General features: G+C 61.5%; 50 protein-coding genes and 3 pseudogenes (1 of these 53 running past the window's edge). 34 read left to right on the plus strand and 19 right to left on the minus strand.

Features of this window, described 5'->3' with window-relative positions; translation table 11 throughout:
- Positions 1-767: 767 nt before the first annotated feature.
- The 6 genes from cobA to P3T21_RS31795 form a co-directional block, all read right to left on the minus strand.
- Positions 768-1,550, minus strand: a complete 783-nt coding sequence (gene cobA / locus P3T21_RS31770; protein ID WP_429259910.1) for a uroporphyrinogen-III C-methyltransferase — start codon at positions 1,548-1,550, stop codon at positions 768-770.
- Positions 1,551-1,608: 58 nt separating this feature from the next.
- Entirely contained in the window at positions 1,609-2,925 is a 1,317-nt protein-coding gene (locus P3T21_RS31775) for a sulfate adenylyltransferase subunit 1 (protein ID WP_429259956.1), read from the minus strand.
- Positions 2,926-2,944: 19 nt separating this feature from the next.
- Entirely contained in the window at positions 2,945-3,907 is a 963-nt protein-coding gene (gene cysD, locus P3T21_RS31780; RefSeq protein ID WP_429259911.1) for a sulfate adenylyltransferase subunit CysD, read from the minus strand.
- 93 nt (positions 3,908-4,000) lie between these two features.
- On the minus strand, positions 4,001-4,747 hold the full coding sequence (locus P3T21_RS31785; protein ID WP_429259912.1) for a phosphoadenylyl-sulfate reductase: 747 nt from the start codon (positions 4,745-4,747) through the stop codon (positions 4,001-4,003).
- Positions 4,744-5,286 carry a DUF934 domain-containing protein gene (locus tag P3T21_RS31790; protein ID WP_429259913.1) on the minus strand — a complete coding sequence of 181 codons (543 nt, stop codon included), beginning with the start codon at positions 5,284-5,286 and terminating at the stop codon, positions 4,744-4,746. The genes P3T21_RS31785 and P3T21_RS31790 overlap by 4 nt, the downstream gene beginning before the upstream one ends.
- A gap of 30 nt (positions 5,287-5,316) precedes the next feature.
- Complete coding sequence (locus P3T21_RS31795) at positions 5,317-6,996, minus strand: nitrite/sulfite reductase (protein WP_429259914.1); 1,680 nt, start codon at positions 6,994-6,996, stop codon at positions 5,317-5,319.
- Between the two features lie 232 nt (positions 6,997-7,228).
- On the opposite strand from P3T21_RS31795, the gene P3T21_RS31800 reads away from it, so the two are divergent.
- The 3 genes from P3T21_RS31800 (at position 7,229) to P3T21_RS31810 (ending at position 9,746) form a co-directional block, all read left to right on the plus strand.
- Positions 7,229-8,170: a CysB family HTH-type transcriptional regulator gene (locus P3T21_RS31800; protein WP_429259915.1), complete on the plus strand. Its 942-nt coding sequence runs from the start codon at positions 7,229-7,231 to the stop codon at positions 8,168-8,170.
- Between the two features lie 69 nt (positions 8,171-8,239).
- On the plus strand, positions 8,240-9,397 hold the full coding sequence (locus tag P3T21_RS31805) for an ABC transporter substrate-binding protein (RefSeq protein WP_429259916.1): 1,158 nt from the start codon (positions 8,240-8,242) through the stop codon (positions 9,395-9,397).
- Between the two features lie 91 nt (positions 9,398-9,488).
- Entirely contained in the window at positions 9,489-9,746 is a 258-nt protein-coding gene (locus P3T21_RS31810; RefSeq protein WP_429259917.1) for a hypothetical protein, read from the plus strand.
- Here the strand turns inward: P3T21_RS31810 and P3T21_RS31815 are convergent.
- The 7 genes from P3T21_RS31815 to P3T21_RS31845 all read right to left on the minus strand — a co-directional run bounded on the left by P3T21_RS31815 (position 9,743) and on the right by P3T21_RS31845 (position 17,453).
- Positions 9,743-10,465: an NAD(P)H-binding protein gene (locus P3T21_RS31815; RefSeq protein WP_429259918.1), complete on the minus strand. Its 723-nt coding sequence runs from the start codon at positions 10,463-10,465 to the stop codon at positions 9,743-9,745. The two genes, P3T21_RS31810 and P3T21_RS31815, sit on opposite strands and share 4 nt — an antisense overlap.
- Positions 10,466-10,531: 66 nt before the next feature.
- Entirely contained in the window at positions 10,532-11,680 is a 1,149-nt protein-coding gene (locus P3T21_RS31820; protein ID WP_429259919.1) for a Gfo/Idh/MocA family protein, read from the minus strand.
- Positions 11,681-11,702: 22 nt separating this feature from the next.
- Positions 11,703-12,752 carry a sugar phosphate isomerase/epimerase family protein gene (locus P3T21_RS31825; RefSeq protein WP_429259920.1) on the minus strand — a complete coding sequence of 350 codons (1,050 nt, stop codon included), beginning with the start codon at positions 12,750-12,752 and terminating at the stop codon, positions 11,703-11,705.
- A 103-nt stretch (positions 12,753-12,855) separates the two neighbouring features.
- Positions 12,856-13,818, minus strand: a complete 963-nt coding sequence (locus P3T21_RS31830; RefSeq protein ID WP_429259921.1) for a substrate-binding domain-containing protein — start codon at positions 13,816-13,818, stop codon at positions 12,856-12,858.
- A gap of 129 nt (positions 13,819-13,947) precedes the next feature.
- Positions 13,948-14,961, minus strand: coding sequence for an ABC transporter permease (locus tag P3T21_RS31835; RefSeq protein WP_429259922.1), 1,014 nt, complete (start codon positions 14,959-14,961; stop codon positions 13,948-13,950).
- Complete coding sequence (locus tag P3T21_RS31840; RefSeq protein WP_429259923.1) at positions 14,942-16,429, minus strand: sugar ABC transporter ATP-binding protein; 1,488 nt, start codon at positions 16,427-16,429, stop codon at positions 14,942-14,944. The genes P3T21_RS31835 and P3T21_RS31840 overlap by 20 nt, the downstream gene beginning before the upstream one ends.
- A 31-nt stretch (positions 16,430-16,460) precedes the next feature.
- The gene (locus tag P3T21_RS31845; RefSeq protein ID WP_429259957.1) at positions 16,461-17,453 is read right to left on the minus strand and encodes a LacI family DNA-binding transcriptional regulator; all 993 of its coding nucleotides are present in this window, start codon (positions 17,451-17,453) and stop codon (positions 16,461-16,463) included.
- A gap of 250 nt (positions 17,454-17,703) precedes the next feature.
- On the opposite strand from P3T21_RS31845, the gene P3T21_RS31850 reads away from it, so the two are divergent.
- Together P3T21_RS31850 and P3T21_RS31855 are read left to right on the plus strand one after the other, a co-directional pair.
- Positions 17,704-18,357: a protein-L-isoaspartate O-methyltransferase family protein gene (locus P3T21_RS31850; protein ID WP_429259924.1), complete on the plus strand. Its 654-nt coding sequence runs from the start codon at positions 17,704-17,706 to the stop codon at positions 18,355-18,357.
- Between the two features lie 43 nt (positions 18,358-18,400).
- Positions 18,401-18,724 (plus strand): rhodanese-like domain-containing protein, encoded by a 324-nt coding sequence (locus P3T21_RS31855; protein ID WP_429259925.1) that lies wholly within the window; start codon positions 18,401-18,403, stop codon positions 18,722-18,724.
- 79 nt (positions 18,725-18,803) lie between these two features.
- On the opposite strand, the gene P3T21_RS31860 is transcribed toward P3T21_RS31855, so the two are convergent.
- Positions 18,804-20,102: an aspartate aminotransferase family protein gene (locus P3T21_RS31860; protein WP_429259958.1), complete on the minus strand. Its 1,299-nt coding sequence runs from the start codon at positions 20,100-20,102 to the stop codon at positions 18,804-18,806.
- 413 nt (positions 20,103-20,515) lie between these two features.
- Between P3T21_RS31860 and urtA the strand changes: the two genes are divergently transcribed.
- The 16 genes from urtA to P3T21_RS31940 all read left to right on the plus strand — a co-directional run bounded on the left by urtA (position 20,516) and on the right by P3T21_RS31940 (position 36,935).
- Positions 20,516-21,811, plus strand: coding sequence for an urea ABC transporter substrate-binding protein (urtA, locus tag P3T21_RS31865; RefSeq protein WP_429259926.1), 1,296 nt, complete (start codon positions 20,516-20,518; stop codon positions 21,809-21,811).
- Between the two features lie 107 nt (positions 21,812-21,918).
- Positions 21,919-23,538, plus strand: coding sequence for an urea ABC transporter permease subunit UrtB (gene urtB / locus P3T21_RS31870; protein ID WP_429259927.1), 1,620 nt, complete (start codon positions 21,919-21,921; stop codon positions 23,536-23,538).
- A gap of 1 nt (position 23,539) precedes the next feature.
- On the plus strand, positions 23,540-24,721 hold the full coding sequence (gene urtC, locus P3T21_RS31875; RefSeq protein ID WP_429259928.1) for an urea ABC transporter permease subunit UrtC: 1,182 nt from the start codon (positions 23,540-23,542) through the stop codon (positions 24,719-24,721).
- Complete coding sequence (gene urtD, locus P3T21_RS31880; RefSeq protein WP_429259929.1) at positions 24,721-25,587, plus strand: urea ABC transporter ATP-binding protein UrtD; 867 nt, start codon at positions 24,721-24,723, stop codon at positions 25,585-25,587. Before urtC ends, urtD begins: the two co-directional genes overlap by 1 nt.
- Positions 25,588-26,394: 807 nt before the next feature.
- Positions 26,395-27,087 carry an urea ABC transporter ATP-binding subunit UrtE gene (gene urtE / locus P3T21_RS31885; RefSeq protein ID WP_429259930.1) on the plus strand — a complete coding sequence of 231 codons (693 nt, stop codon included), beginning with the start codon at positions 26,395-26,397 and terminating at the stop codon, positions 27,085-27,087.
- 299 nt (positions 27,088-27,386) lie between these two features.
- Positions 27,387-28,268: an urease accessory protein UreD gene (locus P3T21_RS31890; RefSeq protein WP_429259931.1), complete on the plus strand. Its 882-nt coding sequence runs from the start codon at positions 27,387-27,389 to the stop codon at positions 28,266-28,268.
- A 286-nt stretch (positions 28,269-28,554) separates the two neighbouring features.
- Positions 28,555-29,358 (plus strand): transporter substrate-binding domain-containing protein, encoded by an 804-nt coding sequence (locus P3T21_RS31895; RefSeq protein ID WP_429259932.1) that lies wholly within the window; start codon positions 28,555-28,557, stop codon positions 29,356-29,358.
- A 147-nt stretch (positions 29,359-29,505) separates the two neighbouring features.
- A complete protein-coding gene (ureA, locus tag P3T21_RS31900) occupies positions 29,506-29,808 on the plus strand; it encodes an urease subunit gamma (RefSeq protein WP_429259959.1) in 303 nt (100 codons plus the stop codon).
- Positions 29,809-29,818: 10 nt separating this feature from the next.
- Complete coding sequence (locus P3T21_RS31905; protein WP_429259933.1) at positions 29,819-30,124, plus strand: urease subunit beta; 306 nt, start codon at positions 29,819-29,821, stop codon at positions 30,122-30,124.
- A 72-nt stretch (positions 30,125-30,196) separates the two neighbouring features.
- A complete protein-coding gene (ureC, locus tag P3T21_RS31910; protein WP_429259934.1) occupies positions 30,197-31,903 on the plus strand; it encodes an urease subunit alpha in 1,707 nt (568 codons plus the stop codon).
- 7 nt (positions 31,904-31,910) lie between these two features.
- A complete protein-coding gene (ureE, locus tag P3T21_RS31915; protein WP_429259935.1) occupies positions 31,911-32,564 on the plus strand; it encodes an urease accessory protein UreE in 654 nt (217 codons plus the stop codon).
- The gene (locus tag P3T21_RS31920) at positions 32,551-33,231 is read left to right on the plus strand and encodes an urease accessory protein UreF (protein ID WP_429259960.1); all 681 of its coding nucleotides are present in this window, start codon (positions 32,551-32,553) and stop codon (positions 33,229-33,231) included. Before ureE ends, P3T21_RS31920 begins: the two co-directional genes overlap by 14 nt.
- A 12-nt stretch (positions 33,232-33,243) precedes the next feature.
- Positions 33,244-33,885 carry an urease accessory protein UreG gene (gene ureG, locus P3T21_RS31925; RefSeq protein WP_429259936.1) on the plus strand — a complete coding sequence of 214 codons (642 nt, stop codon included), beginning with the start codon at positions 33,244-33,246 and terminating at the stop codon, positions 33,883-33,885.
- A gap of 138 nt (positions 33,886-34,023) precedes the next feature.
- Positions 34,024-34,986, plus strand: a complete 963-nt coding sequence (locus P3T21_RS31930; RefSeq protein ID WP_429259937.1) for a glycosyltransferase family 2 protein — start codon at positions 34,024-34,026, stop codon at positions 34,984-34,986.
- Positions 34,983-35,375: a GtrA family protein gene (locus tag P3T21_RS31935; protein ID WP_429259938.1), complete on the plus strand. Its 393-nt coding sequence runs from the start codon at positions 34,983-34,985 to the stop codon at positions 35,373-35,375. Before P3T21_RS31930 ends, P3T21_RS31935 begins: the two co-directional genes overlap by 4 nt.
- Before the next feature lie 33 nt (positions 35,376-35,408).
- Positions 35,409-36,935 (plus strand): glycosyltransferase family 39 protein, encoded by a 1,527-nt coding sequence (locus P3T21_RS31940; RefSeq protein WP_429259939.1) that lies wholly within the window; start codon positions 35,409-35,411, stop codon positions 36,933-36,935.
- A gap of 59 nt (positions 36,936-36,994) precedes the next feature.
- Here P3T21_RS31940 and waaA read toward each other — a convergent pair whose 3' ends face one another.
- The 4 genes from waaA to P3T21_RS31960 form a co-directional block, all read right to left on the minus strand.
- Positions 36,995-38,341, minus strand: a complete 1,347-nt coding sequence (gene waaA / locus P3T21_RS31945; RefSeq protein WP_429259940.1) for a lipid IV(A) 3-deoxy-D-manno-octulosonic acid transferase — start codon at positions 38,339-38,341, stop codon at positions 36,995-36,997.
- Between the two features lie 136 nt (positions 38,342-38,477).
- Positions 38,478-39,362 (minus strand): Kdo hydroxylase family protein, encoded by an 885-nt coding sequence (locus P3T21_RS31950; RefSeq protein WP_429259941.1) that lies wholly within the window; start codon positions 39,360-39,362, stop codon positions 38,478-38,480.
- A gap of 120 nt (positions 39,363-39,482) precedes the next feature.
- The gene (gene waaC / locus P3T21_RS31955; protein WP_429259942.1) at positions 39,483-40,484 is read right to left on the minus strand and encodes a lipopolysaccharide heptosyltransferase I; all 1,002 of its coding nucleotides are present in this window, start codon (positions 40,482-40,484) and stop codon (positions 39,483-39,485) included.
- A gap of 282 nt (positions 40,485-40,766) precedes the next feature.
- Positions 40,767-42,161: a phosphomannomutase/phosphoglucomutase gene (locus tag P3T21_RS31960; protein ID WP_429259943.1), complete on the minus strand. Its 1,395-nt coding sequence runs from the start codon at positions 42,159-42,161 to the stop codon at positions 40,767-40,769.
- A gap of 302 nt (positions 42,162-42,463) precedes the next feature.
- On the opposite strand from P3T21_RS31960, the gene P3T21_RS31965 reads away from it, so the two are divergent.
- The 4 genes from P3T21_RS31965 to galE are packed head-to-tail and all read left to right on the plus strand — an operon-like array spanning position 42,464 to position 46,834.
- Positions 42,464-43,726 carry an oligosaccharide flippase family protein gene (locus tag P3T21_RS31965; protein WP_429259944.1) on the plus strand — a complete coding sequence of 421 codons (1,263 nt, stop codon included), beginning with the start codon at positions 42,464-42,466 and terminating at the stop codon, positions 43,724-43,726.
- A complete protein-coding gene (locus P3T21_RS31970) occupies positions 43,723-44,580 on the plus strand; it encodes a glycosyltransferase (RefSeq protein WP_429259945.1) in 858 nt (285 codons plus the stop codon). The genes P3T21_RS31965 and P3T21_RS31970 overlap by 4 nt, the downstream gene beginning before the upstream one ends.
- A 56-nt stretch (positions 44,581-44,636) precedes the next feature.
- Complete coding sequence (locus P3T21_RS31975) at positions 44,637-45,785, plus strand: glycosyltransferase family 4 protein (protein WP_429259946.1); 1,149 nt, start codon at positions 44,637-44,639, stop codon at positions 45,783-45,785.
- 11 nt (positions 45,786-45,796) lie between these two features.
- Positions 45,797-46,834: a UDP-glucose 4-epimerase GalE gene (galE, locus tag P3T21_RS31980; protein WP_429259947.1), complete on the plus strand. Its 1,038-nt coding sequence runs from the start codon at positions 45,797-45,799 to the stop codon at positions 46,832-46,834.
- 76 nt (positions 46,835-46,910) lie between these two features.
- Here the strand turns inward: galE and P3T21_RS31985 are convergent, their stop codons facing one another.
- A complete protein-coding gene (locus P3T21_RS31985) occupies positions 46,911-47,177 on the minus strand; it encodes a hypothetical protein (protein ID WP_429259948.1) in 267 nt (88 codons plus the stop codon).
- A 353-nt stretch (positions 47,178-47,530) separates the two neighbouring features.
- Here P3T21_RS31985 and P3T21_RS31990 point away from each other — a divergent pair.
- The 9 genes and pseudogenes from P3T21_RS31990 to P3T21_RS32030 all read left to right on the plus strand — a co-directional run.
- Positions 47,531-47,999: pseudogene (locus P3T21_RS31990) on the plus strand (GDP-mannose 4,6-dehydratase); the annotation flags it as partial.
- 1,688 nt (positions 48,000-49,687) lie between these two features.
- A complete protein-coding gene (locus P3T21_RS31995) occupies positions 49,688-50,017 on the plus strand; it encodes a hypothetical protein (protein WP_429259949.1) in 330 nt (109 codons plus the stop codon).
- A 99-nt stretch (positions 50,018-50,116) separates the two neighbouring features.
- On the plus strand, positions 50,117-51,115 hold the full coding sequence (locus P3T21_RS32000; protein ID WP_429259950.1) for an integrase domain-containing protein: 999 nt from the start codon (positions 50,117-50,119) through the stop codon (positions 51,113-51,115).
- Between the two features lie 1,018 nt (positions 51,116-52,133).
- Complete coding sequence (locus P3T21_RS32005) at positions 52,134-53,093, plus strand: hypothetical protein (RefSeq protein ID WP_429259951.1); 960 nt, start codon at positions 52,134-52,136, stop codon at positions 53,091-53,093.
- A gap of 96 nt (positions 53,094-53,189) precedes the next feature.
- Positions 53,190-53,840, plus strand: coding sequence for a hypothetical protein (locus P3T21_RS32010; RefSeq protein ID WP_429259952.1), 651 nt, complete (start codon positions 53,190-53,192; stop codon positions 53,838-53,840).
- 930 nt (positions 53,841-54,770) lie between these two features.
- Positions 54,771-55,564, plus strand: a pseudogene (locus P3T21_RS32015) (IS256 family transposase); the annotation flags it as partial.
- 91 nt (positions 55,565-55,655) lie between these two features.
- Entirely contained in the window at positions 55,656-56,954 is a 1,299-nt protein-coding gene (locus P3T21_RS32020) for a tyrosine-type recombinase/integrase (protein ID WP_429259953.1), read from the plus strand.
- Positions 56,840-57,229, plus strand: a pseudogene (locus P3T21_RS32025) (integrase core domain-containing protein); the annotation flags it as partial. The gene P3T21_RS32020 and the pseudogene P3T21_RS32025, both read left to right, overlap by 115 nt.
- Positions 57,230-57,401: 172 nt before the next feature.
- Positions 57,402-57,671, plus strand: partial view of a GSU2403 family nucleotidyltransferase fold protein gene (locus P3T21_RS32030; protein ID WP_429259954.1) — the 5' portion only. The gene runs 765 nt beyond the window's last position; 270 of the gene's 1,035 nt are visible here — the first part of the coding sequence; its start codon is at positions 57,402-57,404; its stop codon lies off the right edge, out of view.

Below are 57,671 nucleotides of genomic sequence, written 5' to 3' on the forward strand. Positions count from 1 at the left end.
CTGTCTGGGCCTCGGGGCTCGTCTTGGGTTTGCGTGGCATACATGCTCCTTGAGCTACATGTTATGCCTTACACACAAAATTTATGACAGGCCCCGTTTGGGCTTCTTGTTGGCCTTTCCTTGTATTCATGTCGGTCTATCGGCGTTGCCCCTGTGCGGGGCGGCACCTACTTTTCTTTGTCCTTGCCAAGAAAAGTAGGCAAAAGAAAGGCGCCGAAAACTCGTCCGTTCCGGGGTGCGTCGCCACCGGGGAATGGCACCCCATGAAGTGTCGCCCCCGCCCTTCAAACGACATGGGTCCGCGCACGATCTGATCCCCCGCACAGCACACTTCGTGACAAAGCACTCATCCACCCCGCTCCGCGCGATGCGCGTCGCGGACGGACGGACGGGCGAGCGAGCGAGCGGTGCAAGTGTCGATGCGGGGTGACGGCTGAGGGGCGCGGTGAAATGCATGCAAAATGCAGCGCGACGCGAAGTTATGCCGGACGGCGACGCACGAAGTGCGGAGTCGGAAGAATGAGCCCTGTGTCACGAGCGGTGCTGCGCGGGGGATCGGATCGTGCGCGGACCAAGGTCATATGAAGTGTGAGGGCGACACTTCGTGGGGTGCCATTCCCCGCCAGCGACACAATCTGGAGCTATCGAGTTTTCGGCGCCTTTCTTTTGCCTACTTTTCTTTGGCAAGGACAAAGAAAAGTAGGTGCCGCCCCGCACAGGGGCGACGCCAATAGACCGACATGAACACAAGGAAAGGCCAAAAAAACCTAAGCCGCATGCAATGCAGAAGAAGAAGAGGAAGAGGAGGAAGCATCCAGAACCTCATCGCGCGGCAACAAGCGCCTATCAGCGAATGCATCGCCGATCATCAAAAGACTAGGCTGAGCTTCATCAAGCCAATGCTGTGCCTCTCCGCAAGCGAGACCCTCGAGCGTTAAAGTCAGCGAACGCTCCCGAACCGTACTGCAAGCCTCAACAATAGCAACAGGCGTCGACCCGGCGCGCCCAGCGTCAATCAACCGTTGTGCGATCTCAGGCGCGCTATCCCGCCCCATGTAAAACACCAGCGAATCCGCCTTCACCTGCTCGCGGATTTCTTCAGTATCCGCAGCCCGGCTGTGCGTCGCCAGCGCAACACTGCGCGACACCCCGCGCAGCGTCAACGACCGCTTCAAGGCCGAAGCACTGGCCAGCGCAGCCGTAATCCCAGGCACAACCTCATACTCGATGCCCGCGGCTTCCAACGCCCGCATTTCCTCATCGGCACGGCCAAACAACATCGGATCGCCGCCCTTCAGACGCACAACCACATCGTGCTCTAAAGCCGCGTCCACAATCTGCTTGTTGATAAAATGCTGCGCCGTCGAACGCTGACCGCATCGCTTGCCCACCGCGATCCGGCGCGCGTACGTAGGCGCGTAGTCGAGCATCGCGGGCTCGACCAGCGCGTCGTGCAGCACCACGTCCGCCATGCCCAGCAAGCGAGCGCCGCGCACCGTGATAAGGTCCGCTGCACCCGGTCCTGCACCAATCAGATACACCTTGCCCATTTGCTTCAATCCCGTTCGTCCAGTTCGTGCAAATACGACCGCGCTAAAGCGCGTTCACTCAAGCACTAAACGCACGAATCATGCCCGCCGCAACCGTGTGATGTGTCGCTTCGTCGATCAACACGAACGCACCGGTTCCCGGATGCGAATCGTATGCGTCCGCAACGATCGGCTTCTGCAACGTCAGCGACACACGTCCAATATCGTTCATCGTCAGATCAAGACGGTCCGTAGCGTGCGACAACGTATGCACGTCCAGCACCTGTTTGATCGCGCCGATGCGCGCGAACACGGTGTTCGTGGTCTGCTTCAGCAGATACTTGCGTTGCGTCGACAGCGGCGTGTCATCGAACCAGCACAGATCCGCTTCGAGCTTCTTCGCGGGCACTGGCGCTGCCTCGCGCTGCACGAACGTATCACCACGTGATACGTCGACGTCTTCCGCAAGACGGATCGTCACCGTTTGACCCGCGAATGCGCGATCGACCTGCGCCGTGCCGCCCGGCACCGGCGCAATGATTTCCGCCACCGTCGCTTCACGGTTCGCCGGCAGCACGACGATCGTATCGCCCAGCTTCACTTCGCCCGATTCAACACGGCCCATGTAGCCGCGGAAATCGTCGGCCTGGCTGCCGTCCTGGCGCGCCACCCATTGCACCGGGAAACGCAGCGCCTGACCCGTCGGAATCTCGACCGGCAACGCTTCGAGCACGTCGAGCAGCGGTTCGCCCGCGTACCACGGCATACGCTCGCTCGCGGTCACAATGTTGTCGCCCTTCAGTGCCGACACCGGCACGAAGCGCACATCGTTCAGACCCAGCTGACGCGCAAGTTCGACATACGCATCGCGGATTTCGTTGAAGCGTGTTTCGCTGTAGTCGACCAGATCCATCTTGTTGATCGCGACGATCGCATGTTGCAGACCCAGCAGCTTCACGATCGCGCTGTGACGCTTCGTTTGCGGCAGCAGTTGTGCAACGCCATCCACGAACGTGACACGCGTCGCGTCGACGAGAATGATCGCGGCGTGCGCGGTCGATGCGCCCGTCACCATGTTGCGCGTGTACTGCTCGTGGCCCGGCGTGTCGGCGATGATGAACTTGCGCTTCGCAGTCGCAAAGTAGCGATACGCCACGTCGATCGTGATGCCCTGCTCGCGTTCGGCTTCAAGGCCGTCCGTCAGCAGCGACAGATCGATTTCGTCGCCCACGGTGCGCTTGTTCTTCGCACGCGACAGCGCCGACAGCTGGTCCGACAGCACAGCCTTGCTGTCATACAGCAGACGCCCGATCAGCGTGCTCTTGCCATCATCGACACTACCTGCAGTAATGAAACGCAGCACGCCGAGGTCTTCTGGTTGATGAATACTCATGATTGCATTGCCCTCGTGTGCCTTAGAAATAACCTTGCTTCTTGCGTGTTTCCATCGCGGCTTCCGATGCCTGGTCGTCCATCCGGGTCGCGCCGCGTTCCGTGATTTCGGTCACGGCCGTTTCGGCGATGATCTTTTCCAGATCATCCGCATCGCTTTCCACCGGGCACGTGCAGCTGATGTCGCCCACGGTGCGGAAACGCACGAGCGCCGTTTCGCTGGTCTCGCCTTCGCGCATCGGCGTAAGCGGCGTCACCGGCACGAGCAGGCCATTGCGACGCACGATTTCGCGATGATGCGCGTAATAGATCGACGGCAGTTCGAGCTTCTCGCGCGCAATGTATTGCCATACGTCGAGCTCAGTCCAGTTCGAGATCGGGAACACACGCAGATGCTCGCCGTTATGCAGACGTGCGTTAAAGAGGCTCCACAGTTCCGGACGTTGCGCCTTCGGATCCCACTGACCAAACTCGTCGCGGAACGAGAAGATGCGCTCTTTTGCACGCGCCTTTTCTTCATCGCGACGCGCGCCGCCGATCATCGCCGTGTAGCCGTATTGCTCGATGGTTTCGAGCAGCGTCACCGCTTGCGCCGCATTGCGCGAATCCAGTTCGCGACGCAGACGCACCGTGCCGCGTTTGATCGAATCTTCGACGTGGCCCACCACGAGCTGCGCGCCAATTTCCTTGGCACGACGATCGCGGAAGTCGATCACTTCGTCGTAGTTATGGCCGGTGTCGATGTGCACGAGCGGGAACGGCAACACCGTCTTGCGGTTCGCGCCGAGGCCGAACGCCTTCAGTGCCAGATGCAGCACGACGACCGAATCCTTGCCGCCCGAAAACAGCAGCGCGGGGTTGCTGCATTCGGCAACCAGTTCGCGCAGGATGTGAATCGACTCGGCTTCGAGCCAGTCGAGGTGATCCATCCGGTTCGCGGTGTTGGCGAGCGGAGCATTCAGTGCGGGATCGAGCGTCGTGCTCATGGTGTGTCCTTCCTTGGTTCACATCGCAAGTGGTGACTTGCGACGCGGTATTCAATCGTTCAATCGATATTCTTCAGCGGCAACCACTCAGGCTCAGGCAGCGGAGTTCTCCGCGCCGGCAACCGCAATCGGAATCGTCGTGATGTGCAGGCCGCATTCCTTCGTATCGCGCGATTCCCACCACCAGCGCCCTGCCCGGCTATCCTCGCCGGGACGGATGGCGCGCGTGCACGGTTCGCAGCCGATACTCGGATAACCGCGTGCATGCAGCGGATTGACCGGCACATCGAACGCCTTGAGGTATGCCCACACATCGGCTTCGGTCCAGTCGGCGAGCGGGTTGAACTTGGCGATGTTGCGTGCGCCGTCGTGCTCTTCCTCGTGCAGTTCGGCACGCGTCACCGACTGTTCGCGACGTTGACCCGTCACCCATGCACTCACATCCGACAGCGCGCGGTTAAGCGGCTCGACCTTGCGAATTTCGCAGCAGCGTTTGCGCAGATCGATGCTTTCGTAAAACGCGTTCAGACCGTGTTGCGCGACGTATTCGTCAACGGCATCCGCTTGCGGATGAAACTGTTCGATGTCGTAGCCATAGCGCTCTTTCACGCGGCCGAGCATGCCGAGCGTTTCCGCATGCAGACGTCCGGTGTTGAGCGAGAAGATGCCGACTTTCACGCCGCGCGAAAGAATCGCGTGGGTCAAGAGCATGTCTTCCGCGGCGAGGCTGCTCGCGAGCTTCACATTTGCGTGACGCGCCGCGATCGAGTCGAGCAGCGTATCCAGCCGCCCGATCTTCGCTGCGAGCTCAGGCGTCACTGTTCCAGTGGCGTCGCTCATGCCGAAGCCTTTTGTGCAGCCGCAGCTTCGCGGCGACGGAACAGCGGCGTCGGATCATCGACCGCGCCCTGATACTGCACGGTGAAATCGTCGAACGCCTTCAGCGCGTCGTGGATGTCCTTGTCTTCGCGTACGGCAAACGCATCGAAGCCGCAGCGATACATGAGTCGCACCTGATCGCGCAGCACGTCGCCGATTGCGCGCAGTTCGCCCTTGTAGCCATAGCGTTCGCGCAACAGGCGACCAATGCTGTAGCCGCGGCCATCGCGGAACACCGGGAAGTCGATTGCGATCAGCGCGACCTTGTCGAAATCACCGACGATATCCGCCGGTTCGCTGTCCGGCTCGAGCCATACAGCGATTTCGCCTGCGTTGCGCGACGCGATCAATGCATCGCGCGCAGCCTGCCACAACGCGAACGGCACGATCACCTTGCCGGCCGGCAGTGCTTCCACTGCGGGCAAGGTGCCGTCTTCCGTCGCGCGCACAACCGTCCAGTCATCGCTAACGATCGCGCGGTTCTTGATAATCGAAGCCATCTGCAGAATCCTTTAAGCCTGAATCGCGGGTTAGGCGTGAGCCGGTTGACGCGACGCGTACACACGTTCCTTGAACGGCGCAATACCAATGCGGTTGTACGTGTCGATGAAACGTTCGCCGTCGATGCGGTTTTCCACGAACGTATCGATCACCTTCGACACCACGTCCGGCATTTCTTCCGCCGAGAACGACGGGCCAATCACGCGACCCAGATGCGCGCCCGTCGCGCCCGAGCTTTGCTCGCCGCCAAGCGTCACCTGGTACCACTCCGAGCCGTCCTTATCGACGCCAAGCACGCCGATATTGCCGATGTGATGGTGGCCGCACGCGTTGATACAACCCGAGATGTTCAGCGACACGTCGCCGAGGTCATAAACAAAGTCGAGATCGTTGAAGCGTTCCTGAATCGCGAGCGCAATCGGAATCGACTTCGCATTCGCGAGCGAGCAGAAATCGCCACCCGGGCACGCGATGATGTCGGTGAGCAAACCGATGTTCGGCGTCGCGAAACCTTGAGCCCTGGCCAGTTCCCACAGCTCGAACAGATCGCGCTTCTTCACGTTCGCGAGAATCAGGTTCTGTTCGTGCGAGACGCGAATCTCGCCGAGCGAGTACTTGTCGGCCCAGTCGGCGATAGCTTCCATCTGCGTATCGGTCGCGTCGCCCGGCGCCACGACGCTGTTCTTCAGCGACAGCGTCACCGACGCATAACCCGACACCTTGTGCGGACGCACGTTACGCTCGACCCAGCGCGCAAATGCGCGGCTTTCAAGCAGATGGTTTTCAAACGACGCATCCGTGTCCGGCAGCTTTTCGTAAACCGGCGGCGCAAAGTATTGCGACACGCGATCGAGTTCGGCCTGCGTCAGCGTCGAAGGACCGTCCTTCAGATGCTGCCATTCTTCCTCGACCTGCTTCGAGAACTTCTCTGGGCTCAACGCCTTCACGAGAATCTTGATACGCGCCTTGTACATGTTGTCGCGGCGGCCGTAGCGGTTATACACACGCAGTACGGCTTCGCAGTACGTCAGCAGATGCTGCCACGGCAGATCTTCACGAATGATCGCGCCGACGATCGGCGTGCGGCCGAGACCACCGCCCGCCAGAATGCTCGCGACCACTTCGCCCTGCTCGTTCTTCTTCAGATACACGCCGAGGTCATGTACCTGCACGGCTGCACGATCTTCTGTCGAGCCCGACACAGCGATCTTGAACTTGCGCGGCAGCCACGCGAATTCCGGGTGGAACGTCGACCATTGACGCAGGATTTCAGCCCACGGACGCGGATCGACCATTTCATCGGGTGCGACGCCAGCGAACTGGTCAGCGGTGATGTTGCGGATGCAGTTACCCGACGTCTGGATGCCGTGCATCTGCACCGACGCCAGCTTTGCGAGAATTTCCGGCGTTTCTTCGAGCTTGATCCAGTTGTACTGGATGTTCGAGCGCGTCGAAAAATGGCCGTAGCCGCGGTCGTGCTCGCGCGCGATGCGTCCGAGCATGCGCAGCTGGTCGCTGCGCAGATTGCCGTAAGGAATCGCGATGCGATGCATGTACGCGTGGCGCTGCATGTAGAGACCGTTCTGCAGACGCAACGGACGGAACTCTTCTTCGCTCAATTCGCCCGACAGCCGGCGACGAACCTGGTCGGCATACTGCGCGACGCGCTCATCGACGATGGTCTGGTCGTACTGATCGTATTGGTACATTCGGGGACCCCATTTTTTCGTTACCGCGGCGTTCCGGCGGCCGGCGTACCGGTTACGCCGCGCCCTGTCTACCCATGTCTGTCAGCGCCAGCGGAAGAAGGTTTTAGACGCATCCTTCATTTGCTTATGACAAATACAGATATCCATATTGGAAAAGTTGGGGAAATCGTAATAAACTCGCCTTATATTTCAAACGACTTAAAAATTGTTTTCATATGCGAAGAGGTTATAAATGAACCTGCACCAGTTTCGCTTCGTGCGCGAGGCGGTCCGGCAGAACTTCAACCTCACGGAAGCGGCCAAGGCGCTGTTTACAAGCCAGCCAGGCGTGTCGAAGGCAATCATCGAGCTGGAGGATGAACTCGGCGTCGAAATCTTCACACGGCACGGCAAACGCGTCCGCTCGTTGACCGAGCCGGGCCGGATCATTCTTCAGTCGGTTGAGAAGATCCTCCAGGAAGTCGAGAGCCTGAAGCGGGTCGGTAAAGATTACGCGGCACAGGATCAGGGCAACCTCGTCATTGCCGCCACGCACACCCAGGCGCGCTACTCACTTCCGGCCGCTATCGCCGAATTCAAGAAGCGTTTTCCCAAGGTTCACCTTTCGATTCTGCAAGGCAGCCCGACGCAGGTCGCCGAAATGGTCATCCATGACCAGGCCGACCTCGCGGTCGCCACCGAGGCGATCTCCACCTATAAGGAACTGGTCTCGCTGCCCTGCTTCCAGTGGCACCACGTCGCCGTGATGCAGCCGGATCATCCGCTGCTGGACCGCAAACTGCTGTCGCTCGACGACCTGACCCAGTTTCCGCTGATTACCTATGACAACGCGTTCGCGGGCCGCACGAAGATCAATGAGGCGTTCCGTCTGCGCGGCCTGCATCCGGACATCGTGCTCGAAGCGATCGACGCCGACGTGATCAAAACCTACGTCGAGCTTGGTTTAGGCGTCGGCATCATGGCGGATATCGCGTTCAACGCCGAGCGCGACCGTCATCTGCGCGCGATGCCGGTTGGTCACCTGTTCGGCAGCAACGTGACGCGCGTCGCGCTGAAACACGGCGCGTATCTGCGCAGCTATGTGTATACGCTCGTCGAACTGCTGTCGCCGAGCCTGAACCGCCGGCTCATCGAGCAGGCGCTCAAAGGCGAGCACGAATCGTACGAGCTTTGAAGCACCTTCTACCCGGTTTATAACGATCGCTGTTTCCATTCTGCTACGGAGACCCAAACGATGCGCCTTATGTCGTACAAAAAGAACCTGCGTTACGTCGCCGCTGCCGCGGTACTCGTGATCAGCACGGTCGCCCACGCCGATATCAAGGTCGGCATCGATCTGTCGAGCACCGGCCCCGCCGCTGCGATCGGCATCACCAGCAAGAACGCGATGCTGATGTGGCCGAAGACGATCGCCGGCCAGAAAGCCGAATACATCATTCTCGACGACGGCTCCGATCCGGGCGCCGCGGTGCGCAACATCCGCAAGCTCATCAACGAAGATCACGTCGATGTGATCGTCGGTCCGAATATCACGCCGGCTGCGCTCGCGGCACTCGATCCGGTCGCGGAAAACCAGACGCCCATGATCACGCTGATCGGTTCGGCCAGCGTGGTCGAACCGCAGGAAGGCAAGCGCGTATGGGCCTTCAAGATGGCGCAGACCGACAGCGCGATGGCCGACGTGATGACGCGTTACATGGCGAATCACAATGTGAAGACGGTCGGCTTCATCGGCTTCGCGGATAGTTATGGCGACAGCTGGCTCAACGAGTTCACGAAGTTCGCGACGCTGCGCCACATTCAGGTTGTCGCAACGGAACGCTTTAACCGGACGGACGCGAGCGTGACGGGTCAGGTGCTGAAGCTGATCGCCGCGAAGCCGGACGCGGTTCTCGTCGCAGGCGCCGGCACGCCAACGGTGCTGCCGCAGCGCACGCTGGTGGAACGCGGCTTCAAGGGGCCGATCTACCAGACGCACGGCATCGCGACGCCGGAGTTCATCAAGCTCGGCGGCAAGGATGTCGAAGGCACACTGTTTCCGACGCAGCCTGTTGTCGTCGCGCGTACGTTGCCGGCGGATCATCCCGCCAAAAAGGCCGCGATTGCGTTCGTCAACGCATATGAAGGGCAATACGGTCCGAACACCGTCACGCAGTTTGCGGGCGATGCGGCTGGTGTGTATCCGCGTCTTAACGATGCGGTGGCTCGCGCGCTGAAAACGGCGCAGCCTGGCACGCCGGAGTTTCGCGCTGCGCTGCGCAGTGAACTCGAGCACGCGCATGAACTGGTCGTGCCGAACGGTGTCGTTAATACCAGTGCGAAGGACCACGTGGGCCTCGATCAGCGCGCAAGCGTGATGGGCATCATCAAGGACGGGAAGTTTACGTATCTGAGCCAGTAAGCTTCGGCGGCGGTCAGCTTGCGCGCTTCGCATCGCTCGCCGCCTGCGTTACTGATACAGTGTGCATCTTCACTCTGTAGCTGAAGAAACCATGCGTACTACCCGAGCCATCCACGCCGTCGAGCGGCTGAAAACCCGCAGCGGCAATCCGCAATACGCGGCGATCAGCCTCTCCGGCGGTCTCTTCTATCTCGTCGACAAATCCAGCGGCAGCGACAGGAAGGTATCCGATCCGCTAACGCTCGACGACTTCGTCAAATTCGTCGACGCATTCGGCCCGCAAAAGCCGCGCAAGGCAAGCAAGCTCGACCTCGCGTTCGAAGAGCAGATCAAGAACAGCAAGCGTTAAAGCGCACCGGCGCCACGATGCAGCGCTTCGTTTTCGATGATCGTCACGCCTGGCGCTCCGCCCAACGCAGCGGACACCAAAGCACGCGCAACATCCTCGGCGGCGATTGAACGCCACTTAAGCGGCAGGATCACGCCGAAGCGGCGCGCAATACTTTCCAGCGGTCGGCTCTCGACCCGCTCACCCATCAGGAAAGACGGCCGCACGATCGTGACCGACGGAAAGCCCAGACCGAGCACGCCCTCTTCGACCTCGCCCTTCACCCGGCTATAAAACGTTCGAGCATGCGGACTCGCGCCGATAGCGCTCACAAGCGCATAACGCGACGCACCATGACGGCGCGCCAATGCACCCACGCGCAACGGGTACTCGTAATCGACCTTGCGAAACGCGGCCTGCGATCCGGCTGTTCTGATGGTCGTGCCTAACGCGCAGATCACGGCATCGACGGCGAAGATTTCATCGCTATCGGGCGTGCTGTCAAGACGGTCAAAATCCACGACCTGTTCAATCACGCGATTCGCGTGACCCGCGACGCCAGCGATCCCCACGCCCGACGGGCGCCGCACCAGCGAGCGCACCTCGCCGACACGCGCATCACGTGCAAGCAGCTTCAGACACGCACCGCCGACAAGCCCCGTTCCGCCGACCAGCAGCACGGTGCGCTTCTGCGAGGCAGAATCCGCGACAGGATCGATGGATGCAAAATTGGCCGACATGGATGAACCCACGGAAAGATGACGTGCTGCATCTTACCGTGCGTTCATGGCACGCGTGCGATCCCCTCAACCGTTTTGAACTTCCTGATATTGCGCGTTCTTCGAACTGCTCTGTAGCACCGCTTCGATGAAGCGCATGCCTTCGACGCCATCATCGACTGTCGTTAGCAGGCGGCTTTCAGGCGGCAACGGTTTGCCTGCATCGAGCGCTTCGATCTGCAGCGCTGCGTCGAGATATAACTGCGCGAACGCCTCCAGATATCCTTCTGGATGTCCCGGGGGCACGCGCGTTGCATGCGCGGCGATCGCGCTTTTCACGCGACCCCGTGTCAGTCGCTCAGATGCGCCGCCAAGCGGCGTGAACCACAGGTCGTTCGGATATTCCTGATCGAACGCGAGCCCAGCCTTCGTGCCATACACGCGCAGCCGCAACGCGTTCTCCGCGCCGCTCGCGACCTGGCTCGCCCACAGCATGCCGCGCGCACCGCTTGCGTAGCGCAGCATCACCTGCACGTGATCGTCGAGCTTTCTGCCCGGCACGAACGTGTGCACTTCCGCCGACAGTTCCTTTGGCAGCATCCCCGTCACAAACGCGGCGAGGTGATACGCATGCGTGCCGATATCACCGAGACATCCAGCCGGACCTGATTGTGCGGGATCCGTCCGCCATCCAGCCTGCTTGTTCGTGCCGGTGTTTTCAATCGGCTCCGCCAGCCAGTCCTGCGCGTACTCCACCTGGACGACACGGATATCGCCAAGCTCGCCCGCATCGACCAGCTCGCGCGCGTGCCGCACCATCGGATAGCCTGAATACGTGTGCGTGAGCGCAAACAGCTTCTTCTTTTCGCGCGCGAGCCTGGCGAGCGCCTCCGCTTCAGCCAGAGAAATCGCCAGCGGCTTGTCGCAAATCACGTGAATGCCCGCTTCAAGAAATGCCGTCGCCACGGGCGCATGCAAATGATTGGGCGTGACGATCGCGACGACGTCGATACCGTCGTCGCGCGCTGCTTCGGCCTTTGCCATCTCGCGCCAGTCCGAATAGCTGCGCGCAATGCCTGTTTCCGCGGCGCTTGCCTGCGCGCGCGCCGCATCGGACGACAGCGCGCCTGCCACGAGTTCGAACCGGTCGTCGAGGCGCGCGGCGATACGATGTACCGCGCCAATGAACGCGCCCTGCCCGCCGCCGACCATGCCCAACCGCAATCTTCGTGTCATCGAATGCTCCTGAATGACTGCGTCACAGTCCAAGCACCTGTTTGATCTGCGCCTGATCGACGCCGCTGCCCGCGAAATCGTCGAACGATTTTTCGGCCACGCGGATGATGTGTCGACGAATGAATTCCGCGCCTTCACGCGCGCCGTCCTCGGGATGCTTCAACGCGCATTCCCATTCGAGGACAGCCCAGCCCGGATAGTCGTACTGCGCCATCTTCGAGAAGATCGCGCCGAAGTCGATCTGTCCATCGCCGAGCGAGCGGAAGCGGCCTGGCCTTTCTGTCCAGCCGCTATAGCTGCCGTACACGCCGGCCTTGCCCGTCGGACGAAACTCCGCATCCTTCACGTGAAAAACCTTGATGCGCTCGTGATAGATATCGATGAACGACAGGTAATCGAGTTGCTGCAATACGTAGTGGCTCGGATCGAACAGGATGTTCGCGCGACGATGTCCGTCCACGCGCTCAAGAAACCGTTCGAACGTCACGCCATCGTGCAGGTCTTCGCCCGGATGCAGTTCGTAAGCAACGTCGACGCCGACTTCCTCAAATGCATCGAGAATCGGCTTCCAGCGGCGCGCGAGTTCATCGAACGCGGCTTCGACGAGACCGGCCGGACGCTGAGGCCACGGATACACATAAGGCCATGCAAGCGCGCCGGAAAACGACACATGGGTATCAAGCCCAAGACGACGCGATGCCTGCGCCGCGAGCTTCAACTGCTGGATCGCCCATTCGGTGCGCGCCTGCGGATTGCCCCGCACGTGCGGCGCGGCGAAGCCGTCGAACAGCTGGTCATACGCAGGATGCACGGCGACGAGCTGGCCTTGCAGATGCGTCGCCAGTTCGGTGATCTCGACGCCCGCGTCGGCAACCGTGCCAAGCAGTTCGTCACAATAGGTCTGGCTCGACGCGGCTTTTTCGAGGTCGATCACACGCGAATCGACGGGCACCTGGATGCCTTTGTAGCCGAGATTCGCAGCCCACGTCGCGAGATTGTCGAGGTTGTCGAAGGGCGCCTTGTCGCCCAGAAACTGGGCCAGATAGATCGCCGGCCCTTTGATGGTTTTCATCGTGCGGCTCCTCGGGTGATGAATAGAGCGTTCGACATTCAGGGCGCCGCGTGACTGCACTGCGCTTCAGGCACATCGCAGTCACCCGGCTTTGCGCAACACATCAGAACGGCGATTCCGGGAAGTAGTAGTCTTTCGCGTTGTCCTTAGTGACAAGCACCGAAGGCACGATCGTCGTCGCCGGCAGCTTTTCGCCCTTCAGGCGCGCTTCGGCAGTGAGCTGGATTGCGTCGTAGATGAACTTCGGCGAATAGGTCACGTCCGCGTTGATGAGCTTGTCGCCATCCATCACGCGCTTGATCATTTCCTTCGAGCCCGCGCCGCCGAGCACTTCCTTGATGTCGGTGCGCTTTGCCTGATCGATTGCCTTCAGCACGCCGACCGACATGTCATCGTCAGCCGACCAGACTGCGTCAATGTGCTTGAAGCGCGTGAGGTAATCCTGCATCACCTTGAACGCATCGTCGCGATTCCAGTTTGCGTACTTCGCGTCGAGCACCTTCACGCCGGGACACGCCGACAATGCCTTGGTGAACGCGTTGTAGCGTTCGTTATCGAGCGTCGTCGGAATACCGCGCAGCGCAACGATGTCGCCCTTGCCGTTCAGCGATTTGCAGAAATACTCACCGGCAAGCCGGCCGAACGCGGTGTTGTCGCCTGCGACGTAGGCGTCCTGCGCGCTTGTATCCGTCAAACCGCGATCGACGACCGTCACATACACACCCTTCTTCTTCACCTGCGCCACCGGTTGCGTGAGCGAAGCGGATTCATGCGGGAAGATCACCAGCGCATTGATATGGTTGACCGTCACAAGATCCTGCAGCTGGTTCGCCTGTTCCGGCGCGCTTGCCGACGACTTCAGGATCACCTTCAGATCCGGATGCGCCTTCTCCATATCCTGCTTGGCCTTGTTCGCCCACCAGACGATGCCGCCGGTGAAGCCGTGATCGGCGGTCGGAATCGCGACGCCGAGTATGACCTTGTCGTCCGCCCTTGCCGCGCCCGCCGTACCCAGCATGCCCAACGCCAGCACGCCGGCACTGATCGCCCGAATGACCTGCTTCATGTTGTGTCTCCTGTCGTAGGACGCGTCGTGCGCCCGGTTTTTGAGGTGCCAGCCGCAAGGCCGGGTACTGCGGTTGTTGCTGACTTCAGGACTGCATGCCTTGTTCGTCTCGCTGCGGGACAAAGCCGTTCAACGCCGCCCACGCTGCAGGAACGCGACGATGATGATGACGACGCCCTGCACTGCCGCATTCAGATACACGCTGATGATGCTCGTGAGATTGAGGATGTTCGCGATGACCGACAGCAGCACAGCGCCGATCACCGTACCGATAACGCGACCTTCGCCGCCTTTGAGCGCGGTGCCGCCCACCACAACGGACGCAATCGCTTCGAGTTCCCACAAAAGACCCGTAGTGGGTGTTGCAGATCCAAGCCGGGGCACATACAGCACGGTCGCGACGCCAACGCAGATGCCAAGCAGCATGTACGTCACGATCTTCACGCGGTCCACGCGAATCGCTGCATAGCGCGCGACCTGTTCGTTCGAGCCTATCGCCTGCACATGCCGGCCGAAAGCGGTGCGATTCAGAATGAGCGTCCCACCCGCGGCGACGATCAGAAAGACCCAGATCGGCACCGGCACGCCGAACACGCTCGCGTAATAAACCGGACCATAGAGATCGGAAAGCGAATTGTTGAGCGTGAGCGCGCCGCCGTCCGCGAGCCACGTCAGCACCGCGCGAAAGATGCCTAACGTGCCGAGCGTCACGATAAACGGCTCGATGCGGCCTTTGGTGATCAGCAGGCCGTGCGCAATACCGAACACGCTCCCGAGCACGAGCGCGAGCACGATACCGATGATCACAATCGACAGTGGCGCGAACGTGTGGCCGCCGAGTCCGCTGGCAAGCCCATTCATCGTGTAGATCATGCTGCCTGCGATCAGCGCGGCCATCGATCCGACCGAAAGATCGATGCCACCTGAAATGATCACGAATGTCATGCCCACTGCGATGATGCCGATGAACGACGTGCGCGTGAGCACGTTGGTGAGATTGTCGATCGTCGCGAAGTCGTGGTTGAGCAGCTGGCCGCCCACGCACAGGAAGATCAGGCCAAGCAGCGGACCGAGCCCGTACAGCCGGTGCGCGAGGCGCATCGCACGGCCCGGTTGCCCCGGTTCAGTGTGTGCCGGTTGCATGAGCAATCAACTCCTCTTCGGTTAGCTGGTCGAGCGTGAGCGTCGTTTGAAGGCGGCCTGTGCGCATGACAGCGACGCGATGGCACAGACCGATCAGTTCGATCAGTTCGGACGAGATCACGATCACCGCGCGCCCCTGCGCGGCGAGCCGGTGAATCAGAAAGTAGATGTCGCGCTTCGCGCCGACGTCGACGCCGCGCGTCGGTTCGTCGAGCACGATCACGTTCGGGTTCGGATGCAGAAACTTCGCGAGCGCGAGTTTCTGCTGGTTGCCGCCAGATAGCATGCGCGCGCGTATCGAGGGGTCGCCCGTGCGAATGCCGAATTCAGCGATGCCCGCTTTTAGCGCGGCGCGCTCCGCTTTCAGGTCGAGCAGCGGATGCGCATAGCGATCGAGTGTCATCAGCGTCAGGTTGTCCTGCAGGTTCAGATTGACGTGCAGCGCCTTGTTCTTGCGGTCTTCGCTCAGATACGTGAGACCGTGACGCATCGCGTCGAGTGGATTGTGAATATCGACAGTGCGACCTGCGAGTTCAACGCGACCTGCCGTGCGTTTGCGGAGCCCAAGAATCGCTTCGAATGCTTCGGTGCGGCCTGCGCCCACCAACCCCGCAAACCCGAGCACTTCGCCCGCGCGCACATCGAACGACAGCGACTCGACCCAGCCCGGCACCACCAGCCCCTCGACGCGCATCGCCACGGCCGCATCCGCGGGCGGCGGCGACTTGTCAGGGAACATGTCGGAGACATCGCGACCCACCATCAGGTTCGCCATCTGCTGTCGCGCGAGACTCGACGTCTCGCCGCGCGCAACGAAGCGGCCGTCGCGCATCACGATCACTTCGTCGGTGATGTGCTCGACTTCATCGAGCTTGTGCGAGATGTAGACGATCGTCACGCCATCGGCCTTGAGCTTCAGCATCAACGTGAACAGACGCTCGGTTTCGGAAGGCGTGAGCGTCGCGGTCGGTTCGTCCATGATGAGGAAACGCGCACGACGTGAGAGCGCTTTCGCAATCTCGACCATCTGCTTTTCCGCGACGATCAGATTGCGCACCTGCGTATCCGGCGATTTCTTCAGTCCGACCTGTTCGAGATAACGCGTTGCTTCTTTTTTCATCGCGGCATCATCGAGCAGCCAGCCGCGTTTCTTCTCGTGACCCAGGTACATGTTCTCGACGATCGACAGATGATCGGCGAGGTTGAATTCCTGGTGTATCAGCACGATGCCCGCGGCTTCGGCATCGCGTGAACTGGCGAAGTGCCGCGTTGTGCCGTCGACTGAGAGCGAACCTTCGGTCGCGTTTTCGTAGCCGGCGAGTATTTTCATCAGCGTCGACTTGCCCGCGCCGTTCTCGCCGAGAAGGCCATAGATACGCCCGGGGGCAAGATCGAACGACACCCCGTGCAGCACGCGCACCGGGCCGAAATCCTTCCTGATGTCGTCGAAGCGGATCGAGAGACTCATCGCGACTATCGCTCCCCTGTGTTGTCCATGGTTATGAGCTCTGCCGCACGACAAGCCGGTGCGGCAGCAGCACGCCCGGCACACTCGCCGCCGGGTCCGCGAGACGCTTCAGCAATAAACGCGCGGCCGTCTCGCCAAGTTCGCGCATTGGCTGCGCGATGGTGGTCAGCGGCGGATCGATCTGCGCGGCCACCGAGATATCGTCGAAGCCCACCACCGCGACGTCTGCGGGTGTTCGTCGACCGACGCTGCGCAGACCATTGATCGCGCCGATCGCCAGCGTGTCCGAGACCGCGAAGATCGCGTCGGGCGCATCGTCGCCCTGCTGCTGCGCGAGTCCGGCAGCGGCGGCCGCAGCGGCCTCGTAATCGAGGCTGTACACGTTTCGGCGCCATGCAGGCCGCGGTGTCACACCCGCGTCACGAAGCGCGTCGAGATAGCCTTCCTGACGCTGGCGCGCATACAGATAGCCATCATCCGAATTGATGAGACCAATCCGACGACGCCCACGTGACAGCAGATGACGCACTGCATCACCCGCTGCGCGATAGTTGTCGATGCCGACCCACGGTACGCCCATATCGGTATCGAACTCGCAGCACGCGACCCACGGCAGCGTGCCCGAGTCTTCGGCGAGCGCGTGTTGAACGGTGTCCGGGTCGAGGCAGATCGCGCCATCCGCGCGATGGCGCCGCAACATGTCGAAGTAGCTGCGCTCGCGGCCCGGATCGGCGCCCGTGTCGCAGAGCAGCATGAAATAGCCGTGCTGGCGCGCGACGGCATCGATGCCACGCACTACTTCTGCGTAAAAGGGATTGCCGAAGTCCGGAACCATCGTCAGAAGAAGGCGGCTTTCGGCAGTGCGCAGATTGCGCGCGAGTTCGTTGACGCGGTAGCCGCTGGTTTTTACTGCGGCGAGCACACGATCGCGCGTTTCGGGTCGCACGTTCAAATGCCCGTTCAGCACGCGTGACACCGTGGCGACCGATACGCCTGCCTGCTCGGCCACGCCGGCAATCGACATGTCGTCGGACGATCGAAGCGATGCAACGTCGCGCTGACGCGGTTTCGACACGGGTGTTTGCCCCCAAAAATGTAATCGATTACATTTTTGGTCGAGAGTGCGCGGAATCTCAAGGTCGAATGTGTAGGGATTTACACGGAGTGGGGCGGCGCTCATGCCTGCCCCGCTCGCCACGGAACTCGCCCCCGGTTTGGTACAATCCCGCAGTTCCCCACACCTTCCGGTTGCATTCAACCCGTCGAAAACAATCATGAATATCGAGCAAGCGCGTTTCAACATGATCGAACAGCAGATTCGCCCCTGGGAAGTGCTGGACCAGGACGTGCTGAACCTGCTCTCGATCGTCAAGCGTGAAAACTTCGTTCCCGCGGTGTATCGCGATCTGGCTTTCGTCGATTTCGAAGTGACGCTGCCTGCCGGCCAGCACATGCTGGCGCCGCGCGTCGAAGCACGCGTGCTGCAGGAACTGGCCGTGAAGAAGCACGAAAGCGTGCTGGAAATCGGCGCGGGTTCAGGCTACATGGCCGCCCTGCTGGCGAACCGCGCGCAGCACGTGCTGAGCGTCGATATCGAACCGGAACTCGCCGAACTCGCGCGCACGAACCTCGCGAACAACGGCGTGCTGAACGCTGAAGTCGCCACTGGCGATGCATCGCGTGGTTGGGCAGACGCAGCGCCGTATGACGTGATCTGCGTGTCGGGCGGCCTGCCGGTACTGCCGCAGGAACTCCTCGACCAGCTGAAGATTGGTGGCCGTGTGGCTGCATTCGTCGGCACGGCGCCGGTGATGAAGGCCCAGATCATCACGCGTATCGACGAGAAGCAGTACCGCGTCGCCGATGTGTTCGAAACCTATGTCGAGCCGCTGATCAACGCTGTGCAGCCGCCGCGCTTCAAGTTCTGAACGCTGCCTGCGAACCTGATCGACGTAACGGAATTTACCTCCGATGCAAAACCTGACTGCTTCCGCCCTCGCCGAATGGCTCGCTGACACATCGCGCGCCGCACCGGTCCTGCTCGACGTGCGCGAGCCGTGGGAAATCGAAACCGCAAAGATCGCCGGCAGCATGTCGATCCCGATGCGCGAAATCCCCGCTCGCAGCGAAGAACTCGAAGACGACGTGGAAATCGTCTGCGTCTGTCACCACGGCGCACGCAGTGCGCAGGTCGCGATGTTCCTCGAATCGCGGGGCCATGCGAAGGTCTTCAACCTGCAAGGCGGTATCGACGCGTGGTCGCGTCAGGTCGATCCGTCGGTTCCGACCTACTGATTCTGATCCGCTGCACGTTAAAACGGGCGTCATCCGTATCACGGATTACGCCCGTTTTGTATTACGCCTGCCGAAGCGCCTAATCGGTCTCTCGCAACACCTCTCCCACAGTCGCAAAGATCTCGTCGATCTGCGCTTCGTCGATGATGAGCGGTGGAGAGAACGCGAGAATATCGCCTGTATAGCGCGTCAGCACGCCCTTCTGGAAGCACCGCACAAACACGTCGTACGCACGTGAACCCGGCGCACCATCGCGCGGTTTCAATTCCACACCCCCCACGAGCCCAAGATTGCGCACGTCGATCACGTGACGTTCACCCTGCAGCTTGTGGATCGCCTTCTCGAAGACAGGCGACATCTGTGCGGCGCGTTCGAACAGATTCTCACGCTCGTACAGATCGATCGTTGCGCATGCAGCAGCAGCTGCAATCGGATGCCCCGAATACGTATAGCCGTGAAAGAGCTCGATGCCCGCCGGCGCGCCGTTGACGATCGTGTCGTGCACCTTGTCGCTGGCCGCGACAGCGCCCATCGGCGCGGCGGCGTTGTTGGTGCCCTTCGCCATCGTCAGCAGATCGGGCGTCACGTTGAAGTACTGCGCCGCGAACGGTGCGCCTAAACGCCCCCAGCCGGTGATCACTTCGTCGAAGATCAGCAGGATGCCGTGCCTGTCGCAGATGTCGCGCAAACGTTGCAAATAGCCCTTTGGCGGAATCAGCACACCCGTTGAGCCCGCAACGGGTTCGACAATCACCGCGGCAATCGTCGACGCATCGTGCAGCGTGACGAGCCGCTCCAGTTCATCGGCGAGATGCGCGCCCCATACCGGTTGCCCCTTTGAAAACGCGGCTTCCTTGATGTTGAGCGTATGCGGCAGATGATCGACCGCCGGCAGCATGCCGCCGGAAAACGCCTTGCGATTCGGCGCGATGCCGCCGACCGAAATCCCGCCGAAGCCCACACCGTGATAACCGCGCTCACGTCCGATGAATCGCGTGCGCTGCCCTTCGCCACGTGAACGGTGATACGCGAGCGCGATCTTGAGCGCCGTATCCACCGCTTCCGATCCCGAGTTCACGAAGAAGATGTGCTTCAGGTCGGCCGGCGTGTGCCTGGCGATTTTCGTCGCGGCTTCGAAGGCTTTCGGATGGCCCATCTGGAACGTCGGCGCAAAATCCATTTCAGCGGCCTGCGCCTGCACCGCAGCAACGATCTCGTCGCGGCAATGGCCCGCATTCACGCACCAGAGGCCCGCGGTGCCGTCCAGGATGCGCCGGCCATCGTACGACGTGTAGTACATCCCCTTCGCCTTCGCGAGGAGCCGCGGCGCGGCCTTGAACTGACGGTTCGCTGTGAACGGCATCCAGAATGCAGCCATGTCCAGTGGCCCAGATTCGGCACTGGCTAGAGGATCGGGCGTTCCAGGCACTTCGCGCTGATTCATGTTGTGTCTCCTCGCAGGTGGGTCTTCCAGTGTAGGCAGCGATGGCGGCATGCACAACGGCGCAGCGCCCATGCACCGCCGCCGCCCGTCAGAAAGACGATGCGCGTCGCTGCAGCGCGACGCGCACCGTCGCGAGGCGTGCGCCCTGTTCGTGCACCACTTTCGCTCCCAAGCCGCATAACGCCACGAAACCCCTGACCGCACCGTAGCAGGCGTGCACGGACGACAGGCAGGTTTTAGCGCTTGGCATATGCCTTGCAGTAGAAGTCGGGCACCAGGCATCCAAAACCGTCATGGCAATACCGACGCCCATAACAGTCACCATCCAGTTGGCAAGGGGAAGCACAATGAAACGTCGTAGTCTGCTGAAATTCGGTTCCATGTCGGGCGCACTCGCGCTCGCGGGCCAGAGTCCTTTTGCAAACGCACAGGACAGCGGTCCGATCAAGGTCGGCATTCTGCATTCGCTGTCGGGCACGATGGCGATCTCGGAGACCTCACTGAAAGACACCGCGCTGATGACCATCGCGGACATCAACAAGAACGGCGGCGTGAATGGCCGGCAGATCGAGGCCGTGGTGGTCGATCCGGCCTCGAACTGGCCGCTCTTTGCTGAAAAAGCCCGCCAGCTGATCACCCAGGACAAGTGCGCGGTCGTGTTCGGCTGCTGGACGTCTGTATCGCGCAAGTCGGTACTGCCGGTGTTCGAGGAACTGAACGGCCTGCTCTTCTATCCGGTTCAGTACGAAGGCGAAGAGATGTCGCGCAACGTGTTCTACACGGGCGCAGCGCCGAACCAGCAGGCCATTCCGGCCACTGAATATCTGATGAGCGCGGAAGGCGGCGGCGCCAAACGGTTCTTCCTGCTCGGCACCGACTATGTGTATCCGCGTACGACGAACAAGATCCTGCGCGCGTTCCTGAAGTCGAAGGGCGTTCAGGAAGCGGATATCCAGGAGGTCTACACGCCGTTCGGCCACAGCGACTATCAGACCATCGTCGCGAACATCAAGACCTTCTCGCAGGGCGGCAAGACGGCCGTGATCTCGACCGTCAATGGCGACTCGAACGTGCCGTTCTACAAGGAACTCGGCAACCAGGGCCTCAAGGCGACGGACGTGCCGGTCGTCGCGTTCTCGGTCGGTGAAGAAGAGTTGCGCGGTATCGATACCAGGCCGCTCGTCGGCAACCTGGCGGCATGGAACTACTTCATGTCGGTGAAGAATCCGACCAACACGAAGTTCAAGGAACAGTGGGCCGCATGGGTCAAGTCGCAGAATCTGCCGGGCGGCACGAAGCGCGTGACCAATGACCCGATGGAAGCGACTTTCGTCGGCATCCATATGTGGAAGCAGGCCGTCGAAAAAGCGAAGAGCACGGATGTCGACAAGGTGCGCGTCGCGATGATCGGCCAGAAGATGGCGGCGCCGTCGGGCTTCGTGCTCGAAATGGACGGCAATCACCATCTGCACAAGCCGGTGATGATCGGCGAAGTGCGCGCGGACGGTCAGTTCAACGTCGTGTGGAAGACGAAGACGGCTGTGCGTGCACAACCGTGGAGCCCGTATATCGCGGGCAACGCGGGCAAGCCGGACATCGTCTCATCGATCCCGGCGTTCCTGCGCCGCTCGCGCGTGGCGTAATTGTTGCGTTGATTTCGGGGTAGCACTGCTGTAGCGCTGTAATGACGGCGCGGCATCGTTCTCGTTCGATGTCGCGCCGCCCTGCCGGTTCCTCTTCAAAGGTCACCATGGCGTTTCTTACTTTAAGGTCCGCTGGACGCGCCTGCGTCGGCCTCGCGCTCGTCGCGCTGATGCCGCTCAGCGCATTTGCGTTGACCCAGGCGGACGTCGCGCCACTCGCCGGCGACGACTTCGATGCCAGGTCCGCCGCCATCGACAAACTGATCGCCAACCACGACGCGCCCTCACTGGCGCTGCTCAAGGCACTGTCGGAAGACAACGCGCTCGTAACGGACTCCGGCGAGCTGCTGATCCAGGACAACGACACCGCACGCGATGCCGTCACCGGCAAGACCGTTGCCGCTGACGGCGCGCAGCCGGTCACGCTGAACAATATTTTGCGCTCGAAGGTATCGGGCGCCGTGTCGGGCCTCGCGCTCGATGCCACCGATCCGGCCGCGCGCAGTGCCGCGATCGACGCGTTGCTGAAGAACCCGGACGCCGCGATGAAACCGATGATCGACCGGGCGCGCGCGAAGGAGACCGACCCTACCCTCAAGAAGCGTCTCGATACGCTCTGGGCGATGACCGCGCTGCACGACAGCGACGCGGCGAAGCGCCTCGAAGCCGTGCAGCTGGTTGCTGCACGCCATGACCTCGACATGAATGAACTACTGCGTCCGCTGGTGGCGAAAAAGCCGGACGGCACCTTCGCCGAAAGCGACGACCGCGTGCGCGCGGCTGCGCAGGCGGGCATCGAGGAACTCGATTCGATCCAGCGACGCAGCCAGATTGCGGGCACGCTGTTCGCCGGTCTGTCGCTTGGCAGCGTGCTGCTGCTTGCCGCTTTAGGGCTTGCGATCACGTACGGCCTGATCGGCGTGATCAACATGGCGCACGGCGAATTTCTGATGATCGGTGCGTACGCAACGTATGTCGTGCAGAACCTCGTGCAGCATTACGCGCCGCGCGCATTCGACTGGTATCCGCTGTTCGCGATCCCCGCTTCGTTTGTTGCGGCTGCGCTGGTCGGCATCGTGCTGGAGCGGCTCGTGCTCAAGCATCTTTACGGGCGCCCGCTTGAAACGCTGCTCACCACTTTCGGTATCAGCCTCATCCTGATCCAGGCGACGCGCATGCTGTTCGGCGCGCAGAACGTGCAGGTGGTGAATCCATCGTGGATGAGTGGCGGTGTGACCGTGTTGCCGAGTCTGATCCTGCCGTATAACCGGCTCGCGATTCTGGCGTTCTCGCTGATCGTCGTCGGGATTGCCTGGGCGGTGCTGACGAAAACACGTCTTGGTCTCTTTGTGCGTGCCGTGACGCAGAATCGCCGGATGGCGGCGTGCGTCGGCGTGAAGACGGCGCGCGTCGATTCGTACGCTTTCGCATTCGGTGCGGGCATCGCCGGCCTTGGAGGCTGCGCGCTTTCGCAGATCGGCAACGTCGGTCCGGATCTTGGCCAGAGCTACATCATCGATTCGTTCATGGCGGTCGTGCTGGGCGGTGTCGGACAACTGGCGGGTACCGTTATTGGCGGCTTTGGGCTGGGCCTCATCAGCAAGACGATCGAACCGTTCTGGGGCGCCGTGCTTGCGAAGATTGCCGTGCTCGTGCTGATCGTGCTGTTTATCCAGAAGCGTCCGCAGGGCATGTTTGCCTTGAAGGGCCGCAGCGCGGAGGCATGAGATGACATCCGCGACTTCTTCCGCTTCGATCTCGCCATCGGGCTCGAACCCGCCTGACGGGCGCGCCGCGCTGTCCGGCTTTGCGCTGGGCCTGCCGCCGCGGCCCGCGCTGCTGTCGCGCCGCGCGTGGCAGGCGCTGATTGCGCTGATCATCGCGATCGGGCTGGGCGTGCCATTCACGGCACTGGTGTTGCCTGAGACGAGTGCGTTCCATCTGTCCGCGTACGTCATGACGCTCTCCGGCAAGTTTATGTGCTACGCGATCGCGGCGCTTGCGCTCGATCTCGTGTGGGGCTATTGCGGCATTCTGAGCCTTGGGCACGCGCTGTTCTTTGCGCTGGGTGGCTACGCGATCGGCATGTACCTGATGCGCGCGATCGGCCACGAGGGCAAATACGGCAGCGATCTGCCTGACTTCATGGTGTTCCTCGACTGGCACGCGCTGCCCTGGTACTGGGAAGGCACACAGCACTTCTGGTATGCGCTGCTGCTGGTCGTGCTGGTGCCGGCCGTGATCGCGTGGGTGTTCGGCTTCTTTACGTTCCGCTCGCGCGTGAAGGGCGTGTATCTCTCGATCATCACGCAGGCGATGACGTTTGCCGCGATGCTGCTGTTCTATCGCAACGAAACCGGTTTTGGCGGCAATAACGGCTTCACGGACTTCAAGCGTATTGCGGGCTTTCCGATTACGCATCCGGGCACGCGCGCTGCCCTTCTGCTGATTACCTTCGCGGTACTCGTGCTGGCGTTTATCGGCGCGCGGGCGATCGTGACGTCGAAGCTTGGACGCGTCGTCACGGCTGTGCGCGATGGTGAAACACGGCTGATGTTCCTCGGCTACAGCCCGCTCGCGTACAAGCTGTTTGTGTGGACGGTTTCGGCGGTGCTATGCGGGATTGCGGGCGCGCTGTATGTGCCGCAGGTCGGCATTATCAATCCGGGCGAGATGTCACCGGGCAACTCGATCGAAATGGCGATCTGGGTGGCCGTTGGCGGACGTGGGACGTTGATCGGACCGATCATTGGCGCGTTTGCGGTGAATGGCGCGAAGAGCTTTTTCACGGCTAATTTCGCGGAATACTGGCTGTTTTTCCTTGGCGCGATTTTCGTGCTGGTACCGCTCTTTCTGCCGAACGGGATCATGGGGCTGCTCGAACTCGCCGTGCGGCGGAGGAAGCCGTGATGAATGAGAACCCGATGGTGCCTGATCTTGCTGTGCCTGACGAATTCGACGGTGGCCGGACGCTGAGTGGCGTTGCGTCGATGGCGAGCGTCATCACGCCTGGCGAGATCGATGTGTCGCACGGCGTGATTCTTTATCTGGAAGACGTGACGGTCAGTTTCGATGGATTTCGCGCGTTGAATTCGCTGTCGTTGTCGATCGATGCGGGCGAACTGCGCTGCATCATCGGGCCGAATGGTGCGGGCAAGACGACGATGATGGACGTCATTACCGGGAAGACTGCGCCTGATTCGGGCAAGGTGTTTCTCGGGCAGACGATTGATCTGACGCGGATGAATGAGCCGTCGATTGCCCGTGCGGGCATTGGGCGCAAGTTTCAGAAGCCTACCGTGTTTGAGCAGCATCCGGTTTGGGAGAACCTTGAGCTGGCGATGAAGACGGATAAGGGGTGGTGGTCTTCATTGCGGGCGCGGCTCGATCGTGAGGCGCAGGCCAGGATTGAGGAGACGCTGGCGCTGATCCGGTTGGAGAGCGAGGCTCGGAGGCTCGCTGGGGAGTTGTCGCATGGGCAGAAGCAGCGGCTCGAGATCGGGATGTTGCTGATGCAGCAGCCTTCGCTTTTGTTGCTCGATGAGCCTGCGGCTGGCATGACCGATGACGAGACCATGGAGCTGGCTGTTTTGCTTAACAAGCTGCGTGGGACGTGTTCGATGATGGTTGTTGAGCATGATATGGAGTTTGTTGCGGCGATTTCCGGTGATACCGGGAGGGTTACTGTTATGGCTGAAGGCCATGTGCTCGCTCATGGTTCGCTTGAGGAGGTTAAGAGGGATGAAGGGGTGATTGAGTCGTATCTGGGGAGGTAGTGGTTTTTTTAGGTTTGGTCTTTTGGCCTTTCCTTGTGTTCATGTCGGTCTATTTGCGTTGCCCCTGTGCGGGGCGGCACCTACTTTTCTTTGTCCTTGCCAAAGAAAAGTAGGCAAAAGAAAGGCGCTCGAAAACTCAGCTCCTCCTGGTGCGTCGCTACAGGGGAATGGCAACCCATAAAGTGTCGCCCTCGCGCTTCAAGCGGTATGGGTCCGCGCACGGGTCAGTTCCGCGCGAGTTTGAACGCCCCTGACAAGGCCATCATTCATCCCGCTCCGCACTACGTGCGTCGCGATTGGGTCAGGCAACGCGCGGCGGTTGCTTTGCAGGCGGGAATAAAAGGATGCTGGCTGCGGCGGCTGAAGACCGGACATCGGAGTACGCCGGTTGGTTACCCGTTGCATTCGCGGCATAACAGTTTTTGTTGACGCAATGATTGACGAAGATGCGCGCCCGGACCGGTTATGCCGAACGGCGACGCACGCAGTGCGGAGTCGGATGAATGAGTGCTTTGTCACGAAGGGTGCTGTGCGGGAGACCGGATCGTGCGCGGACCAAGGTCATGTGAAGTGTGAGGGCGACACTTCGTGGGGTGCCATTCCCCGGCAGCGACACACCCTGGAACGGACGAGTTTTCGGCGCCTTTCTTTTGCCTACTTTTCTTTGGCAAGGACAAAGAAAAGTAGGTGCCGCCCCGCACAGGGGCGACGCTAATAGACCGAAAGCAAAGCAAGGAAAGGCCAAAGCAAAAAGCAAAAAAGCAAAAAAGCAAAACCGAACAGCAAGCCAGGAAGAGGCAAACCCAAATGTTAGAAGTCCACGGACTAAACCAGTACTACGGCGGCAGCCACATCCTCCGCGATGTAAAACTAACCGTGCCGGACGGCAAACTAACCGTCCTGTTAGGCCGTAACGGCGTCGGCAAGACAACACTACTGAGATGCCTGATGGGCACAGTCCAGGCAAAGAGCGGCTCGATCGCATGGCGCGACACGCCACTAACCCGACTCCCGACCTACGCGCGCGTAGCGCAAGGACTAGCATATGTGCCACAAGGCCGCGACATCTTCCCGCGCCTTACCGTCGAAGAAAACCTGCTCGTCGGCGCAGCGAGCAAAAAACCCCCTTCAAAAATCCCGGACAAAATCTATGACCTCTTCCCGGTCCTGAAAGATATGCGCGCCCGCCGTGGCGGCGACCTCTCCGGCGGTCAGCAGCAACAACTCGCCATCGGCCGCGCACTCATGAGCGATCCGCAACTCCTCATCCTCGATGAACCCACCGAAGGTATCCAGCCATCCATCATCCAGGACATCGGCCGCACCCTCCGGCAACTCGTCGAAGAAATGGGCCTGACCGTGCTCCTCGTCGAGCAGTACTACGACTTCGCCAAAGCCATCGCCGACCGCTACTGGGTCATGAGCCGCGGTGAAATCGTCGCAGGCGGCGAAGGCGCCAACATGGATGCCGACGGCGTGCGCGCATTGATCGCCGTCTGATAGCCCCGGTCGTCGCCGTTTGATGCCCCCGATCGTGCCACCGTCCATACGCGTTCCGAGCCACCTGATCGAAATCCGCGCGCGTTCCGATAGCCACCGGATCGACGTCTTGGGGGCCAGCCAGTCCCCCGCGAGGAGCCATCCGGTCATCAACTGATCCGCACCTCATCCGCGTCCGGTCGACATCGGGTCGACACCCACCCGCAACGTCAGGGCGACAAGCCACGCCCGGCAGTACAATCCGTCGACAGCCAGTCGCCACGCGACAAAACCGCCGCCCACTCCAGAACATCCACTGCATGTCGCTTCACGAAAATCACGCTGCGCTCGCCAGCGCGCAACCCGTCGCCCATCGCGAATGGCGGGCGCGGCTCGAACTCGGCTTCACGCAGCACGGCGGACGCACGACGCTGACGCATCGTCGCCACGAGGGACCGTTGCGCGTGCAACGTCCGCTCTATCCCGAAGGCCACGCGATCTGTCACGCCGTCATCGTGCACCCGCCGGGCGGTGTCGCCGGCGGGGATCGCCTCGACATCGACGTCACACTCGATGCCGGCGCCCACGCCGTCCTCACGACGCCCGGCGCCACCAAGTGGTACAAGTCGAACGGCCGCCCGGCGCAACAGCACATCAACATCCGCGTCGGCGAAAATGCAAAACTCGACTGGCTCCCGCAGAACAACATCGTCTTCGATCACGCGCACGCAGAACTCGACTTCACGCTGACGCTCGCCCAGGGCGCCACCGCCCTCGGATGGGACGCCACGCAACTCGGCCGCCAGGCCGCCGGCGAAAGCTGGTCGGCAGGCACGCTGCGCGCGGTGTCACGTATCGTCGGCAGCGACGGCAAACTGTTATGGCTGGAGCGCGCGCAACTCTGTGCGACCGATCCGCTGCGCGATTCCCCACAAGGCCTCGCAGGCTTCCCCGCTTACGGAACGCTGTGGGCCGTCGGCCCAGCCTGCAATGACGCGCTCGCCGAAACACTCACCGCCACGCTCCCGTTCGACGGCACCCTGCGCGCCGCCGCGTCCTGCATCAGCGAAAACGTATTGCTCGTGCGGGCGGTGTCGCGATCGATGGAAACGTTGCAACGTGCGCTGACCGATTGCTGGCTGCAGCTGCGGCCGCTTGTTCACGGCGTGGAAGCCGTGCCCCTGCGGATCTGGACGACGTAGGCGTACGCATCCCCACTGCGCGTCGCACCCGCAGGCATCGCGAACCTGCCAGGTCAGCGAGGTAACGAAGCAACCGCCGCCAGGCCGCCACGCCCAGACAACGCACCAAACCGGCGCACGACGCTCGCCGTCCGCGCCCAGATCTGGTGCCACCCTACACTGACCTTACCGCTGGCCCTTGCTGCACCGTCATGGCACACGGCTTGCTCCGGTTAGCGCCTCGATGCTGCCGCATTCTCGACGGCAACCGACCGGCTCGCCGGACTACACGCCCATGAAAAACCACATGACCCAACCGATCGTCCACCGTACGCGTCGCGCGTGGCTCGCCGCGCTGCTGGTTTCACCCGCCCTCGCCTTCATCGCGCCCGCCGCTCACGCGGATGCACTCGACAACATCACGAAGTCAGGCACCCTCAAGGTCGCCGTGCCGGAAGACTATCCGCCGTTCGGTTCGGTCGGCCCGGACATGAAACCGCAAGGCTATGACATCGACACCGCCGCACTGCTCGCGAAGTCGATGAACGTGAAGCTCGAACTCGTGCCGGTGAACAGCGCGAACCGCATCCCGTATCTGCAGACCAGCAAGGTCGATCTCGTGATCTCGTCGCTCGGCAAGACGCCCGAGCGCGAGAAGGTCATCGATTTCTCCACCGCCTACGCGCCGTACTATCAGGGCGTGTTCGGTCCGGCCGACATCAAGGTCAGCAGCCCGGCCGATCTCACCGGCAAGACCGTCGGCGCCACGCGCGGCGCGCTCGAAGAAGTCGCCCTTACGCAGATGGCGCCGAACGCCACCATCAAGCGCTTCGAAGACAACAACGCGACCATCGCCGCGTTTCTGTCAGGCCAGGTGCAGCTGATCGCGGCCGGCAACATCGTCGCGGCGTCGATCCTCTCGAAGAATCCGCCGCGTCGTCCGGAGCCGAAGTTCGTCATCAAGAACTCGCCGTGCTATGTCGGCCTGAACAAGGGCGAAGCGCGTCTGCAACAAAAGGTCGACGCGGCCATCGCAGCGGCGAAGCAGGATGGCACGCTCAACACGATGTCGAAGAAGTGGTTTGGCGCCACGCTGCCGACTGATCTGTAAGCCGCGCCTTAGTTCAGCTTGTCAAGTTGCGCGGTTGGGCGTTACTGTGCGTCGCTGACGTTGCACGCACCGCAGCACAGCGTAGGACAACACTGACCGACCACCAGAGCCCGCGTCATGGCGCAGGCTCGCTTTCCTGCCTATCCGATGAAGCTGACACCACGCGAAAAGGACAAGCTCCTGATCTTCACCGCCGCGCTGCTCGCTGAGCGGCGTCGTGCACGCGGCCTGAAACTGAACTATCCGGAAGCCGTCGCATTCATTTCAGCCGCATTGATGGAAGCGGCGCGCGACGGCAAGACCGTCGCCGAAGTGATGCACTACGGCACCACGCTCCTCTCGCGCGACGATGTGATGGAAGGCGTGCCCGAGATGATTCCCGATATCCAGGTGGAAGCCACGTTTCCCGACGGTACGAAACTCGTGACCGTCCATCATCCGATCCCGTGAAGGAGCCCGCATGATCCCCGGCGAACTACTCATCGACGAAGGTGAGCACGAACTGAACGCGGGCCGCACGACGATCACCGTCACGGTATCGAATACCGGCGACCGTCCGGTGCAGATCGGCTCGCACTATCATTTTTATGAAGTCAACGCGGCGCTCGCGTTCGATCGCGAAGCGGCGCGCGGCTTTCGCCTGAACATCGCGGCCGGCACCGCCGTGCGCTTCGAGCCTGGCCAGGAGCGCACCGTCGAACTGGTCGAACTGGCGGGTGAGCGCGTCGTCTACGGTTTCAACGGCAAGGTGATGGGCAAGCTTTGACGCGCGGCATGACGCGTTATCGACACTTACAGTAAGCCCGACCATCGTACCGATTATTTCCGGACTCAAACTATGACATTACGCATCGGCCGCCGTGCATACGCAGAGATGTTCGGCCCCACGACCGGCGACCGCGTCCGCCTCGCCGATACCGAGCTGCTGATCGAAGTCGAACGCGACTTCACGACCTACGGCGAAGAAGTGAAATTCGGCGGCGGCAAGGTGATCCGCGACGGCATGGGCCAGTCGCAACGCGTCCATGCGGACGTCGTCGATACCGTCGTCACGAACGCGGTGATCCTCGACCACTGGGGCATCGTCAAGGCTGACATCGGCATCAGGAATGGCCGCATCGCGGCGATCGGCAAGGCGGGCAATCCGGACATCCAGCCGGGCGTGACGATCGCGATCGGTGCAGCCACGGAAGTGATCGCCGGCGAAGGGATGATCGTGACGGCGGGCGGCATCGATACACACATCCACTTCATCAGCCCGCAGCAGATCGACGAAGCGCTCGCAAGCGGCGTCACGACAATGCTCGGCGGCGGCACGGGTCCCGCAACGGGCACGAACGCGACGACGTGTACGCCGGGTCCGTGGCATCTCGAGCGCATGCTGCAAGCCGCCGATGGATATCCGATGAATCTCGGCTTTCTCGGCAAGGGCAACGTGAGCCAGCCTGCGCCTGCCGTCGAACAGATCGCCGCGGGTGCAATTGGCCTGAAACTGCACGAAGACTGGGGCACCACGCCGGCCGCGATCGACAACTGTCTTTCGGTGGCGGACGACACCGACACGCAGGTTGCGATTCATACGGACACCCTGAACGAAGCGGGCTTCGTCGAAGCGACCGTCGCCGCGTTCAAGGGCCGCACGATCCACACGTATCACACCGAAGGCGCGGGCGGCGGTCACGCACCGGACATCATCAAGGTCTGCGGCGAAGCGAACGTGCTGCCGTCGTCGACGAATCCGACGCGTCCGTACACCGTCAATACGCTCGACGAGCATCTCGACATGCTGATGGTGTGCCATCACCTGGACCCTTCGATTGCGGAAGACATCGCGTTCGCCGAATCGCGCATCCGTCGCGAGACGATTGCGGCCGAAGACATCCTGCACGATCTCGGCGCGCTGTCGATGCTGTCGTCGGATTCGCAGGCGATGGGACGCGTCGGCGAAGTGATCATCCGCACGTGGCAAACGGCGCACAAGATGAAGGTGCAACGCGGCGCGCTGGCTGAAGACACCGCACGCAACGACAACTTCCGCGCGAAACGTTATGTCGCGAAGTACACGATCAACCCGGCAATTACGCACGGCATCGCGCATGAAGTCGGTTCGATCGAGCCGGGCAAGTGGGCCGACCTCGTGTTCTGGGAGCCGGCATTTTTCGGCATCAAGCCTTCGCTGATTCTCAAGGGCGGCATGATCGCGATGGCGCAGATGGGCGACCCGAATGCATCGATTCCGACCCCGCAACCCGTGCATTACCGCGACATGTTCGCGACGCGTGGTGGCGCGCTGGGACGTACGTCGCTCACATTCGTCTCGCAGATGGCCGCCGATGCGGGCGTCGCCGGGCGTTATGGTCTGAACAAACGCGTTGTCGCGGTCAAGAACTGCCGTAACATCACAAAAGCCGACATGATCCACAATGCGTGGAGGCCGGCGATTACCGTCGACCCGGAAACCTACGAAGTGGTCGCGGACGGCCAGTTGCTGACCTGCGAACCCGCGACCGTTCTGCCGATGGCACAACGCTACTTTCTCTTTTAGAGCCCAGATGCGCACTATCGATAAACGCATCGACCCGCACATCAAGCTTGCCGCCGTGCTGGTGAAGCGCGCGCCGACCTTGACGCTCGCGTTCGATGCACGCTGTAAAAGCCGTCTCGCGGCGACGCTCGACAATGGCGAAGAAGTCGCGCTAGTGCTTGCGCGCGGCACGGTGCTGCGCGACGGCGATGTGCTGGTCGTGCAGGATGGCGCCCTGGTGCGCGTGGTGGCCGCAGCCGAAGAAGTGCTGTACGTGCGCGCGCCCGATCGTTTAACGCTGACGCGCGCTGCGTATCACCTCGGCAATCGCCACACGCCCGTCGAAATCGGCGACGATTTCCTGAAGCTCGAATTCGATCCTGTGCTCGCGGATATGCTCAAGCGTCTCGGCACATCGGTCGATCAGGTATCGATGCCGTTCCAGCCGGAAACGGGCGCGTATGGCGGCGGCCACAAGCACGGTCACGACGAGACCTTCGCCGAAGACTACGCGATCGCGCAGCAGGTGTTCGATGAGCACCATGGGCATGACCATTCGCACGATCACGCGCACGATCACGGCCACTCGCATTCGCACGATCACCCGCACGACCACGCGCACGACAGCGACCACGACCACAGCAATTGCGGCCACGCGCATCATCACCATGCGCATCGCTGAACTCACGGCGCTGCTGCATCTTGCGTCACCGGCGTTGCCGATCGGTGCGTTCAGCTATTCGCAGGGTCTTGAAGCGGCGATCGAAGCGCAACTCGTGACCGATGCCGACAGCGCGCGCGACTGGATCGCAAGCGGCCTCACCACCGTGCTCGCCCGCGGTGAATTGCCGTTTCTCGCGCATCAGATCGAACGCTGGCGTTCGCACCACGTCGCCGCGCTCATCGAAGCAAATTCGCACTATCTCGCGAGCCGCGAATCAGCGGAGCTTCGTCGCGAGACGGAGCAGATGGGCTGGTCGCTCCGGCAGCTGTGCGCATCGCTCGAATGGGGCGACGCTGCGCGGCGCGCGACACTCGCTTCGATGACGCCCGTCGCGCAACCCACTGCATTCGCCTACGCCGCATGGGCCCACGACGCGGCCACAGACGCCGCCCTCGCCGCCTACGCCTTCAGCTGGGTCGAGAATCAGGCCGCCGCTGCGTTGAAAGCCGTACCGCTCGGACAACTCGCGGGGCAACGCATCATCGTCGCGCTACGCGATCTCATCGACGAAGCCGTGGCACGCACGCTCGCCACGTCACCCGACGATATCAACACCTTCGCGCCGCAACTCGGCATTCTGTCGGCGCGGCACGAGTCACAGTATTCGCGGCTCTTCCGCTCATAAGCTTATCCAGACATGAACGCATCTCATCCTGCTCAACGTACGAAGAAACTGCCTCCGCTGCGCGTCGGCGTCGGCGGCCCGGTCGGTTCCGGCAAGACCACGCTGCTCGAAATGCTCTGCAAGGCGATGCGCGAGCGCTACGACCTCGTCGCGATCACCAACGATATCTACACGAAGGAAGACCAGCGTCTCCTGACCGTCGCGGGCGCGCTGCCGGCCGAGCGCATCATGGGCGTCGAGACGGGCGGCTGCCCGCACACGGCGATCCGCGAAGACGCCTCGATCAACCTGGAAGCCGTCGACCGGATGCTGAAGCGCTTCCCCGACGCGGACATCGTGTTCATCGAATCAGGCGGCGACAATCTCGCGGCAACCTTCAGCCCGGAGCTGTCGGACCTGACGATCTACGTGATCGACGTCGCCGGCGGCGAAAAAATTCCGCGCAAGGGCGGCCCGGGTATCACGAAGTCGGATCTGCTCGTGATCAACAAGACGGATCTCGCGCCGATGGTCGGTGCCAATCTGGAGGTGATGGCGTCGGATGCGAAGAAGATGCGCGGCGAACGGCCGTTCGTCATGTCCAATCTGAAGGCGCTCGACGGACTCGCCGACGTGATCGCATTTATTGAGAAAAAGGGCCTGCTTACGGTGTAGGCACCGCGTGGAAAGGCAAAAGTGTTGCAAATGTTAGAATGCGCATTGACTCTCGCTCGCCACGGGGCAACTGGCAGATCGTGTTCGAGAGACTGATCGCACCACCTTATAACATTGCGGCCTTTCCCCAACGACAAGATGATCCCTCGGAGTCCGGGCGCGAAAGATCTGATTTCGCTCGTCGTGCCCTTTTATAACGAGTCGGAGGTCGTCGATGCATTCTTTCGTGAAGTAAGCCCGGTTCTGCGCAATATTGCGCACGCCGACTACGAAATTGTCTGCGTCAATGATGGCAGTACCGATTCAACACTTGATCACCTGCTCGCGGCATGTGCGGACGACCCGCGCATCAAGGTAATCGACCTGTCCCGCAATTTCGGCAAGGAAGCGGCCATGACCGCGGGGATCGACGCGGCCACGGGCGAGGCGGTCATCCCGTTCGACGCAGACCTGCAGGATCCGCCGGAAGCGATTCCGGCGATGGTCGACAAATGGCGTGAAGGCTATGACGTGGTGCTCGCAAAGCGGTCCGAGCGCCAGACTGACAGCTACGCGAAACGCAACAGCGCGGCGCTGTTCTATCGCGTGCACAACGCGATCTCCGACATCAAGATCCCCGTGAATGCCGGCGATTTTCGCCTGATGTCGCGGCCTGCCGTCGACGCCCTCAAGCAGCTGCCCGAAAACCGCCGCTTTATGAAGGGCCTCTTCGCGTGGATCGGCTTCAGGACCGCGGAGATCGAGTATTCGCGCCGCCCGCGCGCCGCCGGCAAAACGAAATTCTCAGGCTGGAAGCTCTGGAATTTCGCGCTGGAAGGCATGACCAGCTTCAGCACGCTGCCGCTGCGCATCTGGACGTATATCGGCGGCTTCACGGCTGCCTTCGCGATGCTCTATTCGGGCTATCTGATCCTGCGCACGCTGATTCGCGGCGTGGACATTCCGGGCTATGCGTCGATCATTACCGCCGTGCTCTTTCTGGGCGGTGTGCAACTCATCGGCATCGGCGTGATCGGTGAATACATCGGACGGATGTACGTGGAGACCAAGCGTCGCCCCGTGTACATCATCCGGAAAATTTACCAGCAATCCGACACATGACGCAGCGCAGATTTCTCCGGTTCTGCGCTTACGTATGCGTCGGTGCGACAGGTACAGGCGTCCAGTATGTGGTGCTGTTCGCGCTCGTATCGACGAAGATGCTGGGCGCCGTCACGGCATCGGGCATCGGTGCCGTCTTCGGCGCCATCGTCAACTACGTCCTCAATTACCACTTGACGTTCAGAAGTTCCGGGCGGCACGTGCATATCGCGCCACGGTTTTTCGCCGTGGCTGCGGCTGGCATCGCGGTCAACAGCGTGTGCATGTTCCTGCTCGCGCACTGGCTGAGCGTGCCGTATCTGCTTGCGCAATGCGCGGCAACCGTCTGCGTCCTGGCGACAACGTACGTCGCGAACTCGATATGGGCGTTCAGGAGACAACCGGCGTGAAGTCGAACGCGCCCATTACATCGAGCATGACTCATGGCTGAACTATTCGCTTCCCATGATCGGACGTCCGATCGATCAAACGGTACCCTCGCTCAATCCAGCAGCGTGCGGTTTTTGTCGCTGTTGCTGGTGCACGCAGTGGTCTGGACATTTGCCGCCTGGCTGTCGCGAGGCAATCTGGATTTCCAGGGCGACATGGTCGAGAACTATGCGTGGGGCATCGAATGGCAGGCTGGCTATGTGAAGCATCCGCCGCTCTTTGCGTGGATTACCGCTGCGTGGTTCAGCATCGCGCCGCACACTGATCTCGCCTACTTCGCGCTCTCGGCAATCAACGCGCTCATCGGGTTGCTCGGCATCGTGGCGCTGGGAAGACGCTTTATGCCGTGGCGGCTCGCGATCGTGGCAGGCCTCGCGATGGCCGTCTCGCCGCTCTATACGAATCTCGCGATCAAATTCAATGCGAATGCCGTGCTGCTGTCCGTGTGGCCCTGGACCGCGTATTTCTTCGTCCGCTTCATGCAGTCGGGCGGCAGGCGGTGGGCATTCGCACTCGGCGTGTTCGCCGGTCTTGCGATACTCGGGAAGTACTTCTCCGTCGTGCTGCTCGTCGCACTGCTCGGCGCTGCGCTCGCGCGGCCCGCCTGGCGCGCGAGGACATTGAGCCTGCGCTCACTTTGGGTGGCCGCCGGCGGCGTCGTCGCGTTGTTCGCGCATGTGCGGTGGCTCGTGTTGAACCACTTCCCCACCTTCGGATACGCGTCCGAGCGCACCGGCGGGATGCTGTGGGATGCGGTCGGCCGGTTTGGCATCTACACGCTCGCGCAGATCGGCTATCTGGTGCTGAGCTTCGGATTCGTGCTGCTTCTGGTTCCGGCCGAACGCCGCCGCGCAGCAAAATTGATGATGCAAGGTGTCGTCAAACCGTCGCTGCATCCCGAGTTGTGGTGTCTCGCGATGGGCCCGTGGATCGTCGTCGGCGTGATGGCCGTGCTGGCCAAAACACAGATGTCTTCGGTGTGGGGCATGGCGCAGTGGTTTGCGATTGTTCCGCTGTGGCTCGCGATTCTCGATCACGCAGGCATCAAACTCGCGCCTGCGCGGGCGGTTCGCATGCTTTGCGTCTACTGGACGCTGGTTCTGGTCGCGTCCGCGACCGTCGGGTATCTCGACGCGAAGAAACACGGAGACAGCGCGGTCGACCCGCGTGCCGAACTGGCCAGCGCCGCTCACGCCGCGTGGCGCGAGCGCACGGGGCAGGATCTGCCGATCGTCGGCGGCTCGGTTCACGAGGCCCAGTCGATTGCCTTCTATAGCGACGGCCACACACGGTTCTGGAATATCGACGAGCCGCGCTCCACACCGTGGCTGGTAAAGGACGATCTGACCAGCCTCGGCGCGCTGCTGGTCTGTGAACAGAACGACACCGCCTGCCTGCGGGAATCGCACGCGCTCAGCGGGACGCAACCTGTGCCGCTGAGCGTGAGAAAGCACGCATGGGGTATGTCGTTGCCGGAACGCACCTATGAGATGTTTCTGGTGATGCCGCACACGCGGTAGCTAGTGCTTCGACGCCGGCATAAGGGCCGGCGTCGATACGGTGGTGACTAATGTGGTCACTACGCGGTCACCAATGCGGGGTCAGCCCGGTCGCGTTCGTCCGGTAAAAGCGTGGTCAGCACATCCACCGTGCGCGCCGTCGCGCCCCGATGACGTGCGGCAAACGCCGACGCCGCGCCGCCCATCGCGATACGTCGCGAACGGTCTTCGAAGAGTTCGCGCAACACCCGCGCGAGATCGGCCGGATCCTGCACCTGCACCGCCGCGCCGGCGGCGACCGCGTCCGCGGTCGCCTGCGTGAAATTGAACACGTGTGGCCCGATCAGCACGGGCACACCGACCGCGCAGGCTTCGATCAGATTCTGTCCGCCAAGCGGCAACAGACTGCCGCCGATAAACGCCAGATCGGACGCGGCATAGTAAGCGCCCAGTTCGCCCATTGAATCGCCGAGCAGCACGGTGACGTCGCCGGGCAACGCCGGAATGGTCTGCGCTGAACCCACGGGGCTCGCCGCCGCACCTGCCGGCGCCCACTTCGATCGACGCTCGCAACGCAGGCCCGTTTTCTCCGCCAGCGCAGCCACTTCATCGAAGCGCTGCGGATGACGCGGCACCAGAACCAGCAGCGCATCTTCGACGCCGAGCGCCGCGAACGCCTGCAGCACCAGCGCCTCTTCGCCCTCGCGCGTGCTCGCCGCGACCCACACCGGGCGCGTGCCGATTGCCGCACGCCATGCATGTCCGCGAGCCGCGAGTTCGGGCGGCGTCGCCATATCGAACTTGAGGTTGCCCAGCACGGCGACGTTGCGCGCACCGAGCGCCGTCAAACGTTCAGCGTCCGAAGGACTTTGCGCCAGCACGCGTGCAAAGCCGCCGAACACCTCGCGCGTCGCCTTGCCGAACTTCGCCGCGCGTTTGAATGAACGCGCCGACATCCGTGCATTGGTGAGCACGAGCGGTACATCGGCGCGACGGCATTCGTCGATCAGCGTCGGCCACACTTCAGTTTCCATCACGACGCCGATCGATGGCCGCCATGCGCGCAGGAAGCGTCGCACGGCATGCGGCATGTCGTACGGCAGATAGCTGCGCAGCACCCGGTCGCCGAAAATCTGCTCGCCGGTCGCGCGACCGCTCGGCGTCATGTGCGTGAGGAGAATGCGTGCGTCAGGACGCGCGTTGAGCAGCGCTTCGATCAGCGGCTGCGCGGCGCGTGTCTCGCCCACCGATACCGCGTGCACCCAGATCAACGGTGCATCGTCATCGGGACGGCGTCCACGCGTGCGGCCGAAGCGTTCGCCGATATGCTCGCGATAACCGTGCTCGCGACGCGAGCGGATCAGGAGCCGCAAGACCGCCAGCGGCGCGACGATCCACCAGAGCGCGTTATAGATGACTCTCAGCATCCCGCCTCCATGCGGACGGGAGCGCAGAGGCGGACGCCGAGGCAATCGCCAGGGCGAGCGCCGACGCGAACGTAGCGGAGCAAACCCGGGAGAAAAACCGGGCGAAACACCGGGCGCGACGCGCGAAGAGCCGCGCTCAAACCAGCGCCCTGCCCTTCAGGCGCTCGAGGATGCCAAGCGGCGCGCACTCCGGCTGCGCCATCGCCTTGACCGGCAGGAAGAATGTCTGCTCGAGCATGAACTGGCCGGACATCACAGCGTGCGACGTCTGATCCGAAAAACACACCCACACGCTGCCCGGCGGAAACGGCATCGTTTCCTGCGGACTGGCCTTCTGATAGTCGAGGTCGGCTTTCATGCCGTCGTGCAGGTTCAGCATCAGATGGTCGTACTCGCTACGCGGCGATTTGGTGACGTGCAGCAGATGCTGCAGCCAGGCGGAACCGGGCATCTGCGGCTTGATCTTTGGCAGGAAGCGCTTCGCCATATCCTCGAACGGTTCGCCGACGCGCCACACGCGCGGCGCGCCATGCGGATTCACGTTCGTGAAGACGCGCAGGATCCGTTCGCCATAGTTGGGCCGCGACGGGAAGGCGTCGACGTGCAGACGGCTGTCGTCCTTGCGCCACGACGTCTGGCGCGTTTCCACCCGATGCAGACGCAGACTGGTCGGCGCGACGCGCAGCTTGCCGTCGTATTCGGGGAAAAGCCCATCGACGAGCGAGCGCGCATTCGACTGATACCGCGCGATCAGCGCACGCACCGCCGATTGCGCCACCGCATCGCCGAGCACGCCGTGCAACGCGCCGCCGTTCGGTTCGAGGCTGATGTTCTTGCGCTTCGGATCGGCGATCGCCGGGTCAAGCAGCGCCTGCTCGCCGCCTTCGATCGCAAAGCGCAGGTTCGGGAAATACAGCACCTTGCCGCGCTCGACACCTGCGAGCAGCGTCTCGCGCGGAACGGACAGGTTGAGTCCCTGCCAGTCGGCAGATGCGACTTCGATGATCTGGGATTCGTTCATGGTCGCCCTTTTGAAGCGGGTGGTGCGTAGCGTGTTCGTGGCGCGGCGGTTTGGCCGCAACCGGGTAGCCGTCAGGGAATACGTTTCGTGCCAGTCCCCAACGCAACCCGCACCGCAACCTCAAAGCAGTCCGAAACCGGCCAGCGCGGATTTCACCTGCTGGAGCGTCGGCGGCTGGCCGGCCGTGCCGAGATTGACGACGTTCGGCGACCAGTAGCCGCCAGTACGCCACGCGGTGGCGAAATTGTACAACTCGACCGTCGGCCGTTTCAGCGCCGCCGCGATGTGAACTAGACCTGTGTCAACGCCGACCGTCGCCGCTGCGCCGTCGATCAGCCCAACCACCGCCGGCAGCGACAACCTCGGCGGCACGATGGCCGCCGCGCCGAATTCGCGTGCGAGCCGCTCGCTCGTCTCGCGCTCGGCGTCGCTGCCCCACGGCAGCACGATCGACGCGCCACGCCGCACCAGCGACTGGCCGAGCTCGATCCACGCCGTATCGGGCCACTGCTTGTCGGTGCGTGAGGTGGCATGCACGAACACCACATACGGCACCGGCAGGTTCAGCCCGAGCGCCGAGAGCGCCAGTGCCGCGCGCCGCGTGTCGAGGCCGAAGTCGATGTCGTCGGTGGGTTGCGGCGCGGGTTCGCCGAGCGCGCCCGCCACCAGCTGGCGCGTGCGTTCGACAACGTGCGTGCGCGGCGGGATCGGCACACGCTGGTCGTAGAAAAAGCGCACCGGCCATTCGAAGCCGGCGCCGTCGGTGCGGTTCGCGAGGCCGACGAGCGGCCCACGCGCCCAGCTGGCGACCCACGCGGTCTTGATGAGCCCCTGGCAGTCGATCACCAGATCGTATTTTTCGGCGGCGAGCGCGCGGCGGAATGCGCCGATCTCGCGCCAGTTATCGAGCGAAAACAGACGCTTGCGCCAGCGGCGCAGCGAAAACGGAATCGCGCGGCGCACGCCGTCGACGAGCTGCACCAGCTCAATAAAGCTTTCTTCGACGAGCCAGTCGATCTGCGCATCGGGATACCGGCGACGGATATCGGCAATCACCGGCATGTTGTGGACGACGTCGCCGAGCGACGACACCCGCACGATCAGGATCTTTTGTACGCTCAAGTGATAAATACCGGCAAAGCGGCTCGAAGATGCGTGAATGGGACCGCAATTCTATCGCGACCGGCGCCGATTCCGGGATAAGTCTCTGCCGTGCGTCGAGGCCGGACAGCGAGGCCGTACGTCGAGGCCGAACGGCTGGAGCAAACGTCCGGGCACGTTGCCACGCAAACGCGGGCAGAACACATAAAAACGCGGCGCAATGGCTCCCGCCACGCGCCGCGTCCGACGGCGGTGTCATCGCGGGAGGGGTGCAACCCGCCCGCCATGCCGCCCGTCTGACCGTTAGAACGGCAATTTTGCGTCCGGCTTCTCCGCGAGGATCACGCGGCGGAAATCTTCCTGAATCCGCTTGAGCGCCGCGTCGTTATCTGCTTCGAAGCGCATCACGACGACCGGCGTCGTATTCGACGAGCGCGCGAGGCCAAAACCGTCCGGATACTCGACGCGCAGGCCGTCGATCTTCACGACATCGTCCGCGCCGGTGAACTGCGCGCTTTGCTGCAGGCGGCCGATCAGTTCGAAGTTCTCGCCTTCTTCGAGCTTCAGCTGCAGTTCCGGCGTGGAATGCGAATTCGGCAGGCTGTTCAGCAGCTTGCTCGGATCCTTCACGCGCGAGAGGATTTCCAGCAGACGTGCGCCGGTGTACAGGCCGTCGTCGAAACCGTACCAGCGGTCCTTGAAGAACACGTGGCCGCTCATTTCACCCGCGAGCGGCGCGCCGGTTTCACGCAGCTTCGCCTTCACGAGCGAGTGACCCGTCTTCCACATCAGCGGCTCGCCGCCCTTCTCGCGCACCCACTTTGCGAGATTGCGCGTGCACTTCACGTCATAGATGATCTGCGCGCCCTTGTTGCGGGACAGCACTTCTTCGGCGAACAGCATCAGCTGACGGTCCGGATAGATGATCTGGCCGTCTTTGGTCACGACACCCAGGCGGTCGCCGTCGCCATCGAACGCAAAGCCGATTTCGGCGTCGGTTTCCTTCAGCGCGCGGATCACGTCCTGCAGGTTTTCCGGGTGTGCCGGGTCCGGGTGGTGGTTCGGGAAGTTGCCGTCGATCTCCGTGAACAGCTCCACGAGGTCGCAGCCGAGCTTCCTGAACAGCTTCGGCGCGAGACCGCCCGCCACGCCGTTGCCCGTATCGACGACGATCTTCAGCGGGCGCGTCAGCTTGATGTCGCTCGCGATGCGTTCGAGGTAAGCATCCTCGATATCGTAATCGGCATACGTACCGCTGCCCTCGGAGAAGTTGTCGTCGACGATGCGCTGATGCAGCGCCAGGATCTGCTCGCCATAGATGGCCGCGCCGCGCAGGACCATCTTGAAGCCGTTGTAGTCCGGCGGATTGTGGCTGCCAGTCACGACGATGCACGAATCGACGCGACGCTCGCCGCCCGCGAGCTTCAGCGGCACGCTGGCCGCGAAGTAGCCGACGGGCGTCGGCACCATGCCGACGTTCACGACATCGACGCCGGCCGCACGCAGGCCGTCCGACAGTGCTGCGATGAGATCCGGGCCCGACAGACGTCCGTCACGCGCGACCACGACGGCATCGCCGCCCTGCGCACGCACTTCGCTGCCGAACGCGCGACCGATCGAACGGGCTGCGTCGGTGTCCAGCGTCTTGCCGATCACACCGCGAATGTCATAGGCCTTGAAAATCGATTTGGAGATCATGGATTGGCTCACTTGCGTGCAATGGAGAAATTTGACTGGCGTTCTGCGTCATCACTGTGACTTCCATGATGACCGCATGGCGCCCTTGCCGGAAGCGGTCCGGTTCCAACTTATAATTGCGGTTTTTCAGATACGCCTTCTGGCGCCATTCTAATGCTTAGACGCGTCTTCCTCATAAAGTTGCCACGGCGTGCGACGAGGCGGGCATGCGCTCACGTATCCAGTCGTCCTTCCATCGGGGCAGGCACGACGCGTGCTGAAGGGCGAATCCAGTCGCGCACCCCGGCACTCGCGGGCCGCGGATGCTGACGCTCAGGCGCTTCGCCAGTCCGGATGTCACGAAAGCAGTCGCCAACATCGTCTGGCTGGGGCTGGAGCGGCTCACGCAGATTGCCGTTGCGATCGCGATCAGCGGCGTGCTGGCGCGTTATTTCGGCCCGGACACGTTCGGCAAATGGCAGTACGCCAATACGCTGCTGCTGGTGCTGTCTCCCATCACCTGGGTGTGCGGCGCGGAAATTCTCGTGCCGACCATCGTCCATCGTTCATCTGAACAGCTCGGCACGGTGCTCGGCAGCGCGTTTGTGCTGCGACTGTCGGTTTCAGCGGTTGCCCTGCTCCTGACGTGGGCCGGGATCGCGGCGGGGCTGACCGATCCGCTCGTCGGCGCGATGCTCGCGGGGCTGGCCGTCACGATGCTGTTTCGCGAGCCGTTCGTCGGCGTGATCAATGCGTGGCTGCAAAGCATGACGTACAGCAAGCCACAGCTGCTCACCAGCATGACGACGGCCCTCTTCAAGGCCGCGCTCGTCTGGCTGCTGGTGCGCGCGGCGGCCGCGCCGTCGGGATTCGGCTGGCTGTGGGCGCTGGAATCGGCGGCGATCGGCGGCGTGCTGCTGGTGTATTACATGCGCCGGCATGGCGGCAAGCTCGGCTGGCATCTCGACCGCTCGCTTTTCCGTCATTTCGCGACCGCGGGCACGGTGTTCTGGCTCGGGCTCATCTGCATGTATCTGTTTCTCAAGCTCGACCGGCTGATGCTCGAACGCACGATCTCGTTTGCCGATCTTGGGCGCTATTCCGCTGCGCAGCAGTTGAACGAGAACTGGATCACGCTCGCGCTGATGCTCGCGCAAACGCTCGCGCCCGCCTTTGTCTACCGTGTGCAGGACGCCGTGCGTCTGCGGCGCAACATGTGGCGGCTGATGGCGATGACCGCGCTGCTGATGGTGGGCGGCGCGCTGGTGCTGGATCTGCTGGCCGGGTTCATCATCAGCCGTGTGTTCGGGCCGTCGTATGAAGGCGCGATCGGGATTTTCCGCTGGGCTGTCTGGCTCTCCGTGCCGGCAGGCATCGAGGCGATCGGCAACCTCGTCGTGCTGAAATATCAGGCGAAATTCGTCTTGCTGTCGAAGTGGCTGCTGGCGCTTGCGGTGGCTTTCGCCGTCAATCTGCTGATGATTCCGCGTCTGGGCGCATATGGTCCGCTCGTCGGGCTGGCGGCCGGTTATCTGGCCGCTGCGGCCGTCAATCTTTACTACATCCGTTTCAAGCTGCGTCCATGAGTTCATCTGTGCCGTTATCCGCGAACCCGACTGGTGGCGCGCCTCGCGTGGGCGCGCTCAGTGACGTCGCGATCCTGATGCCCGCTTACAACGGCCAGGCCGATGTGGACCGCACGCTTGCGTCGTTCAGCGAAGACGCGCCGATCTACGCCCTGATCGTCGACGACGGCAGCACGCCGCCGATCGTCGCGCCCGCGATTGCGAACATGTCGATCGAAGTGCTGCGCATGCCGAGGAACGGCGGCATCGAGCGCGCCTTGCAAACGGGCATCGATGCGCTCGCCGAGCGCGGCTTCCGCTACGCCGCGCGCATCGACGCGGGCGATCGCACGGTGCCGAAGCGGCTCGCGAAACAGCGCGCATATCTCGAAGCGCACCTGCAGAGCGCAGGCCTCGGCATGTGGGCGCAGGTCGTCACGCGCGACGGCACGCCGGTTTTCATGCTGAGCCCGCCCGCTGATCCGCAGGCGATCCGCCGCATCCGCTTCTTTCGTGGCTGCTTCGTGCATCCTTCGATGATGCTGCGTATCGACGCCGTGCGCGCCGTCGGCAACTATCGCGCGGCATATCGTTCCGCGGAAGATCTCGATCTGTTCCTGCGCCTGATGGAACGCTACGACTGCGCGAATCTCGCCGAACTGGGCCTGTATTACGAACTCAACGAAGGCGGCATCAGCGCGACGAAACGCCGTCAGCAGATCAGCTCGACGCTGAAGCTGCAACTGCATTACTTCAACCCAGCCAATCTCTACGACTGGCTCGGGCTCGCTAAAAACCTGCTGCATTTCGTCGTGCCCTATAGCGCGTTGCAACGGATCAAGCGCACGCTGTTCGCCTCGCGGGCAGCAGGTTGAGCCTCATCTGGCAGTTACCCGCAGTTACCCGCAGTTACTCTCTTTACGAAATTCGAATGAAGTCTTCTGGAACGTCGGTTAGCATTCTGCGCATCAGTCTTGTCTGTAATACGGCGTGGGCGATCTATACGTATCGTCAGGGGCTGATCCGCATGCTCGTCAGCAAGGGCGTCGATGTGACCGTGATCGCGCCACGCGATCGCACATTCGACCTGCTGACGGAAATGGGCTGCCGCTGCATCGATCTGCCGGTCGCTTCAAAAGGCACGAGCCCCCGCGACGATCTGCGTACGTTCTGGGCGCTGTATCGGCTCTACCGGACAATCCGTCCGGACGTTGTGTTCCACTACACGATCAAACCGAATATCTATGGCTCGATTGCGGCGAAACTGGCGGGCGTGGCATCGGTCGCGGTGACGACCGGTCTCGGCTACGTTTTCATCCAGCAGAGCCGCGCGGCGCAGGTCGCCAAAAAACTGTACCGTTTTGCTTTCCGCTTCCCGCGCGAGATCTGGTTCCTGAATCATGACGATGAAGCCGCCTTTGTCGACCAGAAGCTGCTGGTGTATCCGGAGCGTGCCCGGTTGCTGCACGGCGAAGGCGTCGATCTCGACCAGTTCGCGTTCGCGCCGCTGGTGGAGCGGGAGCGGTTCACCTTCGTGCTGATCGGCCGTCTGCTGTGGGACAAGGGCGTGGGCGAGTATGTCGAAGCGGCGCGCCGGCTGCGTGCACGTTATCCGCATGCGCGCTTCCTGCTGCTCGGGCCGGTTGGCGTCGACAACCCGAGCGCGATTACGCGCGATGAGGTCGACGCGTGGCAGCGCGAAGGCGTGATCGAGTACGCGGGCGAGGCGCACGACGTGCGGCCTTTTATTGTCGATGCTGACTGCGTAGTTTTGCCGTCGTATCGTGAAGGTGTGCCGCGCACGCTGATGGAAGCATCGGCGATGGGCCGGCCGATCGTCGCAACGGATGTGCCGGGTTGCCGCGAAGTGGTCGCCGACGGCGTGAATGGATGGCTGTGCGAGGTGAAGAGCGCAGATAGTCTTGCTGCGAAGCTCGCGCAGATGCTCGACATGAGCGGCGATGAACGCCGCGCGATGGGCGAACGCGGCCGAAAGAAAGTCGCGTCGGAATTCGACGAGAAGGTTGTCGTCGAACGATATAAAGACCTGCTGCACACCTTGACGGGCGTTTCACTTTAACGGAGTAAAGCATGTCTGCAACAAACGCGAAGGGCACGATCCTGGTGACAGGCGGAGCAGGTTTTATCGGCTCCCACACGTGCGTCGAATTGTTGAACGGCGGCTATGACGTGGTGGTCATCGACAACCTCGTGAACAGCAACCCCGAGTCGCTCAAACGTGTCGAGCAGATCACCGGCAGGAAGCTCGCGTTCTACGAAGCCGACGCGCGCGATGAAGCGGCGTTGAAGGGCATTTTCGACGCGCATCCGGTCACTGGAGCGATCCACTTTGCGGCGCTCAAGGCGGTGGGCGAATCGGTGGCGAAACCGATCCAGTATTACCGCAACAACGTCGACAGTCTGCTTGTGCTGCTCGATGTGATGCGCGAGCGCGACGTGAAGCAGTTCGTGTTCAGTTCGTCGGCGACTGTTTATGGCGTGCCGGAAAGCTCGCCGATCGACGAATCGTTTCCGCTTTCCGCGACGAATCCGTACGGACAGTCGAAGCTCATTGCCGAGCAGGTGATGCGCGATATTGAAGTTTCGGATCCGTCGTGGAAATTCGCAATCCTAAGGTATTTTAATCCTGTTGGCTCACATGTGAGTGGCCTGATTGGGGAAGACCCCTCTGGCGTGCCCAATAATCTGATGCCATATGTCGCACAGGTTGCCGTAGGCAAGCTCGAGAAGCTCCGCGTATTTGGAGGCGATTACGACACTCCTGATGGCACGGGCGTGCGCGATTACATTCACGTGGTCGATCTTGCGCGCGGGCATCTTGCGGCACTCGATGCGCTCGTCAATCTCGACTCGGGGTTTGTTGTGAACCTTGGCACGGGCCAGGGGTATAGCGTGCTGGATGTCGTGCGCGCATTTGAAAAGGCGTCGGGCAAGCCGGTGCCTTATGAAATCGTCGCGCGCCGCCCCGGGGATATTGCACAATGCTTCGCCAATCCCACTGCGGCAGAAAAGCTTCTCGGATGGCGCGCGCAGTTCGGCATCGAGCGCATGTGCGCGGATCATTGGCGCTGGCAGTCGATGAACCCCAACGGGTTCGACGCAGCATAGTCTTTTGCGCGCCGCGATCTGCACTCGCCGGGCGAACGGACGCGATCGTCGTGCGTACAGCGTGCGCGATCGTCCGCTACTGTTTCATCTTGCCCGTTGCGTTGTCGCCCGACGCGCCTTGCGGCGACATCGCGTTTTCGCGTTGTTGCATCAGCGTGCCGCTGGCCGGGTGGGTGCTGCCCGCCTCCGCCGCACGGCTCATGCTCTGGCCTTCCTTACCCGGCTGCATGCCCTGGCCCGCTTGCTGGTCGGCGGGTTGCGGCTTACCGCTGTTGGTCTGGGCAAACGCACCGGCGCTCGCCAGTAGGGTAAAAGCGCACATTGCCATCGCTATCCGTTTCATGATCGTCTCCAGCTCGGGCATCGCCTGGGCGCTGCCCCGAAACCTTACGAATAGCATTCGTCGTGCCTGCGGCGATGCATGAAACGGGCCGCCATCGATGATTGCTTGCACTGCGCCCCCCCGACGTATGCGAAGCCAGACGATCTTGCGAGGCCGGATACCCGCACCGCGCCGAGGTGATTCGCGGGTACCCGAGGTGGCCAGGCTGGATCAAGTTCTATCGCCCGCGTGCAATCCATCCGGAACTTTTTGAGCCGCTGCATGATACCGGGCCGCTCCGTGGACCGCGCATGGTGAGGATCTGACCTTGATGGCGTGGGTCGGGAAAGTGCGGTGGTTTTTGTATGCGCACCAGTCCTGTTGGGGCACAAGTCCGCAGCCCTACTGGACAGGATCCATCCGGAATGCAAAATAATCTGATGCTATGTGCCGCTCGGGTTGCCGTGCGCAAACCCGAGGAGCTCCGCGTTTTTGGAGGCGACTACGACACGCTGGATGGGACAGGCGTACGCGATTACATTCACGCGATCGATCTCAACCGCGGGCGTCTTGTGGCGCTCGATGCGTTCGTCAAACTTGATGCGAGTTTTGTCGTGAATCGTTGTACCGGCCAGGGATGGGGCGTGCTCGATATGGTGCGTTCATTTGAGAAAGCATCGGGTAAGTCCGTACCCTATGAAATGTTGGCGCGCAGGCCTGCGCGATATCCTACAATGCTTCGGTGGTTCGATCGCAGCAGAAAAGCGGCCTGGATGGCACGCCCAGTTTGGGATCGAGCGCATGTGCGAGGATCACTGGCGATGGCAGGCGACGAATCCAAAGCGGCTTGCGTGGCGCATCGGCACGTCCGTGTCTCAATCCTTTCTGCCTGATCAGATCCCGGCGGACGCGCTCTCCTCCCGGTCACTACATCGTGCGCATCGCACGCCCCTGAACCGGTTGAGCACGGCGCCTTTGCATGGCCCTGCTTCACACCGTCGCACTTCTACACGTCGACGTCGTACGTGCGTGTCCGGATCATCAAATCATCCCGCCCTCTCTGAGCGGCGGCGTTTTCAGCGAAGCGCGCTTACGCGTGCCCCCGATTCATGCTATCCAGAACCCAAGGGCTTTCATTTGCAAATTCTGAAGTTGCCCATAAGACGGATATCCGATTGCAAACCCTCCGGCCGTGTTGGCAATGAGGAGGTTGTGGCGAACGGCATGGCAAAAGCCGCCCTGAATTTATCGTGCTTCAGGTCCTGCGATCAGTGCAAAAGCGGTGGCGTCCCGGCCTTCTGACCCATGCACGCGTCATCATCTTGTAGATGCAGTACACATCCAGGCAGAATCCCAACAAGCCACCCTCTCTAACGAAAGCACCGGGCCAGGTGCCTTTTTCCTGTTGTTCCAGCACACACCTGCATCCATCGAGCAACAGCGTTGACACGACCTGCCGAAGGCCAAGAACCGCGCTTCCCGCCTGGACCATGACCGTAAAGTCAATGCGGCCCGGCCGAGCCCAGCCCAGCCAAGATGCGCACGGCAAAGCTTCCCGGGCAAGGACCTGCAGGGCAACCCGAGGGATAACAAACAGCAGACCGTGCTGATTAAATGATGCAAACGGGCGAAAACAGGCGGCAGATACACTCGCGGCGACAACGGCCGATCGAGTTCGCCGTGAGTCGTGATTGCCGGTCTGTTGGGATCGCGCCGCATCCATTGCAGTCATCCCCTCAGGGCGACGCTTGCGTCGCCCTGAGTTTCGTGCTTCAATGAGGGCCAGTAGCAGAGTATCCGCTTTTCAAACGCCGTATGCCGGCAACAAGTAGTCAAGAATTCTCCGATCGAGAATTCCCCGATATAGTCGGGCATCAATAGCAATTTGCAGTTGCACTGCAGGGATTCGTGGCCTGCGTGCCGATCCTGAAGGTATGCGTCTGTCGTCGCATGCCATCTGTGACCCGCTTCCACGGAGGTATCTGGAAGACGGCCACAGAAAGGATCGCAACGGTCTGTTACGCGCCGCTTGCGGCGCCGTGCATCCTTCTGCCACTCTAATCAAAACCCCAGCGTCCATTGCATCCGCGTTCCCGCGGATACGCAATGGTAGCGCTCGGTCACCCCTGCCGAATCTGGCATTCAGCAAGCCCCAGGCGCCGTGTCGCGCGCGCCCCGGTCGCCTGCCATTGCAAACCAATGGCATCAGCGCACCAACGCGGGCTATCAATCTTCCAAAGCTAGCAGACCGACGTTCTATCCAGCGCCCATTTCGCGCGGGATCCCCAAGCTCAACGTCAATATCGGCGCACCTCCCGATCAACAGCAACGCCCTTACGGGCAACAGCAATGCCCTCAAGGCACGTGCGTCAGGCTACTGCGGCTCTCCACCGAGCCTGACACGCGATCAATGGCCCCGGCCTTCGAAATCGTGCCTGGCAATCGCCAGGCGTGGAGCCGCATCTGGCCGTTGCGCGACCATCCGCTCGCGCCGGCGCTAACCTCGAGGGATTGATATGGGCGACCGACACATGCTGGACAACGAAGCAAGGATCTTGATTAGCAGCATCGCAGGCAGTTTCATGGTCCAGGAAAGCTGGAGCCGGGCCTGGCGGCTGTACCTTGGCTATCTGCAACTGCGGGGCTTGCTGCCTGAGCAAATGAAGGACACGCCCCTTCACACGCTTGGACCGTTTGTGCAGTTCTGCATTCGGAACGAGATTGGCGCTGCCACCATTGCCAACGTGCTGGCGGCAATTCGCGCCTGCCTGCGCCAAGCTGGCGTCGACCCCGCCACAATCCCATCGAACCGAAAACTCGCTGTCCCACGTCGAGATCGGGCACGCACACCGCGCCCCTAAGGGTGTTTGGCAATCGGTGCTTGGCAATCGACGGGTATTAAGCCGCGTCTGGCCGGCGCGAACTTCGGTTCGTGCCGGCGCTAACCGGGGGGGGGTGAGATGGGCAAACGACAAAGATTCGAACACGAAGTCAGCGAGTTGAGCAAAAGGGCGGGAGGTAGCTATGAAAACCAGAAAAATCGGCGTCTTCTCTGGCGGCTCTACCTTCGTTATCTCCAACTGAATGACTTGCTTCCCGAGCGTGTAAAGGACACGCCCCTTCATACGCTCGAACCATTCGTGCAGTACTGTCTTTTGAACCTGAAAAAGCCTGGTGACATTGCCAACAGACTGGCGGCGATTCGCGTCTGCCTGCGTCACGCCGGCGTCAATCCAGCCACGATTCCAACAAACCGGGATCTTGCCGTGCCGCGCCGAAACCGGTCAGGCACAAGGCGCCCTTACACGGACGAGGAATTTCACATGCTTCTCGCACGTTGCCAGAAAATTGATCAAGGCCTCTATCACATCGTCTGGCTATGCCGCCTCCTCGGCCTGCGCCTGAAGGAGGCACTTGAATGCAATGAAACCTTGCAGGAATGGCGCGAGGCCCTACGCAATGGCGAGGTTTCTTTACCCATCAGGCGCGGGGCGAAGAACAAGCGGTTCCGGCGTGTAGAAATCCTGATGGCACGACGCGCCGAGACATTGCAGGCGGTCGAGGCCGCATGCGCTTTCTGCGACGCGAACGGCGGCGAGCTCATTGGTAGCAGGCATAACAACCTTAAGGGCGCGGTCAACCGACTGAAGCCATGGTTGCGGCGAGCCGGCATGACGGGCGAGCTGTCCTTGCACGCGCTCCGGTATACCTACGCCTGTGACAAGGCTAACGAAATACGCGACGCGGGAATCGAGGAGCTTGAAGCGCTTGTTACTTTAAGCGAACTCCTTGGCCACGGACCCACGCGCGCCCGCTGGATCTTCCGCGTGTATCTCAAATCAGTGGCACACAGGTTCCCGTCCCTCCAGCCGAAGGCGAGAACCAGGAGCGCCCAGGCATCCGCGCGAAAAGCTCGATCAGCGGAAGACGCGACTCCCGATACCTGTTTTGCGGCTTAAGGTGGTAGCGATGGCGAGGCAGCCAGCCCAGCTTGTAGCGCCAGACATTAAGGCACACTCACGTAAATCAGGTGAACCGCAAAGCCGACAGTATTCGCTCAGTCATGGCGACATTTCGCCATGACTGAGCGATTTCCGGCCTGCAGCTTAAGCTGTCCCTCGAAGAAAGCTTCACTTGACGCTAACGAAGTTGGTGAGACAGGCGGTGACCAGACACTAGGGGTCGCGCGGTCAGCTATCGTTGATGAGGAACTGGATATTGATTGCACAAGCCCATGACTGGTCTGATGTGACTATCAGGAGGGGTTTGAACTCCGCGCAGCCATGCAGACATCAATCTCCTTGACTCGATTTTCGGATGGGAATGCAGCACCACGGCTTAGGCGTGCACGCAGGAAGCGTCGGTAACGGGATAAAACCCGTTAAAACTTGGACCACCAATGCTACCCGCTATGGCCGCTATTTTTATTAACACGCAGTCCGAACCTTAAGCAACGGGTCCTCATTTACCCGTTGCAATCCATGTTCGTCTTACGCTAGAATTCCCTTAGCCGAGTTGTTTCGGCATCGACATGATGACATGTGGGGCATCCCCACTATCAATTGATCAAGACAACGCAGAATTCAATCCTGACGAGATCTTGGGTTGGCGTCCGCCAGTGAGACAGCTGTGAAACGTCCTGCCACACCGGAGCAAAACCAGCATCGACCACGGTTTGGCGATTCTGGACAAGGTCCAGGTGCGTCTACAGCTTCTATAGCTCGCCCCCTGACGACCTGAAAATACAGCACAAACTCGCGATCGATCTTCATGCGGTCTGCACGTCAGGCGTTCGCCCGATACAGCAGCATCCCTAAAGAGAACAGCATCGCGCGCCTATTCGTTGCCAGCAATCTCCCGTTTTGCGCCAAAGCGCTGACTTCATAAAGTCTTTTTGACGACTCCTTCCGTCATCAGGCCAGCCATCCCACTCCTCAGCAATTAATCCGCGCCCCGGAAGCCCCGCTTTCGATCGTCGTGGAGAAGTCGCGCGCTTTCGCGCCCTCGAAAATCCGAACGTCCCTCGTAGCACCGTTCTCCCTTTTTCGCCTGTTGCCACACCGACCTGGCTTCACTACTCACAGGAGCACCAGCATGACCCATAGCATCGTTGTTCATTTTCGTACCAATGCAGCGCCCATCCAGACCTGCGTCGCGCAATTCATTCATGCGAAGACCGGCGGCCTGCTCGTAAGCACCGGACAATCGCGGAAACGCGAGACGTCCTCGGCTTCGAGCATCAGCCACCTTGCGTCACAACACCTTGAAGACGCCTACGGCGCACTCCTGAGTTCGCCACGCGGCGGAGTCATCGATATTGAGCAGATGGCCGCGGAGGCGATGATCAAATTCCTTCGGGAACATTGGGGCACCCTGAGGGAAATTGCGGCGATCGTTATGACGATCACCCCAGAGAATGAGTCGCAGGTGACGGCGCTCCATCTTGTCGAGGCGCTCGAAGAAGCCGGCATGGAGAAGTCACAGCTACGCGTGGTGTACGCAGACGTCCCGTGCGATGCCCGATTGGAGGTCGCATTTCCTCACGTGACGCAGCATTTGAACGCCGCGGAGTTTTTGAACTGCACGAAGGACGCCGTTCTGTTCACATCGCGTGCGCTCGAGAGCGCGCTCCAGCATCAGGTACCGATCGGCGCTGTAATTACCGGCGCAGCGAATTTCGAGACCGAACTGGAAGAAGCCCGAGACGCCGAAATGAGCGAGAAAACGCTGCGCACACTCGCGAAAAAGGTCCTTGCGCAGCGCATGGTACTGGGCATCCGCACTGACATCGATCGGCTGTTCGACGCACTCAGGCTGCCCTGCGCCGCTCAGGTATGGGCGCAGGAGGCTCGTGGCACCCCCTCGACGCAAACACCGAACTCATCGCCCGCCGTCGCAGACCGGGACACGATCAGCTCACACCCCACAACGGGCTAACGCACACCCTCGTCTGCGACGTTACCCAAATCGTGCCGGCGGCTGACTTCCAGGGAATCCGTCGGCGTATCTGACCCATTGCTGAAAAGGTAGATCATGGAGATTTTGCGCCTCCCCTATGACATCAACGAAAATGTCGCTGTTGCAGTTTCGTCAGTTGCTTGCCATCTTGATGCGGAAATGGCTCTAGACGCACTGTCAACCGAATACGACCGGGCGATCCAGACAGACCCTGAGCCTCATGTCGTGGAATTGCACGCGGACAATGTGGAATTTCCAATTCTTCACAACTGGAAAACCCGTGTACCAGAAGCGAATTACGAGCTCGGTCGCGGCCGCGTGATGTGGCACCTTGAGAATGAGGACTACATCGCATTTGGCATGCTCGAATTCTGGTATCCGGAGGCAATCCGGCTCTGCGGGGTACGCGTCGAAATAATTCCCAAGATCCTGTTCAGGCATCCTGAACTACTTACTGGCACAAAGGACCAGGAGTCGCTCGGCTCAATTCTTTTAAGGAAATTTGGCAAGCTGGCAGAGGGTTTTCCGACTCAACATAGCGCCTTTGGGTTTCACCCTGGATCCGTGCCTCTGAGCGCAATCAGCTTCTTCATGGGAGGAATCGACGACATCGACGCAGGTGCAATAGTCGCCTTTACCGATCATGTTTTCGCCGACGGATGCGGCGAAGCGGCTATGCGCGCGGCGACTGAAGAGGCATGTCGAGTTCGAGGTATCCACCTGTAGCGGGCGTTTTCGGACCCCGTCGAGCGACGTTTCGATAAGTGCAGGGCTGGCCGTGTGTGGGATGAAGCGAATGAGCGTCTTCGGTCGATCATTCGCTTCTGTTGGCCGGGCGTTGTGCTCGCGTCGCCGATTCCGGCACGGCACCAGTAGTCGGCCCCAACGCGTCTCTCGGTAGATCGGGAAGCCGCCGTCGCTCCATCTCGCTCTTGTGCTGGGGGGCCTCAGGATGACGGGAGAATTCACGCAAAGCCTCGACCGGAATCGGAGCATCAACAAAACCCGTGACGCCAGGTGGCGTCACGGGCGCCAAAACTTCCGGGCCATTCGTTGCGGCAAACTTTTTTATGAGGACCGCTCCTGAGCCACGATCACTTATTCGTTATCCTTGAGGAACCGTCTGCGAACAAGCGCGCTACGTTACCAAACCGGCCGGCATCATGCTGACCCCGCCGGTCGTCTCCAACGTTCCTGCGGTTGCTGGGCATGTTGCCGACTATGCGCTGACTTCCAGGTTCGGGCGATGCGGTCAATAACTGGCCGCGACCAACTTTCAGATCCGACGACGGACAGGACAGGTCGTCGTTTCGACTTGACTATCAATCAAATGGCTTGAGCACACGCCCCTCTGTCGCTGAGAAATCGGCCACGTTCCGCGTCACTACCTCCAGAACATCAATCAGAGCTGGCGTCACAGCGATTCTGTTCGCCGCCCTTTGGGCATGCTGATGAGGGCCTCTTCCTGGCGCCGCGGAGGGTGCAGACGAGGTCTTGCCGATGCTCTGTCTCAGCGCTTCCCCCGTGTGCGCCGCCTGGAGCTAAAGTCGGAAGTGGTGTACGGGGGGATTGAGGCGGGAGATTGATGGCGGTGGAGGTTTCAGCTGAGAATCTGATTGTCGAAGTCGGAAACCAGCAAACAACAAACCATCCACCATGAGCAAGTTTACGGAAAAAGAAATCATCGGTCTATCGGAAGGCGGTCTGGGGCTGGACGAACTGGTCCGGCACGGAGCCCGGCAGGTGATCCAGCAGGCGATCGAAGCAGAGCTGTTGGCGCTGCTGGAGCGGTTCGAGAACGTCAAGACCTTGCAGGGACAGCATGCCGTGGTGCGCAATGGCTATCTGCCGGAGCGCGAGGTGCTGACGGCGGCCGGCCCATTGCGGTGAAGGTACCCAAGGTTCGCGATCGATCAGGATCAGGTGTGAAGTTCAATTCCTCGATTGTGCCGCCGTATGTGAGGAAGTCGCCGCGCGTAAGTGCCGCGCTGCCGTGGCTGTATCTGAAGAGCATTTCGACGGGCGATATGAGCGAAGCGCTGGGCGTGCTGCTGGGCGAGGACGCCAACGGGTTGTCGGCGAACGTGGTAAGTCGCCTGAAGGCACAATGGGCCGATGAGCATGCCAGTTGGAGCCGGCGTGACCTGTCGGAATCGCGCTACGTGTATTGGTGGGTCGACGGCATTCATACCGGCCTGCGTAGTGAGAACTCGGACGGCCAGTGCCTCCTGGTGATCATCGGCGTGAGGCCGGATGGGCGCAAGGAGCGTGTGGCAATCGGCGACGGGTATCGCGAGTCGAAGGCGTCATGGCAGGAGCTGCTGCTCGATCTGAAATCGCGTGGCTTGCAGGGTGGTCCGCTGCTGGCAGTCGGCGACGGCGCAATGGGCTTCTGGGCTGCGCTGGAAGAAGTGTTTCCGGCGACACGTGGCCAGTGCTGCTGGTTTCATTATGCCCACCTCCCGATTATGCCGGTGTGCCGCCGCGATGCGGCGGCGCCAGCGGTGAACGTGGCGTACGCATCGGCATAATCCCGGTCATATGAGCGATGCTTCCTTTTCCACAACTGGGAGAAGGAGACAACTCATGTCAGATCCATCTCGCGTCCGTATAACCGGACCGCTCGCCGCGTTCGCAGCCGGCTTCGCCGCGGAGTTGAGCGCACAAGGTTACCGACCCAACGCCGCTGCGAATCAACTGCAGCTTCTTGCGCATCTGAGCCGGTGGCTTGCTTCCAGGCGACAGGACGCAACGACGCTCACCGCTTCGGTCCTGGACGAATTCCTGAATGCACGGCGCGCGCAGGGCTACACGTTGTGGCTATCATCCAAGGCGCTGACGCCGCTGGTCAGCTACCTCAGTAACGTTGGGATCGCGGTGGCGAGCGCGCACGCGGTGTTAAGTCCCAGCGAAGCACTGCTCGAGCGCTACCGCAAATACCTCCTCGATGTGCGCGGGCCTGTCGCGACCAGCGCTCGCGGATATGTCGACGTGGCTCGTGCTTTTGCCGTGACCAGAGTCGTCGATGGCGAACTCGATTGGAAGTACTTGCGACCGGAGCACCTGATCCAATTTGTGCTCTCTGCTAGCCGCGGTCGCTCAACCGGCTCAGCGAAGCTAACAGTAACGGCGCTGCGCTCTTTGCTCATCTATTTGCATATCGAAGGGTTTATCGCGCAGCCGCTTGACACAGCAGTTCCCTCGGTCGCCGGCTGGCGCCTTGCGGGGTTGCCGCGCGCACTGGTGACGCGCGACGTGCAACGCTTGCTGGCGGCTTGCGATCGGCGCACCCACCACGGCCAACGCGATTTCGCTATGCTAATGCTGCTTGCGCGTCTGGGCTTGCGTGCCGGAGAGGTGCGTATGCTTAATCTTGACGATATCGACTGGCGCGCGGGTGAACTCGTGGTGAGAGGCAAAGGTCAGCGCATCGAACGCCTTCCTTTGCCTGCGGATGTCGGCCAGGCATTGGCAGCGTATCTGCGACGTGGCCGCCCCGATACCGCACAGGGCTGTACCGTGTTCGTGCGTACACGCGCTCCTCACCGTGCGCTCTCATGCGGAGGTGTCACAGAAGCGGTGGCCGCCGAGGCTTCACGCGCGGGCCTCCCTCACATGAGCGCCCATCGACTGCGTCACACACTTGCAACCCAGATGGTTCGCTCGGGTGTTGCACTTCCCGAGGTCGCCCAGGTGTTGCGCCATCGGCGCCTGATGACCACGTCAATCTACGCGAAGGTCGACCGGGAGGAGTCCTGTCGCAACTGGCCAGCATTCACGGTGCGCCCCGCTACCTGCGTTCGGACAACGGCCCGGAATTCGGGTCGCATGCCATCCTGAAGTGGGCTGCCGAAAACAGTATGGAAATGGCGCTTAGCGATCCGGGCAAGCCATGGCAGAACGGCGCAGACGAGAGTTTCAACGGCAAATTCCGTGACGGATGTCTGAGCCTTGAGTGGTTCCGCAGCCGCGCGGAGGCAAAGGTAGTGATCGAACAGTGGCGGCGCCACTACAATTCGATCCGGCCACATTCAAGTCTGGCGTACCTGACGCCCGACGAGTTCAAGCAGCAGTATTGTTCAACTGAAGCAACCGAGGCCGTTCTCCAAGATTGAAATGGCCCGAAGAAATCAGGCAGGTCACAGCCGCGGCGCCATCGCCAAAACTTTGCACGCGCAAAACTGGGACCAGCAAGATTTATACCTTATTATTAAATTATGAGGTATAAATTGACAGATTTCAATTTATACCTTACTATGAAATTTAAAGGTATAAATTGACCCGCTCATGGTGAACTTTCACAACGACGCGTTGCAGACGCTGTATTCGTCCGTCACTGAACGAGCCGGCGCGCAGACGCACATTCCGTTGCACTCTCCTGGCTCTGCTGCCCAGAAGACGATCGACGGGAAAACATACATCTACTGGCGGATATATCTGGCGTCAGGCAAACACAAGGAAACGTCATTGGGTCGTGCGGGTGAACCTTCCACTGACGCCGCGCTCGACGCGAAATTGCTGGAGAGCGGAGAGATGCGCGCGATTGCTGCCGAGGTT

This window comes from Paraburkholderia sp. GAS334, assembly GCF_050436625.1.
Taxonomy (GTDB): Bacteria; Pseudomonadota; Gammaproteobacteria; order Burkholderiales; family Burkholderiaceae; genus Paraburkholderia.

What these genes read in the sequence shown, in the direction of transcription:
- cobA (WP_429259910.1), bottom strand. Translation starts at nt 1,550, where the DNA reads ATGGGCAAGGTGTATCTGATTGGTGCAGGACCGGGTGCAGCGGACCTT.
- cysD (WP_429259911.1), bottom strand. Translation starts at nt 3,907, where the DNA reads ATGAGCACGACGCTCGATCCCGCACTGAATGCTCCGCTCGCCAACACC.
- P3T21_RS31785 (WP_429259912.1), bottom strand. Translation starts at nt 4,747, where the DNA reads ATGAGCGACGCCACTGGAACAGTGACGCCTGAGCTCGCAGCGAAGATC.
- P3T21_RS31790 (WP_429259913.1), bottom strand. Translation starts at nt 5,286, where the DNA reads ATGGCTTCGATTATCAAGAACCGCGCGATCGTTAGCGATGACTGGACG.
- P3T21_RS31795 (WP_429259914.1), bottom strand. Translation starts at nt 6,996, where the DNA reads ATGTACCAATACGATCAGTACGACCAGACCATCGTCGATGAGCGCGTC.
- P3T21_RS31800 (WP_429259915.1), top strand. Translation starts at nt 7,229, where the DNA reads ATGAACCTGCACCAGTTTCGCTTCGTGCGCGAGGCGGTCCGGCAGAAC.
- P3T21_RS31805 (WP_429259916.1), top strand. Translation starts at nt 8,240, where the DNA reads ATGTCGTACAAAAAGAACCTGCGTTACGTCGCCGCTGCCGCGGTACTC.
- P3T21_RS31810 (WP_429259917.1), top strand. Translation starts at nt 9,489, where the DNA reads ATGCGTACTACCCGAGCCATCCACGCCGTCGAGCGGCTGAAAACCCGC.
- P3T21_RS31815 (WP_429259918.1), bottom strand. Translation starts at nt 10,465, where the DNA reads ATGTCGGCCAATTTTGCATCCATCGATCCTGTCGCGGATTCTGCCTCG.
- P3T21_RS31820 (WP_429259919.1), bottom strand. Translation starts at nt 11,680, where the DNA reads ATGACACGAAGATTGCGGTTGGGCATGGTCGGCGGCGGGCAGGGCGCG.
- P3T21_RS31825 (WP_429259920.1), bottom strand. Translation starts at nt 12,752, where the DNA reads ATGAAAACCATCAAAGGGCCGGCGATCTATCTGGCCCAGTTTCTGGGC.
- P3T21_RS31830 (WP_429259921.1), bottom strand. Translation starts at nt 13,818, where the DNA reads ATGAAGCAGGTCATTCGGGCGATCAGTGCCGGCGTGCTGGCGTTGGGC.
- P3T21_RS31835 (WP_429259922.1), bottom strand. Translation starts at nt 14,961, where the DNA reads ATGCAACCGGCACACACTGAACCGGGGCAACCGGGCCGTGCGATGCGC.
- P3T21_RS31840 (WP_429259923.1), bottom strand. Translation starts at nt 16,429, where the DNA reads ATGAGTCTCTCGATCCGCTTCGACGACATCAGGAAGGATTTCGGCCCG.
- P3T21_RS31845 (WP_429259957.1), bottom strand. Translation starts at nt 17,453, where the DNA reads ATGTCGATTGCCGGCGTGGCCGAGCAGGCAGGCGTATCGGTCGCCACG.
- P3T21_RS31850 (WP_429259924.1), top strand. Translation starts at nt 17,704, where the DNA reads ATGAATATCGAGCAAGCGCGTTTCAACATGATCGAACAGCAGATTCGC.
- P3T21_RS31855 (WP_429259925.1), top strand. Translation starts at nt 18,401, where the DNA reads ATGCAAAACCTGACTGCTTCCGCCCTCGCCGAATGGCTCGCTGACACA.
- P3T21_RS31860 (WP_429259958.1), bottom strand. Translation starts at nt 20,102, where the DNA reads ATGGCTGCATTCTGGATGCCGTTCACAGCGAACCGTCAGTTCAAGGCC.
- urtA (WP_429259926.1), top strand. Translation starts at nt 20,516, where the DNA reads ATGAAACGTCGTAGTCTGCTGAAATTCGGTTCCATGTCGGGCGCACTC.
- urtB (WP_429259927.1), top strand. Translation starts at nt 21,919, where the DNA reads ATGGCGTTTCTTACTTTAAGGTCCGCTGGACGCGCCTGCGTCGGCCTC.
- urtC (WP_429259928.1), top strand. Translation starts at nt 23,540, where the DNA reads ATGACATCCGCGACTTCTTCCGCTTCGATCTCGCCATCGGGCTCGAAC.
- urtD (WP_429259929.1), top strand. Translation starts at nt 24,721, where the DNA reads ATGAATGAGAACCCGATGGTGCCTGATCTTGCTGTGCCTGACGAATTC.
- urtE (WP_429259930.1), top strand. Translation starts at nt 26,395, where the DNA reads ATGTTAGAAGTCCACGGACTAAACCAGTACTACGGCGGCAGCCACATC.
- P3T21_RS31890 (WP_429259931.1), top strand. Translation starts at nt 27,387, where the DNA reads ATGTCGCTTCACGAAAATCACGCTGCGCTCGCCAGCGCGCAACCCGTC.
- P3T21_RS31895 (WP_429259932.1), top strand. Translation starts at nt 28,555, where the DNA reads ATGACCCAACCGATCGTCCACCGTACGCGTCGCGCGTGGCTCGCCGCG.
- ureA (WP_429259959.1), top strand. Translation starts at nt 29,506, where the DNA reads ATGAAGCTGACACCACGCGAAAAGGACAAGCTCCTGATCTTCACCGCC.
- P3T21_RS31905 (WP_429259933.1), top strand. Translation starts at nt 29,819, where the DNA reads ATGATCCCCGGCGAACTACTCATCGACGAAGGTGAGCACGAACTGAAC.
- ureC (WP_429259934.1), top strand. Translation starts at nt 30,197, where the DNA reads ATGACATTACGCATCGGCCGCCGTGCATACGCAGAGATGTTCGGCCCC.
- ureE (WP_429259935.1), top strand. Translation starts at nt 31,911, where the DNA reads ATGCGCACTATCGATAAACGCATCGACCCGCACATCAAGCTTGCCGCC.
- P3T21_RS31920 (WP_429259960.1), top strand. Translation starts at nt 32,551, where the DNA reads ATGCGCATCGCTGAACTCACGGCGCTGCTGCATCTTGCGTCACCGGCG.
- ureG (WP_429259936.1), top strand. Translation starts at nt 33,244, where the DNA reads ATGAACGCATCTCATCCTGCTCAACGTACGAAGAAACTGCCTCCGCTG.
- P3T21_RS31930 (WP_429259937.1), top strand. Translation starts at nt 34,024, where the DNA reads ATGATCCCTCGGAGTCCGGGCGCGAAAGATCTGATTTCGCTCGTCGTG.
- P3T21_RS31935 (WP_429259938.1), top strand. Translation starts at nt 34,983, where the DNA reads ATGACGCAGCGCAGATTTCTCCGGTTCTGCGCTTACGTATGCGTCGGT.
- P3T21_RS31940 (WP_429259939.1), top strand. Translation starts at nt 35,409, where the DNA reads ATGGCTGAACTATTCGCTTCCCATGATCGGACGTCCGATCGATCAAAC.
- waaA (WP_429259940.1), bottom strand. Translation starts at nt 38,341, where the DNA reads ATGCTGAGAGTCATCTATAACGCGCTCTGGTGGATCGTCGCGCCGCTG.
- P3T21_RS31950 (WP_429259941.1), bottom strand. Translation starts at nt 39,362, where the DNA reads ATGAACGAATCCCAGATCATCGAAGTCGCATCTGCCGACTGGCAGGGA.
- P3T21_RS31960 (WP_429259943.1), bottom strand. Translation starts at nt 42,161, where the DNA reads ATGATCTCCAAATCGATTTTCAAGGCCTATGACATTCGCGGTGTGATC.
- P3T21_RS31965 (WP_429259944.1), top strand. Translation starts at nt 42,464, where the DNA reads ATGCTGACGCTCAGGCGCTTCGCCAGTCCGGATGTCACGAAAGCAGTC.
- P3T21_RS31970 (WP_429259945.1), top strand. Translation starts at nt 43,723, where the DNA reads ATGAGTTCATCTGTGCCGTTATCCGCGAACCCGACTGGTGGCGCGCCT.
- P3T21_RS31975 (WP_429259946.1), top strand. Translation starts at nt 44,637, where the DNA reads ATGAAGTCTTCTGGAACGTCGGTTAGCATTCTGCGCATCAGTCTTGTC.
- galE (WP_429259947.1), top strand. Translation starts at nt 45,797, where the DNA reads ATGTCTGCAACAAACGCGAAGGGCACGATCCTGGTGACAGGCGGAGCA.
- P3T21_RS31985 (WP_429259948.1), bottom strand. Translation starts at nt 47,177, where the DNA reads ATGAAACGGATAGCGATGGCAATGTGCGCTTTTACCCTACTGGCGAGC.
- P3T21_RS31995 (WP_429259949.1), top strand. Translation starts at nt 49,688, where the DNA reads ATGCTGGACAACGAAGCAAGGATCTTGATTAGCAGCATCGCAGGCAGT.
- P3T21_RS32000 (WP_429259950.1), top strand. Translation starts at nt 50,117, where the DNA reads ATGGGCAAACGACAAAGATTCGAACACGAAGTCAGCGAGTTGAGCAAA.
- P3T21_RS32010 (WP_429259952.1), top strand. Translation starts at nt 53,190, where the DNA reads ATGGAGATTTTGCGCCTCCCCTATGACATCAACGAAAATGTCGCTGTT.
- P3T21_RS32020 (WP_429259953.1), top strand. Translation starts at nt 55,656, where the DNA reads ATGAGCGATGCTTCCTTTTCCACAACTGGGAGAAGGAGACAACTCATG.